The following is a 57,671-nucleotide window of genomic DNA, read 5'->3' on the forward strand; positions in this document are numbered from 1 at the left end:
GCGATCTCGTCGCCGGCACGCTGGTGCGCCTCGCCATGCCCGATCATCCGGGCGGAACCTACCGCTTCGCCGGCATCTGGCGCCGGGATACGCCGCCCGGCCCGGCGGCTGAATGGCTGATCGCGCAGTTCGTCGAACAGGGCCGGGCCGATGCGGCACTCGCCGGGATGATCGATCTTTGAGCCCTGCCGCAACGGGATGCGCGCACCGGCAAGTTCCTGCGCAAACAATCGGCTAGGGGCAGCGAGCGTCACCGGACGAACGGGATGGAAGCCCGACCGGCATTACAGGAGAGGATGTCTGCGCATGGACAGAGCCGCTTTGCTGGCATTGCTGGATGAGACCGTCGCGTCCCTGGGCGCCAATGATCCCCAGCGCTTGGCCCTCGCGCCCCGGCTGCGCTACACCGAGAACAGCGTCGAATTCCCCTTTGGCGATGGTGCCTGGAAGACCGTGACCGGCATCGGCGACTATCGCTGGGATGTGGTGGACGTGCGCACCAGCAATGCCGCGCGCTTCGGCGTGCTGGAGGAAAGCGGCGACAAGGCGCTGTTCGTGCTGCGGATCGCGGCGCTGGAAACCGGCGCGCTCGCCGAGATCGAGCTGCTGGTGGCGCGCGCGACGGACAGCGGCGTCCCCTTCCTCAACACCGATCCCGCGCCGCGTCCGGAACTGACCGAGCCGGTCCCGCCCGCCTCCCGCACCGAGCGGGCACGGATGCTCTCGCTGGCCGATGGCTATTTCTCCACGCTCGAGCAGAATGACGGCACGCTGCACACCCGCTTCACCGCGGATTGCGAGCGGCGCGAAAATGGCGTGCAGACCACGCACAATCCCCAGCCCGATCTGGCGCCGGTCGCCAAGATGGGCTGCGAGGAGCAGTTCCTGCTCGGCTACTACCGGTTCGACAATTGGATCCGCGCGCGGCGCTATCCGCTGGTGGATGAGGAGCAGGGCGTGGTCCTCTGCGGCGGCTTCATCGACCATGACGGGCAGACGCGCGACTATCAGCTCACCAATGGCGAGACGCGCACCGGCTTTTTCCTGCGGCCCCACAGCTTCGCCTATCTGGAAGCCTTCAAGATCCGCGACGATGCCATTTCCGCGGTCGAGGCGGTGTTCCACTTCGTGCCCTACCGGATGCGCTCGCCCTGGGCTCAGGATGAGCGCGATCCGCGGCTGGCAAAAGTTTGAGCGGATGCCGCTCCATCACACCCACCGCCGTCACCCCGGGCTTGACCCGGGGTCCCGCTTTACTGCTGGCCGAAGCCCGAAGGCAGCGGGACCCCGGGTCAAGCCCGGGGTGACGACGTGGAACCCATAATATCCCCCGACCCCAAGGAGCACCCCCATGTCCGATGATGTCTCAGCCCTGCGCGAGGAACTGGCGCGTTTGCGGTCCGATCTGACGGCGCTCGCCGCCCGTGCCGACAAGGCCGATCATTATGTCGAAATCTGCAATCTCCAGTGCGCTTATGGCTATTATGTCGACAAGGGCCGCTGGGACGATGCAGCCAAGCTGTTCGCCGAGGATGGCACGCTCGAGCTGGCCGGGCGCGGCGTCTATGTCGGGCGGGAGCGAGTGCGGGAATATCTCCACCATCTGCCGCCTTATGGTCCGGGCGTACTGTACAATCACATGCAGCTCCAGCCGGTCGTCCACATCGATTGTGCTGCCGGCACCGCCAAGGCGCGCTGGCGCACGTTCATGATGGTCGGCGGCGTCGGGCGCGAGGCGCGCTGGGGCGAGGCGACCTATGAGAACAGCTACAAGATCGAGAACGGCAAGTGGCGGATCGCGCAGCTGCACGGCTATATGAACATCTACACCGAATATGATGAGGGCTGGCATCGCGGCGGCGTCCAGCTGCTGCGCTCGATCGACGGGCTGCAGCCCGATCTGCCGCCGACGATGCAGTATGAATCCTATCCCGAGCCGGTGATCGCGCCTTACCATTATAAGGAGGTGTAGGGCGGCCCAGGCCACCCTCGCGCTGCCGCTCGCCGCTCAGTCGGTGGGCGGCGTGCGCTTGGTATTGGGATCGAATTTGAGCATCTCCACACTCTTGAGCGCCGGGTCCCAATGCTCGGCAATCATGCCATTTTCGATGCGGAACAGGTCGAACCAGCTCGTCACATAAGGCTGCCCCTCGGCATCCTTCTCAGGGCGCTCGAACACGCACATCACCATGTCCCGCTCCGCGATCATGTTGACCAGCGGCAGCATGATCCGCTCCTCGATCTCGCGGACCGGGCGCGAGCCCTTGATGAAGTCGACCAGCGGCTGGCGGCCGGAAGCGACATTGGGATTATGCTGGATATAGCCCTCGGCAATGAATTCAGCGGCCCGGTCGGCGTGGCCTGCCTGCAGCACGGTGCGATACATGTCCCAGACGAGGCGCTTGTTGGCCGCGAGCTGCGGATCGGCGCTCTCCAGCAAGGCAAGCTGGGCGTCGCGATCGGTAATGGCCTGACTCATGCGGGTCTCCGTTGCAAAATGAGGGCGCGGTCAATGCGCCGTGGCGGTCGCCTGCGCCGCGCGATGGTTGGTCCGCGCCGCGAGATACAGCATCAGCCCGCCGAGCAGGAAGAAGATGGCGAACAGGCCGATGGCATAGCGCAGGCCCAGGGCTGAGGCGGCCGCGCAGGCTGAGCCCTGAACCTGCCCGGCGGCCCCGGCGCACTGGGTGGCGAACTGGCTGCCGCCATAGATGAAGCTGGAGGCCATGTCGCTGACCACGCCGACGGATGGCGGTCCCAGCCCCTGACCGAACAGATGCACCATCAGCAGGAACACCGCCGATCCGGTCGCCCGGCTGAAGCTGTCCAGCGAGCCGTGCAGCGTCGCGATCGCCGGCCCCATCGCGGTGTAGAAGGAGAAGGAGCCGACCAGCATCAGCGGAATGGCGATGAACAGCATGTTGCTGCTCAGCCCCGCCAGGAAGATCGGTACGCCGATCACAGTGCCGAGCGCCGGGAAGCCGAGCAGCCAGCGGGCATCGCGCCGGGCCATATGCTCGCTGCCATAGCCGCCGAGCAGCGTGCCGAAAAAGGCGGCAATGCCGGAGACGACGCCGAAGACGAGACCCGCCTGCGCCGCATCCAGCCCGAAATTGCGGGAGAAGAAAGCGGGAAGGAAGGTGTTCACGCCGAAGGCGCCAAGGCTGATGAAGGCCAGGCCTGCGAGCACATAACGGATGCTCTTGTTGCCAAGCAAAAGCCGCACCACCTGCCAGGTGCCGAGCTTGCCCGATCCGGCAGTGGCAGGGGGCACGCTGCGCTCTGGCTCATGCAGACAGAAGAAGCAGAGCAGGGCGATCAGTCCGCCCATCACGCCGAAGAACATGAACGTGTCGCGCCAGCCGAAATGCTCGGCAATGGCGCCGCCGGCGAACGATCCGACCAGAGCCGCCACCGGCACGCCGAGCATATAGAGCGACAGGGCCGAGGCGCGCTTTTCCGGCGGCACCATGTCGGAGATCATCGAGTGCGGCGGCGCCTCGGTCGCCGCATTGCCCGCCGCCATGCCGCAGCGGCACAGGAAGAGCTGGAAGAAGCTGACGGTCGCGCCCGCCAGTGCCGTGAACACCGAGGCGAGCATCAGGAAGCTCGCGGTCACCCGCGCGCGGTTGTAACGTTCCGCCAGGCGCGCGATGGGCACGCTCGCAAAGGCGTTCACCACCGCGAAGGCCGTGCCGCCGAGCAGGCCGATCTGCAGATCGCTGAGCAGGAACTCGGCTTTGATCTTCTCGGCGATCAGCGCGATCATCACGCGGTCGAGGAAGCCGAAGGCGTTGATCGAGGCGAGCAGGATCAGGGCGACGGTGAGCTGTCTTCTGGTCACGTATATCTGTTCCCGGGTGGCAGGCCTGCGGTCGGCAGGCATCGAGCGGCAGGTCTATCTGGATAGACGCTCAGCGCGACATGCCGATTGGATGGGAGCGCATCGACCTGACTGGTCGTGCTCGCGATCGCGATCCGATTTCCCGGCTCGTTCAGTGCAGGGAGAAGAGATTGCGATAATCGCGCGGGGTAAGGCCGAAGCGCTGTTTGAAAGCCCGGCTGAAATGCTGGGAATCGCTAAAGCCCCAAAGGTGGGCGATCTCGGTGATCGAGCGGCGGGCGAGGGCCGGGTCGACCATCTCCTCGCGGCAGCGCTCCAGCCGCCGGTCCCAGATGGCGCGGGCAATGGTATAGGCTTCACCCTCGAACAGCTTGTGGATCGAGCGGCTCGACATGCTGAAATCCCGCGCGATGCGCGCGATGCTGAGGTCCGCATCGGCCAGATGCCGGTCGACATATTCCAGGATCGCCCGTCGCCGGCTTTCGCGCGGGTCGGGCATGGTCAGCACGTCATCGGCATGGATGGTCATGTTGACCAGATGGGCGATCTGGTCGCCGAGCAGCTCGCGGTCCTGCATCCGCAGCGTGTTGCCGGTCATCACCGAGGCGCTCACGCTGGCATGGAGAATCTGGGCGGGCCCGCGCAGGAAGCTGCGGGGCTTGCGCCAGCGGTCCAGGCTCCAGCGGGGCGCAGCGAGCAGGCTGCACGGCACCGTCACGGCCAACTGGCGGCACTGGTCCGGCGCGTCGATGGTATAGGGCACGTCCTTGCGGAGCGCGCACCACTGGCCGGCCTGCACATCATTGTAGAGCCCGCCCTGGCTGATCCGCGCGGCGCCTTCCTCCTGGAACAGCAGCTTCATGGTCGGTGGCGATCGTCGATCGGCCATGTCGGGCAGAACAAGCCGGTGACTGCCCAGCGAAACGATGCAGAAACGGAGCGCGCCGAAATCGCCGCCGCGCAGCGACGCCTCGCGATCGTCCGCAAATTCGATGTGGGGCGCCTGCGTGACGGCGCACCATTGCCGGCTGCGCTCGACGCGGCTCGATGCCTTAGTGGTGAAGATGTGCATCCCCGTGGCTCCTCTCGCATCCTGGCCGGGGTCTTGCGCCCTCGGTCCGGCTTTTGCGCACGCTAGACCCCATATCGGGGCCTGTCCAGCAGACCGCCGCACTGTTGATTTTGTCTCCAGTGCGGCGCTGGTCAGAAAGATGCGTCGCGAGACAAGTTTGCCCGCAGGCGCGCTGATAGCAGGGGCCTCAGCCGCATCATGGACATGTATTTGAGATGACGTTGAAAGTGCCATTGCCCCTTGCCGCCGAGGCGCGTCATTTCATTGGCGGCGCGTGGACGCCCCCTGCGGCCGGCGACCGGCTGCCGGTGGAAAACCCCGCGACCGGCGAGGTCTTTACCGAGGTCGGTGCGGGCACTGCGGCGGATATCGACCAGGCCGTGCAGGCGGCCGAATCGGCGATGGTCGCGGCCCGGCGCACGCGCTGGACGCCAGCCCAGCGGCAGGATGCCCTGCTGGCCTTGGCGCAGGCGGTGGAGCGCCATGCCGAGGATTTCGCGCTGCTCGAAACACTCGATACCGGCAAGCCGATCAGCAACAGCCGGCGGGTCGACGTGCCCGGCACGGCCGCGACCTTGCGCTATTTCGCCGGCTGGGCGACCAAGCTCACCGGCGAAAGCATGGAACTCTCGCAGCCTGGCGAAACGACGGCGTACACGCTGCGCGAACCGGTCGGCGTGGTCGGCCACATCATTCCCTGGAATTATCCGCTGATGGGCGCGGCGTTCAAGCTCGGCCCCGCGATTGCGGCGGGCTGCGCGGTGGTGCTCAAGCCGGCCGAGCAATCCTCGCTCTCCGCGCTCAAGCTGGCTGAACTGGCTGTGGCTTGCGGCGTGCCGCGCGGCTTCTTCAATGTTGTGACCGGCCTTGGTCCGGTCGTGGGCGCGGCGCTGGTCGATCATCCCGGCGTCGCCAAGATCAGCTTCACCGGATCGACCGCGACCGGCACCCAGATCGCGGCCGACTGCGCGCGGCAGATGAAGCGGGTGACGGTGGAGCTGGGCGGCAAATCGCCGGTCATTGTCTTTGCCGACGCCGATCTCGATGCCGCCGCGCGTGCCATTGCCATGAACATCTTCTTTAACAGCGGGCAGACCTGCTCGGCCGGCTCGCGCCTGTTCGTGCATCGATCCGTCGCCGATGCGCTGGTGGAGAAGATCGCCCGCATCGGCGCGGCGATGACGATCGGCGATCCGCTCGATCCCGCGACCCAGCTGGGGCCGGTGATCACGCAGGCGCAGCGGGCGCGGATCATGGGCTTTGTCGAGGGCGCTCTCACACAGGGCGCCAGCCGCGCGGGCGGCGACATCGCCCTGCCGGAGCAAGGCTATTATGTCGCGCCGACGGTGCTCGGCTCCGTTCAGGCGGGCATGGCGGCGGTGGATGAGGAGATTTTCGGCCCCGTGCTGTGCGCGATCCCCTTTGACACCGACGATCTCGACGAAATCGCCGCGCTGGCCAATGCGAGCCGTTATGGCCTCTCCGCCTATGTCTGGACGCGCAGCCTCTCGCGGGCGCATGGTATGGTCAGTCGCCTCCGGGCCGGGACCGTGCGGGTGAACAGCAGCGCCGGCGACATCGCGATGCCCGCGGGCGGCGTCAGGCAATCGGGCTTCGGCCGCGAAAATGGGAGAGCCGGGGTGGAAGCCTATACCGAACTCAAATCCGTGACGATCGCGCACGATCATCAGGGCCGCGATCATGGCTGAGGCAAGCAGCGCGCCCGTGCCCGGCTTCGCGCCGGCCTTCCGCATGACGCCCATGCGCGCCTTTCCGGTTACGGTCGGCGAGATCGCGACCGGTGGCCAGCGCAGCTATGTGTCCATCGGCGGCGGCACCTTCGTAGGCGAGGGGCTCGAGGGGCGGCTGGTCGGCGGCAGCGAGATGCATCTGCTGCGCGCTGATGGCGTCACGGTGGTCGAAGCCTCCTATTATGTCGCGTTCAGCGATGGCAGTTTCGCCCGTTGCTTCGGCAATGGCTATCGCACCCGCGCGCCGGATTTCGAGGGACTGCGGCTCGCTTTGCTGTTCGAAGCCGCCGAGGATGGCGGCGTCGCCCATCTGGCACGATTGGCGTTCGTTGCCGAGCAGGCCGAGGGCAGCCCTGTCCTCAACATCGAGAGGATCGTCTGACCATGCGGCTGGAATTCGCTCTGGAAATGCGCATCGGCCTTGGTCCGCGCATGCATATCGAAGTGGCGCAGGGCTACACGCGCGGTGCGGTGCTGATCGGCGAGGGCAGCTTCTCCGGCCCCGGCCTTTCGGGCCGGATCGTCAAGGGCAGCGGCGGCGACTTCCCGCTCGTGCGCCCCGATGGCGGCGGGCGGTTCGAATCGCAATATCTGCTGGAGACGGACGACGGCGCCCATATCCTCAAGCGCAGCACCGGCGTGCGCAGCGCCCCGCCGGAGGTGGTGAATGCCCTGCTGGCGGGCGAGCAGGTCGATCCGCAAAGCTATTATATGCGCATGACCCCGCGCTTCGAGGCGCCGGCCGGCCCCTATGACTGGCTGAACCGCACGATCTTCGTCGGCGTCGGCCAGCGCAATCCGGAAGGCTCCATTTTCCGGTTCTGGAAAGTCGTCTGAGCGTGGACCGGTTCGATTACATCGTCGTGGGCGCGGGCTCGGCGGGCTGCGTGCTCGCCGCCCGCCTGTCCGAAGATCCGCGCAATCGCGTGCTGCTGCTGGAAGCCGGCGGCAGCGACCGGCGGCTGGACGTGCGCCTGCCGCTGGCAGTCTCCAAGCTGTGGCCCAATCCGGCGCTCACCTGGGGCTTCATGTCGGAGCCGGAGGCGGAGCTGGACGGCCGCCGTCTGCCGGTCGCGCGTGGGCGGATGCTCGGCGGCACCTCCTCGCTCAACGGCATGATGGCAATCCGGGGGCACAAGGCCGATTATGATGGCTGGCGCGATACCGGCCTCACCGACTGGGGCTGGGACGATGTGCTGCCCTGGTTCCGCAAGCTGGAGCGGCACTGGCGCGGCGATACGCCCGAACATGGCGGCAGCGGGCCACTGAGCGTCGAGCCGCATCCGGCGCCCAGCCCGCTGATGGCCAATGTGCTGGAGGCGGCCCGGTCGCTCGGCTACCCGATCACGGAGGATTTCAACGGCCCGCGAACCGACGGCTTCGGCATGCCGGATTTCACGACGCGCAACGGTCGCCGCGCCAATACGTCGGAGGCCTATCTGCGTCCGGCGCTGCGCCGGCCCAATCTGGAGGTGCGCACCGGTGCCGTGGCGACGCGTGTGCTGCTGCGTGATGGCCGGGCAATCGGCATCGAGGTCTCGCGCGACGAGCGGCTGGAAGAAATCCTCGCCGAGCGCGAAGTGCTGCTGGCCGGCGGCGCGATCAATTCGCCGCAACTGCTGCTGCTCTCGGGCATTGGGCCGGGCGCCCATCTGCAGGAGATGGGCCTGGATGTCGCCGTGGAAAGCGGCGAGGTCGGCGCCAACCTGCAGGATCATCCCGGCGCCGGCATGGAGTTCGATCTCGATCCCGCGCTAGCCTTCGACCGGGAGTTGCGCTTCGACCGGCTGACCGGATCGTTCCTGCGCTGGATGGCGGGGCGCAAGAGCATCATGGGCGCGCCGCCGCTCGCCGCCTCCGCCAATGTCGCGACCGGCGCCGACCCGGATGTGATCGACATGCATTTCTTGCTGATCCCGCTCTCCATGTTCTCGCGGGTCTGGTTTCCCGGCGTGGCCCGGCCGTTCGGGCCGCGCATGGGGGCGATGTGGTCGCTCAATTACCCGAAGAGCCGGGGCTGGCTGAAGCTCGGTTCGCCCGATCCGCTGGCCCATCCGCGCATCGCCTTCAACCTGATGAGCGACCCGGAGGATCAGCGCGCCATGCTCGGCGGCTATCGTGGACTGGAGGCGCTCATCCGCCAGCCGGCGCTCGCCAAGGTGGTGGGGCAGATGCGGCGGCCGGAGCGGCCTTTGCTGTCGGATGAGGAGGTCATGGCCTATATCCGCGAGACAGCGGCGACGGCCTATCACCCGAGCGGCACCTGCCGCATGGGCAGCGATGCGCAGGCTGTGGTCGACGGGCGCCTGCGGGTGAATGGCGTGGACGGGCTGCGAGTGGTCGATGCCTCCATCTTCCCGCGCCTGCCCGGCGGCAACACCAACCTCCCGGTCATTATGGTCGCCGAGCGCGCTGCGGACTTCATCAGACGCGGAGAGTAGCCGCATCCTGCCGGATCACTCGGCCGGTTCCCTCTCCAGCGGCTGCTCATCGCCAATGTAAAGCAGCGCGCCCTGATCGAGCAGGCGCTGCTGCACGGCACGCACGTCCACCTGACGCGGGGTAACGCCCGCGCGCACCGCAAGGCTGGCCGCCGCGCCCGCCGCCTCACCCATGGACATGCAGGTCGCCTGATCGCGCACTGCGCCCAGCGCCGCGAAGGTCGCGGAGACGCAGCGCCCCGCCACCAGCAGGCCCTCAACGCCCTTGGGCAGCAGGATGCGATAGGGAATGTCGTATGGCGCCTTGAACGGCGAGGCCACGCCATCGCCCCACAGGCCGGTCACCGAATGCAGGTCCGGCCCGCGCGGCCCGCCCTTGGCGATCACGTCCGGAAAGCGCCGCCCTGCCAGCACATCATCCTCGGTGAGGATATAGTCGCCGACGATCCGCCGGCCCTCGCGCGCGCCGCCGGTGGGGGATTCCATGACGATATAGGCCTCCTCGAAGCCGGGGATGCGCTCGCGCAGGAAGTTGAGATACACCCGGTTGAGTTTGCGCCGATAGATCAGCGACTTGCTCACCTCTTCCTCATTGGTGTGGTCGTACCAGACCTCGTACACGCCGGACATCATCTGCCCGTCGCGCATCTTGCCGTGACGGAAGATGCCGATGCTGCCAAAGCGCGGCGGCGGATAGACCGGCTCGGTCGCGCCGTAGAGCAGTGGCACCTTGCCGGCCTTGATATACTCCACCCATTCGCGGTCCAGCCCGGCGGGGAGGGGGACATATTTGCCATCCACCCTGGGTGCCGTCGCCTTGCCGGGGATCGGGCCGCCGGCTGCGGGAGAGAGGCGCAGCTTGGGGATGCCGCCGGCCGCGCGGATGCGGTCCACCTCGTCCCAGTCGGTCGGCTGGGCCATGGGCTCGGCGTAGAGCGTCTCGCCCTTGAGCGACTTGTAGGTGTTCACCGGCCGCCCGCCGCCCATCAGCGCGGAGCGCTCGCGGTCCAGCTCGGCCCGCTCTTCTTCGCTGAGCAACGGCTGGTTGCGCAGATAGTCGATCAGCCGGTCGACATCGATGCCGCCGATCTGCATGTCCATCGATCCGCCATGATGGCGGCCGTCTTCCTCGCGGCCATGGTGGAAGGGCGCGCCGGCCCAGGCGGCCACGTCTGCATCGGCCGAGGCGTCGATCACCACATCGGCCAGCACCACCTGCCCGCCGGACTTGTTGCCGATGGCGACGCCCGTCACCCGCCCGTCCTCCACCAGCGTGTCGAACACCACGGTGTTAAACAGCACTTCGACCCCGGCTTCCTCCATCATTTCATCGAGCAGGCTGGTCATCATCACAGAGTCGGTCGGGTGCCGCGCAATCGGGCTACCCTCGGGCGCGCCGCTCATGGCCTGGATGCGGTGGAGGATCTCCAGCGAGATGCCCTTCACCACCGGCGTGCCGATGCCTTTCTCGATGATGTAGCCATTGATGCCGATGCCGCCGATGCCGCCCCCGGTCATCATCCCGCCCAGATAGCCGACCCGCTCGATGAGCATCACCCGCGCACCATTGCGCGCCGCGCTGAGTGCCGCGACGCAGCCGGCAGGCCCGCCGCCGACGACAACGACATCCATCGCCTTCGCGGGCGACAGCGCGGCCACAAACCGCTCTTTCTTCCTCTGGACGGCCATGCGCTCTCCTCCGCTCCTATCGTCCGGCGAGAGCATATCCGGAGAAAGATCATATAGAAAGACAGTAATATCAATCGTGAAAGGCATGGGCGTCAGTAGCGCGCGCTCAGGCTGAGGAACAGCGAGCGGCCCGGTTCGGGGAAACCATCGGTCAGCACATAATCCCGGTCGAAGAGATTGCGACCGCCAACGCTGAGCGTGCCCTGCGGCGTCAGCGTATAATCGATGCTCAGCCCGGCGAGCGCATAGCCGCCCGTCTTGTAATAGATGGGCGCGAGGCCGTTGGCGGAGGCCGGGGTGACGGTCATCCGGCGCGAAGCAAAATCGAGGTTGGGGGTGATCCGCAGGGCAGGGACGGGCCGCCAGGCCAGATAGGCAAAGCCTTTGTGGCCCGGCACATCGGTGAGCTGGAACGGGCGGATCAGGCTGCCCGCCGGCGCCGTGCCGACCGTGAAGTCCCGCTGGATGTAGGAATAATTGCCGCCCAGCTCGATCTGGTCGCTCAGCTTCACATCCACCGCGACCTCGCCGCCATAATAATGCGCCGATCCATAATTCTCCCGGCGATTGAGATTGGCCGGGGTGCGGACCGAAACCAGCGCGTCGCTCACCCAGCTGTGGAAGAGCGCTGCGCTGACATGCAGCGGCCCCAGCTGACGCGCGCCGCCGACCTCCAGCGTGGTCGCCCGTTCCGGGTTCAGGCCGGGATTGGGCTCGGCGGTGCCGAACTGGCTGCTGAACCGCTCGAACAGGGTCGGAAAGCGGGCGCGAGACGAGAGCGAGAGATGCGCCGCGCTGCCATGCTCGCCGCGCCAATCCAGCCGCCCTTGCGCGTTCAGCGCATCGACGTTGCGCAGCGGGAAGCTGTAGAGCCGGTTGGCGCCGGTCTGCCCCTGCGGCACTCCATAGTCCTCCGCGCGGTCGAGATCGCGCCAGTCATAGGAGGCGCCCAGCGTCAGCGTCAGGGCGGGCAGCAGGGCGAGGCGGTTCTCCACCGCGATGCTCCAGTTGCGCTCGGCACTGATCTGCACCGGCTCCGCGATGCTGCCGGGCAGGCCCGGCCGGCTGGTCTGGGATTCGCGGTGCTCGTCATGCCGATAATGGAAGGCGAGGGTCAGGCGGTTGACGGGCAGCAGGTCCACGCCGAGTTCCGCCGATCCGCCATAGGCCGTGTCCGCATAAGGGCTGTCGAAGGACCGACCCAGCGTCTGGCTGGTCTGGCTGCGATTGTCCCAGGAGCGCAGCAGATTGTCGAAGCGGCTGTAATAAGCCCGCGTCTTGAGCGTCGCCTGATTGCTGAGCGCGGTGGTTGAGAGGAAGGCCAGCGTGTCGATGGTCCAATAGGGCCAACTCCAGTTGCGCAGCGAGACATTGCTGGTGTCGCTCACATGCAGCGGCGCGTTCTTGCTGCCTTCCTGCCGTGTGTAGCTCAGCACATATTCGTCGGTGGCGTTGGGGGTGACGCCCAGCTTGGCATTCACGCGCCAATCTGATGTGCGGGAGAAGTCGCGCGCGCCGCCGTCCTCGTTCGCGCTGACCGGGTGGAAACCACCGGCAAGCGTCCAGTGATCGGTGAAATTGCGGGCATAGCTCGCCTGCGCGTACCAATGGTCCTGCCGCGTGCCGAGTAGCGCGAAGACGCTGTAGCCACCATAGGCCGCATCGCGGTCGAGATTGAGCGTGGCGCGCGCCTCGGCCTCCACAGCCTTGGTGGGCTTGCGCGTGACGAGATTGATCGCGCCGCCCATGGCGCCGGGGCCGTCCAGCACGGAGGCATAGGCTTTCGCCACCTGCACCTCGGCAATGTCCGGCGTGAGGAAGCGGCCGAAATCCAGCCGGTTGTCGGCCGGGAGATAGACGCGGATGCCATCAATCGAGAGCGGCACCTGAAAGCGGTCGAACCCGCGCACGAACACCAGCCGCTCGTTGCGCGAGCCGCCGCTATTGCCCGCCGAGACGCCCGGCAGGAGGTTGATCGCATCGTCGAGCTGCACGCGGTTGAAGCGGACCATGGCCTGCTGGCCGAGCGTCTCCGTGCCGAGCAGCCGGTCAGGTCCGGCGGGCGCCGTCACGATGATCTGGCCGAGGCCGAAACTGCCGGCCTCGCTCTCCGGCGCCTGCGCGCGGGCCATGCCGGACGTCACCAGAATTGCGGCGCCCAGCACCAGTGTCGCTCTCATCAATGGGTCCCCTTTTCTTGTTCGTGATTCGATGTATATGCGCAAATACATCGAAAGAACCGACCGTCCAGAGGAGAAGCGGACAATGCGTATGATGATGGCTCTCGCAATGGCGCTGGCACCGGTGCCCGTGGCCGCTCAGATGCCCGCTGCGGATGCGCCCGCCTGCGCGGACGATGCGGCTCTGCCGCCTGAATTTGCTGCCTGGCGCAGCGCCGAGCGGGTTGCCAGCGCGACGGAAGCAGCCGTTCAGCTCAAGCCCGGCCAGGCCGTCGATCTCACCTTGTCGCCTGCCTCATCCGTCGCGTTCGCTGCCGCGCCCGAGCGCGTGGCCAAGCCCGGCACCTACGCCGGGAGGCTGGCGTTCGACGCCCCGCGCGACGGGGTCTATCGCGTCGCCTTGGGCGCAGCGGCCTGGCTGGATGTGGTGACCGACGGCGCGCGCGTGCCCTCGCTCACGCATGGGCACGGGCCGGCTTGCTCGGGCATCCGCAAGATCGTCGATTTCCGCCTCAAGGCCGGGCGCCACATCCTGCAGATCAGCGGCAGCGAGGCGCCGGTCATCAGGGCGATGGTCGTGCCGGCCACCGAATGAGATCGCGCCAGCCCTCCGGCCAAGGGCAGATTTCCCCAATCGCCGCGCAGGCCCGGTTCTGATAAAGTTGCGCCGAACTGTGAGGGGGATCATCCATGAGGCCGCATCGGGAATATCATCTTGTTTCGCGCATCGGCTGGCTGCGCGCGGCGGTGCTTGGCGCCAATGACGGCATTGTGTCCACGGCCAGCCTCATCCTCGGCGTGGCGGCGTCAGGGGCGGATCGGTCGGCGCTGATCGTCGCGGGTGCTGCCGGTCTGGTGGCCGGGGCGATGTCCATGGCGGCCGGCGAATATGTCTCGGTCAGCTCCCAGTCCGACACCGAGCGCTCCGACCTTGCGCGTGAGACGCAGGAGCTGGCCACCGCGCCCGAAGCCGAGCTGCAGGAACTCACCGACATCTATGTCGCGCGCGGCGTCGACCCGGCGACGGCGCGGCGCGCGGCCGAGCAGATGATGGCCCATGATGCGCTCGGCGCTCATGCGCGTGACGAGCTGCACATTACCGAGACGACAGCGGCGCGGCCGGTGGTGGCTGCCTTTACCTCCGCCGCCACCTTCACGGCCGGCGCGGCGCTGCCGCTGGTGCTGGCGGCCGTGCTGCCGATGGACCGGATGGTGGTGGGCGAGGCGGCGGGGTCGATCCTCTTCCTCGGCCTGCTCGGCGCCATTGGCGCGCGCGCTGGCGGGGCCAAACCCTGGCGGCCGGTGGCGCGGGTGGTCTTCTGGGGCGCGCTTGCCATGGCCCTGACAGCCGGGATCGGGCGGCTGGTCGGGACGAGCGTCTGAGCCGGCTGCCCTAGTCCCTTAGCTGGCGGGCGTCGCAATCCCGGCCTGGTCGCTCAGCTCCTTGAGCCGGTAGAGCATCGACTTGCGCCGATCGAGCAGATGGAGGCGCATCGCCGTGAAGGCGCCCTCACTGTCGCGCGCGGCGATGCGGTCGAAAATGCCCTGCAGCGACTTGTAGCCGATGCGGCTGTTGCGCGGCGAGGCTTCCAGCGCCGTGAACAGGTTGAGCAGCGCATGTTCCAGCGCATGCATGAGCGTCACCAGCGTGCGCGCGCCCGAAGCCTCCACGATGAAGCGGTGGAAGGCGAGGATGCGATCGACCGACTCCCGGCGCGGCAGGTCCGGTTCCATGATCCGCTCCAGCAGCAGCCGCAGCGCCTCGATCTGTTCGTCGGTGATCTTCTCGGCAGCCAGCTCGGCGGCGCGACATTCGATGCCGATGCGGGCATCGAAAATCTCCTCGGCCGTCACCTGCACGAGCATGAACTGCACCGCCAGCGCCGTCGCGAACTGGTCGGGCTTGCCCTCGGCGATAGTGGCCCCGCCGCCCGCGCCGGTCTTGATCGTGACCACCCCCAGCGCCTCCAGCCGGCCGAGCGCCTCGCGGATCGGCACGCGGCTGGTCTGGAAGGTCTCGGTCAGCTGCGCCTCGGTACCCAGGAACTGGCCGGGTTTGAACTGGCCGGCAAACAGCGCGTCGATCACCTGCGAGACGATGCGCGAGGCGAGCGACTGGCTGCGCACGGAACTGAAAACGGTGTCGGATTCGGCCAAGGGAACAGGCTTTCTCATGTTGGCATCGCCCGCGCGGGGCGGGCGATCGGTCATTCTATATGATGATTTCAATCCTGCCCCGCCCGGCATTGCTTGACAAGCCACGCCGCATCGGATGAAAAAGAATAACTATATTATAGTTTGATTCATTCGAGTGTGGGGGAGGGCGGAATGTCGCCGGAAGACAATGCCTTGCTGACCCAGACCGGTCCCGGCACCCCCATGGGCGCGTTGATGCGGGAATATTGGATCCCCGCGTTCATGCCGGACGAAGTCAAGGCTGGCGGCGCGCCGCTGCGGCTTCGCCTGCTCGGGGAGAACTTCCTCGCCTTCCGCTCGCCCGATGGATCGCTTGGCGTGGTCGATCATCGCTGCGCCCATCGCTGCGCATCGCTGTTCTACGGGCGCAATGAGGAGGGCGGCATCCGCTGCGTCTATCATGGCTGGAAGTTCGATCGGAATGGCCAGTGCATCGAGATGCCGAGCGAGCCGCCGGAGACGGACTATAAGGACAAGGTGAAGATCCGCGCGCTCCCGGTGGTCGAGCGCTACGGCGTCGCCTGGGTCTATATGGGCACCCGTGCCCAGCCGCCCGCACTGCCGCATTTCGACTGGGACGAGGTGGAGGCGGGCCAGCCGCTCACCGTCACCTTCATGATGCGCGAGTGCAACTGGCTGCAGGCGCTGGAGGGGGATATCGACACCTGCCATGTCGGCTTCCTGCATCTGGGTGCGGCGACGCCGGACCAGTTCGAGGAAGGCTCGATCAATTATTACAGGCAGATGCGCGAGAATCTCGCGCCGAAATATGAGGCGCTGGAGACCGATTACGGCACCATGTATTGCGCCTATCGCCCGGCCGGGGACAATCTCTATCACCGCATCGGCCAGTTCGCTTTGCCCTTCTGGACCATGGCGCCGTCCGAGCCGCTCGACCATATCCGCGCCCGCGCCTGGGTGCCGCTGGATGACCATCATGCCATGCTCGTCACCATCGGCGGTCCGCGCACCGGCGCCACGACGCTGACCAAGGCGGGCAAGCCGATTCCCGGCACCACCTCGCCGATCAATTTCCTGCCCAACACCACCGACTGGCTCGGCCGCTTCCGCATCGATGCCAATCCGCGCAACGATCATCTGATCTCGCGTGAGGCGCAGTCGACGCAGAGCTATAGCGGCATCGAAGCGATCCCTGTGCAGGATCAGGCGGTCACCGAGAGCATGGGGCCGGTGGTGGACCGCACCATGGAGCATCTGGGCACCAGCGACCGGATGATCGTGCTCACCCGCCGCCGGCTCAAATGGGCGGCGACGGCGTTGCGGGACGACGGGGTGGTGCCGCCGGGCGTCGATAATCCCGCCTGCTACCATAATGTCCGCGCCGGCTACGCGCTGCTCCCACCCGAGCAGGATTGGCTCGATTTCTACAATGCGCGCCGCGCGGTCTGGAGCAGGGGGACTGCCGAGCCGGTGGACCGCAAGCGCCGCCTCGCGCCCGCGCCAGCCTGAGGACCGTTCATGTCTGCCACCTCTTCCCATCGCCCCGGCGCGCACTTCCTGCAACTGCCCGGTCCCACGACCACGCCGCAACGGGTGATGGAGGCAATTGCGCGCCCGACCATCAACCATCGCGGGCCTGATTTTCGCGATCTCACGGTCGAGGTGCTGGACGGGATTAAGGGCATCTTCAAGACCGAAGGCCCGGTCATCATCTACCCCTCGTCGGGCACCGGCGCGTGGGAGGCGGCGCTCGTCAATGCGCTCTCGCCGGGCGACGCGGTGCTGATGTACGAGACCGGCTGGTTCGCGACGCTCTGGTGCCGGCTCGCCCGCAAGATCGGCCTGGAGCCCGAGCTGATCCCCGGCGACTGGCGCACCCCGGTCGATGCCGCAGCCATTGGCGAGCGGCTGCGCGCGGACAAGGCGCATCGCATCAAGGCGGTCTGCGTGGTCCACAACGAGACCTCCACCGGCGTGACCTCAGACATCGCCGCCGTGCGCCGCGCCATCGATGAAGCGGGGCACCCCGCGCTGCTGATGGCCGATCTGGTCTCGTCGCTGGCGTCGGCGGATTATCAGCATGATGCCTGGGGCGTGGACGTGGCGGTCGGCGGCTCGCAAAAGGGGCTGATGCTGCCGCCGGGCCTCTCCTTCAATGCCCTGTCGCAAAAGGCGATCGCGGCGTCGAAATCGGCCGGGATGAGGCGCTCTTATTGGGACTGGGGCGAGATGCTGGAGGCCAATGCCCGGGGCTTTTTCCCCTACACCCCAGCCATCAATCTGCTGCAGGGGCTGCGCGAGGCCATTGCCATGATGCAGGAGGAAGGGCTGGACGCCGTCTTCGCGCGGCATCAGCGGGCGGCGCAGGCGACGCGCGCGGCGGTCGCCCAATGGGGCTTCGAGACGCAATGCCGCGATGCCGCCGCCCATTCGCCGGTGCTCACCGCCGTGCGGATGCCCGAGGGCATCTCCGCCGATGCGGTGCGCGAGGCGGCGCTGGAGCGCTGCAACATGAGCCTCGGCAATGGCCTCGGCCAGCTCGATGACCGGGTGTTCCGGATCGGCCATCTCGGTGACTTCAGCGACGCGCTGGTGCTCGGCACCGTCGCCGCGACGGAAGCCGCGCTGGCCTTCGCGGGCGTCCCCTATCGGGCGGGCGGCACGGAAGCGGCCATCGCCGTGCTGACCGGTCAGGCGCAGCGCGGCGCGCCCGGCCTGGCCGCCTGATCGGGCGAGGGCGACAAGAGACGGGACGGGAGCGAGGGCATGGCAGGTCGAGCGAGCCTCACAGACAAGATCGCCATCATCCGCGCGACCTGGCGCTATCCGGGCTGGGGCGTGGTCGCCAAGGCGTTCTTCATCTTCCTCATCGCCTTCGGCGCGCCGCTGACCATGCCGTTCGTCTATCCCGAGGTCATGAAGGAGTTCGGCTGGACGCTCACCCAGGCCACGCTCATCTACACCTATAAGAGCCTCACCGGCGCGATCATGGCGATCTTCATCATCGGCCCGCTGGTCGAGCGGATCGGCCTCAAGCTGGTGCTGGTCGTCGCCATGGCGGCCGAAGCCATCGGGCTGGCGGGCTTCCTGTTCGTCCACTCGCTATGGAGCTATTATGTCGTCGGCTTCATGATCGGCATTGGCCAGGGCGCCGTGATCATTTCGCTGCGGCTCCTCGTCTCGCGCTGGTTCATGCGCAATGTCGGGCTGGCGACGGGCGTGGCGGTGATCGGCACCAGCTTTGGCGGCGTGCTGTTCCCGCTGATGACCAGCCAGCTCATTCCGCTTTATGGTTGGCGCGTCGCCTTTGCCTGTCTGAGCATCGGCATCTTCTGCATTTCCATTCCGCTCGCGCTGTCGGTGCGGTTCAACCCCAGCGAGGCGGATGTGCTGCCCGAGGCGGTGCGGACGAGCGAGCAGGTCAGCAGCGCCCGGCTGCGCGCCGCGGATCTCGGCATCAGCTTCCGCACCATGCTGCGCCAGCACGCCTTCTGGCTGATCGCGCTGGCGACGTTCCTCTCGGCGCTGATCGATCAGGCGCTCTTCCAGCACAGCATCTATTATCTCACCAACGAGATCGGCCTCTCGCGCACCGTCGCGGCCTCGGCCTGGTCGCTCACCTTCCTCATCGGCATCGGCGCCAAATTCGTCGCGGGCATGACGTTCGATCGCTTTTCGGTGAAGGGTGTCGCCGGCTGGAACCTGCTGCTCGGCCTCGCCATCCTGCTGGCGCTGCCGGTGCAGGGGCTGTTCACCGCGCTTGTCTTCACCACCGTGCTGGGCGTGGCGCATGGCGGGCTGACCGTGGATGGCCCGGTCGTCGCCAAGCATGTCTATGGCCCCAGCCTCATGAACCGCCTGCTGCCGGTGCTCGCCGGCTTCAACACCATGGGCTCGGCCTTCGGGCCAGTCGTGCTGGCGAACTTGTACGATCGCAACGGCACCTATCTGGTCGGCTTTGGCGTGTTCATCGGCCTGACGATCGTCGCCGCACTGCTGATGGCGCGCGTCACCCCGGCCTATCTGCTGCGGATCAGGGCACTGCAGGATAGCGGGTCAGAACGCGCAACCGGTAGCTAATGGCCGCCTGAACACATTCCAACCGCTGACTATGCGCTGTCACCCTATGTTGAGCGGCGCGTTTGCTCCCTATCCTGCGTCATTCCCGCGAAGGCGGGAATCCAGTCAAGCTCGCGAGTTCAATCCCAGGGTGGCGGCAAGATCCTGCCAATCGGGGTTGGCCTGCTCGATCAAATCGAGCTTCCAGGTTCTGCGCCATTTCTTGATCTGCTTTTCGATGAGGTTGGAAGTGACGCCCAGATAGAGCGTACCGTTGCGATGCGACGCCAGCAGATACACTTAGGGATCGATTTCGCGCGTCATTTCAACGTTGCTACTGGATTCCCGTGTTCGCGGGAATGACGAGGTGAGGCAACAATCATGTCCGGACGATCACATGACGAGACAAGGCCGATCCCGGACAAGTGCCGGACCATCCCCCTGCGCCAGTCATTGATCGGCTTGGCTGAGCGGGAGCGGAGCACCTCCGTCCCGGCGGGCTTCTTCACCCAAGCGGAATCGTGACAGCCTGCATTTCCATATAGGATTGCATCCCCGCGACGCCCTGCTCGCGCCCATAGCCTGAATGCTTGGCGCCACCGAAGGGCACGTCGCGGCCATTGCCGCCATGCCGGTTGACCCAGACCATCCCGGCCTCAAGCTGCCGGGCAATCGCGCCGCCGCCGTCTGTGTCCGCCGTCCACACCGACGCCCCGAGGCCGAATTCGGTGGCGTTGGCGCGGCGGATGACATCCTCGATCTCGTCGAAAGCCAGGACCGGCAGCACCGGGCCGAACTGCTCTTCGCGCACCAGCGGCGCTGCGTCATCCAGTCCGGCGACCACCGTCGGCATGACGAAATAGCCCGGGCCGGGCAGCCGCTCGCCACCGGTGAGGATCTGTGCGCCCGGAGTCGCCCGCACGCCGTCGAGCAGCGCCAGCACCTTGTCGAACTGCATCCGGTTCTGGATCGGCCCCATCTGGCTTTGCGGATCGGTGCCCGGTCCCACGCGGATGGCGGCCGCCCGGCGCGCCAGCGCCTCGACCATCGCCGGGTAGAGCGCGCGATGCACGAACACCCGCTTGATCGCCATGCAGACCTGCCCGCAATTGGCAAAGGCGCTGCGGGCAATGCCCTCGGCAGTGGCTTCCACATCCGCATCGGGCAGGACAATGGCGGGATCGTTGCCGCCCAGTTCCAGCGTGATGCGCTTGAAGGTGCCTGCCGCGCTCGCCATCACATGCCGGCCGGTCGCCACCGAGCCGGTGAAGCTGATCTTGTCCACATCCGGATGCGTCGTCAGCCAAACGCCCAGATCATTGCCGCCGCTCAGGATGTTCACCGTGCCCGGGGGCACGATGTCCGCAATGGCCTGCCCGATGGCGAGCGTGGAGAGCGGCGTGAGCGGGGAGGGCTTCAGCACGATGCAATTGCCGGTGTAGAGCGCCTGCGCGATCTTCACGGTGGCCAGCATCACCGGCACGTTCCACGGCGTGATGCCGCCCACCACGCCGAGCGGCCGGTAGCGGATTTCCACCCGCTCGCGCGCATCTTCGCGCAGCACGCCGCCGGCGACATCGAAGGCGCTCAACGCCTCGATATGATCGGCCGCGCGGCGCACCTCGCCAATGGCGTCGCGCAACGGCTTGCCCTGTTCGGCGGTGAGCAGCGCGCCCAGCGGATCGGCGACTTCGCGCAGGCGCGCGGCGATCCGGTGGATGACGGCGCGCCGCTCGGTCACATCGCGGGCGGACCAACCGGGGAAGGCCCGGCGCGCGGCGGCGACGGCCCGGTCGAGATCGTCCCGCTGCGCGTCCGGTGCCTGCGCAAAGGCAGTGCCCGTCGCGGGATCGATCACCGGCATGAACGCCTCTCCCGCCACGATCTCCCCGTCGATCAGCATGCCGGCGGCAAGCTGGGGCGAGTCAAGCATGGGCTTTTGCGCGGTCAGACGATCGTTCATGTTGCTTTTGGCCTCCGCTTGGCTCACATCCGGCGATACGCCATAAAGATAATATAGTAGTATAGTTTGAGCAATCGGGAAGGGGTGGAATGTTTGACGATTTCGTGACCTTGGGACGGTCCGGCCTGCGGGTGAGCCGTTACGCGCTCGGCACCTTCAACTTCGGCGGCGCGCAGCCCTGGAGTCTGGACCCCGCCGCCGCCGGGCGCCTCATCGCGCAGTATCGCGACCTCGGTGGCAACTTCCTCGACTGCGCCAACAGCTATGGCGGTGGCGAGGCCGAGACGATCCTCGGTGATTATCTCGCAGGCGAGCCCGGCCTGCGCGACCGGTTGGTGATCGCCACCAAATTTGGCTCGAACGTCCGCGATGGCGATCCCAATGCCGGCGGGGGCGGGCGCAAGTCCATCCTGCAAAGTGTCGAAGCCTCGCTGCGCAAGCTCAAGACCGACCGGGTCGACCTGCTCTGGATGCACATTGTCGATCCGCTGACGCCGATGGACGAGACGATGCGCGCGCTCGATGATCTGGTGCGGGCGGGCAAGGTGCTGCATGTCGGCCTCTCCAACATTCCGGCGTGGAAAGTGGCCGAGGCGCACTGGCTGGCGCAGTGGCGTAATCTGGTGCCGGTGATTGGCCTGCAGCTGCAATATTCGCTCATGGAGCGGAATATCGAGGTCGAGCATGTGCCGCTCGCCCGGGCCTATGGCATGGGCATCGCGGCATGGTCGCCGCTCAAGAGCGGGGCGCTGAGCGGCCGCTATCGGCGCGGCGATGCCAGCAATCATGATGCCGAAGGGCGTGGCTCGTTCCTTGCCCGCATTCTGGACGAGAAGGCCGAGCGCGTGCTGGACGTGGTGCTGCAGGTCGCGGAGCGCCACGGCGCCAGCCCGGCACAGATCGCGCTGGCCTGGCTGCAGGCGCAACCCTGGGTCGCGACAATCCTGCTGGGCGCCAACGATGCCGACCAGCTTGTCGAAAATGCCGCGGCGAGCCGCATCACCCTGTCGGCCGAGGATCTGGCGGCGCTGGATGCCGCCGGGCCTCCCACGCTGACCTATCCCGCCGACTTTGCGCGGCGTGCCACAGGCTCGATCAGTGGCGGCACCCGCATCAACGGGATCGCGCCACCCACCGGCGGCGGCTCGCCGAGCCAGAGCCGGCGCTAAGGGGTTTAAGCTGAGCGCTTAAAGGGCCAGCGCCGCGTAGCGCTCGAGATGAGCGTTGCGGTCGCCGTGCGAAAGCTCGAACAGCCCCAGCCGGGCGAACAGATGCGCGGCCGGATATTCCTGCACCAGCCCCATGCCGCCATGGAGTTGCACGCACTGCTCGCCGATGAAGCGGGCCGACTCGCCGACCTTCACTTTCGCCGCCGAGACCGCGCGGGCGCGTGCCGCTTGGTCGTCCGCCTCGCAGGCGGCTACGGCGGCGGCCGCGATCGGCGCGGCGAGCTCCTGCGCGATGGCCATGTCGACCAAGCGATGCTGGAGCACCTGAAAGGCATCCAGCGGGCGACCGAATTGCCGGCGGGTGTGGGTATGCTCGCGAGCGAGGGCATTCGCCGCCCGCAAGGCGCCGACGGCGTCCGTGCAGGCGAGGGCGGTGGCTTCATCGAGCGCGCGGGCCAGTGCCGTCTCGCCGCCCGGCATCCGCGCGGCGGTGGGGACGATAACATCGTCCAGCAAGAGGTCGGCGGCACCGGTCCAGTCGAAGCAGCGGGTCGGGCGAACGGCCAGATCCGCCGCCGGGACGAGAAACAGCGCCACACCCCCGGCCGTGTTCGCCGAGACGATGAACAGGTCTGCGGTATCCCCGCCCGCCACGGCAACCTTGTGGCCCGAGAGGCGCCAGCCATGCGGATCGGGCGTGGCGTGGGCAGTGATCGGCCGGCCGTAGCCGCCATCGGCTTCCTCATGCGCCAGCACGACGCGGACTGCGCCGCTGCAGATGGCGGGCAGCCATGCCGCCTGCTGGTCCTCGCTGCCGGCCGCCGCCAGCAGTCGCGCACCGATCATCACCGCCGCATAGGGCTCCAGCACCATCGCGCCGCCCATCGTCTCGACGGCCATGGCCAAGTCACCGAGCGAACCGGGGAAGCCGCCATGCCCCTCCGGCAGGGTGAGGGCGAGCAGGCCAAGCTCGGCATAAGCCGCCCAGGCCGCCCGCGATTCCCGCGCGGCGCTCTCATGCGCATCGCGGCGTTGCTCGAAGCTGTAATAGCGGGCGAGGACTGTTTCGAGTGAGTTGCGTAGCAGGTCGCGAATGTTCGTCTCTTCGGCACCGTTTGCCGGCGCGGCGTCCATCACGGTCGTGTTCATCGGGCTGCCCCCAGGCCAAGCGTTTTGGCGATGATGTTGCGCTGGATTTCGTTCGAGCCGCCATAGATGCTGACGACGCGCGTATCGAAATGGCTCTTGAACAGGCGCCCGAGCCATGGCTTGTCCGCATCGCCAGCGTCCATGGCGGCGTCGGGGGCGAACGGCGCTGCGCTGCGGCCCGCCACCTCGACCAGCAGGCGCGTCAGTCGCTGCTGAAGCTCCGATCCCTTGATCTTGAGCATATTGGCCTCGATCCCCGGGGCGACCCCGGCCCGGGCGCGGTCCAGCATGGCGGTGGCCATGGCCTCCAGCGCATCCAGCTCGATCGCCGCCTCGGCGATGCGCGCGCGGACATGCGGCGCGCCGGCCAGTCCTTGCTCGGCCGCGATCTGCCTCAGCCGCGCCAACTGGCGGCGGTTGAGGCCGATGCGCGCGATCGACAGCCGCTCATTGCCGAGTACCACGCGCGAATAGGTCCAGCCTTTATGCGGCTCGCCCACCAGATTTTCGGCGGGCACCCGCACAGTGTCGAAGAACACCTCGTTGGTGGTGTGGGCGCCGTTGAGCAGGATGATCGGGCGAATGTCGATGCCCGGCGTCTTGAGGTCGATGAGCAGCATGGAGATGCCCATTTGCGGCTTGGGCGCATCGGGATCGGTGCGGACCAGCGCGAACATCATGGTCGATTCATGCGCCATGGTCGTCCACATCTTCTGCCCGTTGACCACCCAATGGTCGCCGTCCCGCACGGCGCGAGTCTTGAGCGAGGCGAGGTCGGACCCGGCACCCGGTTCGGAGAAGCCCTGGCACCAGATGTCTTCGCCGGAGAGGATGCGCGGCAGATAATGGGCCTTCTGCTCCGGCGTGCCGTAATGCATCAGCGTCGGGCCGAGCATCTTGAGGCCGAAGGAGCCAAGGTCCGGCGCGCCTTCCTCGGCCAGCGTCTCGGAGAAAATATAGGTCTGGACCGGGCTCCAGCCGGTGCCGCCATGCTCCACCGGCCAGTGCGGCGCCGCCCAGCCGCGCGCGTGCAGCGCCTTGTGCCACGCGAGCCGCTCCGCCGCAGTGATGCCGACCGCGTTGGTCACCTTCTCGCGCACATCCGCCGGGCACTCCGCCCGCACGAATGCGCGGACCTCTTCGGCAAAAGCCTGCTCGCTTTGCGTGTACATACCTGTCCTCTCCTTCTCCTTCCCATCATCGCGCGCTCGCAGATAATATCAAGTAGCTTTATATAAAGCGGCTGGAGAATGTTGTTGTCATTAGCATCGATTTGCGCAACAATTGAGTCGTCACCGGATCGGGGCAGAAGGCTGCGCGGTTTGCATCGAGTGCGCCGCCGGCAAGCCTCGGTTTCCGGGGCATTGGGCCGCCATCCAAGCACCTGTTAAAACCCGGCGACCCCAAAAGATAATATAGTATCATTGTTGTTGACACAGCCTTTATGACGCTTAGTCTCGGGCACAATGAAAGGCCGGCAGGCGCAAACCTGCGGCAACAAATAGGAGGGGATATGTCTCGTCGAACATGGTTGCTCGCGTCTGCTGCCGCTTGCACATTTGTCGCCCTGGGGTCTGCCCCGGCGCTCGCGCAGGATGGGCCGGCGCCCCAGGCGCAGGATAACGATGCGCAGGTGCGCGATATCATCATCACCGGCTCGCGCGTGAAGCGCGATGGCTTCCAGGCGCCCACGCCGCTGGTCGTCGTGACCTCGGAGGCAATCGCCGAGCGCGGCGCGGCCAATGTGGGCGACTATCTCAATGAGGTGCCGTCCTTCCGCCCGAGCGTCAGCAACCAGACGAACACCCAGTCGTCCAACCTCTCCGGCGCGACCTTCGCCGATCTGCGCGCGCTAGGGAACATCCGCACGCTGGTGCTGGTGGATGGCCGCCGCCATGTGCCCACCGCGCCCACCGGGCAGGTGGATCTCAACCTCATGCCCACCGTCATGATCGACCGGGTCGATGTGGTGACGGGCGGCGCCTCGGCCGCCTACGGCTCGGACGCGATTTCCGGCGTCGTCAATGTCATCATGAACAACCGGCTCACCGGCTTGAAGGGCGATCTTTCCCTTGGCCTTTCCGAAGAGGGCGATAATTTCGAGCGTCGCATCGGTCTGGCTTTCGGCAGCCCATTTGCCGAGGGTCGCGGCCACTTCGTGATCGGCGGCGAATATGTGAAGTCCGATGGCATCAGCGGCTTCGATGATCGGGCCTGGGGGCGCCGCTACGAGGAGTCCGTTTCCTTCGCCGCCACGCGTCCGGCGGGCACCCCGTCGCGGTCGTTCGAGAGCGGCGTGCGGTTCGTCAATTCGCTCATCGGCGGCGTCATCCTCGGCAACAATGCCGATACCAATCCGGCCAATGGCGTCGATGCGCTGCGCGGCATCTGGTTCCCTGCGCCAAACCAGGTCGGCAATTTCACCTACGGGCAGGAGTCGGGTGGTTCCTCCTACAATATGTCGAGCTCGCAGGGCACGGCGCCCCGCCTTGGCCATACGCTGGTGCTGCCGGTGGATCGCTATGTGGTCCGCGCGCACCTGAATTATGAACTCAGCGACGCCATCGGCATGTTCGTGGAAGGCAGCTATGGCCGGTCGGGCTCGGATTATTCCGGCCCCATTCCGCGCGATACGGCCGTGAGCGGCGCCAATGCCGTCATCATTCGGCGCGACAATGCCTTTCTCCCGGCCGCCGTGGCATCCATTATGGATGCAAACGGCATCACCTCGTTCGTCATGGGACGGTCGAACCCGGATTTCTCCTCGACGCAGATCGTGAACTTCAATTCCACCTATCGCGTGGCTGCCGGACTGAACGGTGACCTTGGTGGGGGCTGGGCGTGGGACGGTTATGTCCAGTATGGCGAGAACAAGCTCGACTCCCAGATCCGCAACATGCGCATCCAGCAGAATTTCCTCTGGGCTTATGATGCGATCAATGTGGGCGGCCAGATCGTCTGCCGCGATACGACCGCACGTGCGCAGGGCTGCGTCCCGTTGAACCTGTTCGGGGTGGGCGCCATGTCGCCGCAGGCGATTGCTTATGTGAATGGCACCCAGTTCCAGAGCATCACCACGACCCAGTTTGTCGGCGCGCTCAACCTTCGCGGTGAGCCCTTCTCCACCTGGGCAGGGCCGGTTTCTCTGGCGGCGGGCGCCGAGTATCGCCGCGATACGGCGCTGAGCGTCGTTGACTCACTGGCGGCGCAACGGCGCTACAATTTCTCCAATCCGCAGCCTTATCAGGGCGCGTTCGCCACCAAGGAAGCCTATGCCGAAGTCGTGGTGCCGCTGGCCCGCGACACGGCATTCTTCAAGGCGCTCGATCTCAACGGTGCGGTGCGTTACACGGATTATGACGTGTCGGGTGGCGTGACCACCTGGAAGATCGGCGCGACATGGGACGTGCTGGACGGGCTGCGGTTCCGCGGAACGCGCTCGCGGGACATTCGGGCGCCCAATGCGGCCGAGCTGTTCTCGGTGACCTCCACCCAGTCAACGCTGCGCAATCCGTTCAACGGCGTGTCGCGGTCCTACACGGTGGTCTTCGCGCCCAGCCAGACGCTGGCGCCGGAAAAGGCGGACACCTTCACCGTCGGCGCGGTGGTGTCGCCATCGTTCCTGCCGGGCTTCTCCGCCTCGGTCGATTATTACAATATCAAGATCAATGGCGCGATTGCCAGCTTCCCCGCCCAGCAGATTGTCGACAACTGCTATGCGGAAATCCAGGGCGGCTCGCGCGGCGCCTTCTGCGCCGTCACAGCCCTTTCCGGCACCGGCACCTCCACGGAAATCAACTCGGTGACCGTGCAGTTGCTCAACCTCGCCTCACTGGAGACGCGCGGCGTGGACTTCGAGATGCAGTACCGCTTCAATGCTGGTCCCGGCCGGGTCACCACCCGCCTGTTCGGCACCTATGTGAAGGATCTGATCTCGGACGATGGGCTGGGCGTCGCGCCCACTCGCAATGCGGCCGGGATCATCCAGACGCGGGGCAGTCGGATCAACCGGGCCGGCCAGCTCGGTGGGTTCACCTCCGGCCTCAATACCGGGGCCACGAGCGTACCGCACTGGCAGATCAACGCCAGCCTCGGCTATGAGACGGATGATTGGGGCACGACGCTCAACGCGCGCTGGATCGACGGCGGTATCGTGGACGCAACCCTCGTTCAGCCCGGCGACCCGGATTATAATTCCGCTTCGCCGATTTCGGTCGGCAACATGAACGTTGCCTCGCGGCTGTATCTGAACTGGTCCGGCAACATCAATCTGATGGAGAGCAACGGAAAGAAGGTGCAGCTCTATGCTGTCATCAACAACCTGCTCGACAAGGAGCCGCCCTTTCCGAACACGCAATTGGCCGGCTTCTATGATCGTATCGGCCGGTCCTACAAGGTCGGCGTGCGCTTCAATTTCTGATCGCTTCGGCAGCGGCCGGCCACGCGTCGGCCGCTGCCTTGATTTACATATTGGGGGCCGCGCTCGCGCGCCCTTTTTCATGGCCCCCTCAGCATGAATGGTGATCCTATGTCTGCGACCGATCTTTCCCCCCGGATCAAACCTGTGCGGGGAGCCGATGCGGTCGCCTTGTTCATGCGGCCGCGCTCGATTGCGGTCATCGGCGTGTCGGCCAAGCCCAAGACGGCGGGGCGGACGGTGCTGGCCAATCTCCAGCTCAACGCCTTTGATGGCGATGTCCATGTCGTCGGCCGGGCGGAGGGGGAGATTGACGGCTATCCCGTGACGCAGAGCATCGACGATCTGCCCGAGGGCGTCGATCTCGCCGTGTTCACGCTCCCGGCGGCGGGTGTGAAGGATGCGCTGGAGGCCTGCGTGCGGCGCGGCGTCAAAGCCGTCACGGTCTTTTCCTCGGGCTTTGCCGAGGCCGGCAATCGGGCAGGGCAGGATGAACTGGTCCGCATCGCCTATGAAGGCAATGTCGCGCTGCTCGGGCCGAACTGCCTCGGTTACACCAACCTTGTGAAGGGCTTGCCCATCGGCTTTGCCAATGCCCGCAAGGTCGCCAAGCTGGCACCGGACGATCCCAATCCCGCCATTGCCATGGTCTCGCAGAGCGGCGGGCTGATGGCCTATGCCAGCACCAATCTCGCCGCGCGGCATCTGCCGATGGCCTATACCGTCTCCACCGGCAACGAGGCCGGCATCGGCATCCCGGATTTCATCGATTTCTTCGCGCATGATGAGGCGACCAAGGTCATCGCCCTGTACCTCGAGGAAGTGCGCGATCCGCAGGCCTTCCTCGCCGCGGCCCGGCGCGCGCAGGCCGCCGGCAAGGCGCTGGTCGCCATTCACCCGGGCCGGGGCGAGAAGGGCAAGGCCGCCATCCAGTCGCACACCGGCGCGCTGGCGGGCGACTATGCCACCATGCAGCTCCATCTCGATCGCGCCGGCGTGGTGCTGGTCGAGACGCTGGAGGAGTGGGTCGATGTGATCGAGCTGCTGGCACGCTATCCGGTCGCGCCCACCAAGGGCCCCGGCGTGCTCACCTTCTCCGGCGGCTTCTGCGCCATCGCGCATGATTATTTCGAGGCGCTGGACATGGAGATGCCCGCGCTCACCGAGCAGACCCGCAGCGAACTGGCGCCGCAACTCCCTGTCTTCATCCCGCCGCGCAACCCGCTCGATCTCGGCACGCAGGCGATTTTCCAGCCGGAGCTGATCCCGCTCGGCACCAATGCGCTGATGGCGGATGGCAATGTCGGCAGTGTGCTCATTGCCATCAACAGCGGCACGGCGGCCTCGCAGCGCGGCTATGGGCCGATGTTCATCGACAGCCTCAAGGGCAAGGATCGCCCGGCGATCATGGCCTTTCCCGCGCCCGAAATGGATGCCGACTTCGAAGCCTCGGTGCGCGCCAACCGCCTGATCCTCAGCCGCTCCATCGAGCGGTCGATGACGGCGCTGTCTCGCGTCACGCGCCATGGCCGCTCGCTGGAGCGTTCGGCGCGCTCGGTCACCCACACGCCCTTTGCCGATCTGCCGACGCTAGGTAGCGGCCCACAGCCCGAATGGCTCGGCAAGCAACTGCTGTCCGCCATGGGCATCCGCGTGCCCGCCGGCGGCCTCGCCACGACGCTGGAGGAAGCCGAGGCGACCGGCGCCAAGGTCGGCTACCCGCTCGCCATCAAGGCGCAGGCCGGCGCACTGGCGCACAAGACCGAGGCGGGCGGCGTCATCCTCGGCATCCGTGACGCCGACGAGCTACGCCGCGCCTGGAACGATCTCCACGCCAATGTCGCCCGCGCCCAGCCCGGTCTGGTGCTGGATGGCGTGCTGGTCGAGAAGATGGCGCCCAAGGGCCTGGAACTGATGATCGGCGCCAAGCGCGATGCCAAATGGGGGCCGGTCGTGCTGGTCGGCCTCGGCGGCATCTGGGTGGAGGCGCTGGGCGATGTGCGCCTGCTCCCGGTCGACATGGCGCAGGAGGATATCGTCGCCGAGTTGATGAAGCTGCGCAGCGCCAAGCTGCTCAAGGGCTTCCGGGGTTCGCCCCCGGTCGATGTGCAGGCCGTCGCCCACACCGCCGCGCTGATCGGCCGCCTGATGGAGACCATGCCGCAGATCGAGGAGATCGACCTCAACCCCGTCTTCGTGCATCCGCAGGGGGAAGGGCTGACCGCCGTCGATGCCCTCATCATTACCGCTGCGGAGGGGAACTGAACCATGAGCGAGACGCTGGCGACCTATGAGCTGGATGGCGAGATCGCCATCGTCGGCATCAACCGCGCGGCCAAGCGCAACGCGGTCAATACGGAAGTGATGGCGAGCCTGCACGCGGCGTTCGAGCGCGCCGCGTCGGAAGCGCGCGTCGGCATCCTTTTCGGCCATGGCGGCAATTTCTCGGCCGGGCTGGATCTGGCGGAAGCGGCCTCGCGCATGAGTGGCGCCAATCCGCCCAAGCCCTGGGAGCGCGGCCGCTGGACGGTCCCGCTCGATCTCGTCGCGCGCGGGCCGATCCCGTGGATCGCCGCGCTGGAGGGCGCCTGCATCGGCGGCGGGCTGGAGATCGCCTCGGCCTGTCAGGTGCGCGTGGCGGACGAGAGCACCTTCTTCGCCCTGCCGGAAGGCAAGCGCGGCATCTTCGTGGGCGGCGGCGGCGCCGTGCGCATTCAGGGCCTGATGGGCTATGCTCGCATGGCCGACATGATGCTCACCGGCCGCGTGCTGAGCGCCGCAGAGGGCGAGCGCGCCAATCTCTGTCAATATGTTGTGCCCAAGGGCGAGGCGATGGCTAAGGCGAAGGCGCTTGCCGCCAGCATCGCCAGCAATGCGCCGAACACCAATTGGGCCGTGTGCGCCGCGCTCCCCCGCATCGGCGACATGAGCCACAGCGACGGGCTGTTCTTCGAGGGGCTGATCGGCGGATCAGCGCGCAGCAGCGAGGGCACCGACCGCATCCGCGCCTTTGTCGAGCGCGGCGAGAACAAGGTCGCCGCGCCGCCTTCCGACCCGACGAAAGGCTGAACCATGGCGCTGCGGGACAATGCCATTGTCGGCTATGCGGAAACCAGGATCGTCCTGCGCAGCGAGGTCGATGTCTGGGAGCTGGGCGCCGAAATCCTCGACGGCATTCTGGAGCAGACCGGCTTCGAGAAGGGCGAGATCGACGGGCTGATCCTCTCCTCCTCGTCCACCGGCGCCGGCAATATCTTCTGGTCGCAGACCACGGCCGATCAACTCGCGCTGGAACTGGATTTCTGCCAGACGGTGGACATTGGCGGTTCCTCGCCGGTCGGCGCGGTGGCGCGCGCCGCCGCCGCCATCGATGCCGGGCTCTGCACCACCGTCCTCTGCCTCTTTGCCGATACCGCGGTCGCCGAGAATAACGGCCGCCCGCGCTCCTATGGCGCGGAGTGGACCACGCCTTATGGCTATCTCGGCGCACCCGCCGCCTTCGGCATGTTGAGCCGCTATTATCATGACAGGTTCGGCCTGGATGAGCGGGCGCTGGGCAAGCTGGCGGTCGCCCAGCGGGAACATGCCCTGCGCAATGACAAGGCCTGCGAGAAGCTGCGCAAGCCGATCACGGTCGATGATTATGTGCAGTCGCGCATGATCAACGATCCGATCCGCCTGCTCGATTGCGTCATGCCCTGCGATGGCGCCAGCGGGGTGCTGGTCACCAGCCGCAAGCGCGCCGAGCAGCGCGGCCTCACGCGCTGTGCGGTGCTGCGCGGCTATGGCGAGCGCACCAATCTCGGCGCCGCTTCGGCGATCGTCGATCCCACCGTCACTGGCCACCGGCAGGCGGGGGAGCGGGCCTTTGCGCAGGCGGGGCTCACCCCGCGCGATATGGGCTCCTTCCATCCTTATGATGACTTCATCATTGCGATCATGATGCAGTTGGAAATGCTCGGCTTTTGCGCGCACGGGCAGGGCGCGGCGTTCATTCACGAGACCGATTTCCTCTTCTCCGGCGATCTGCCGCTCAACACCGGCGGCGGCCAGATTTCCGCCGGGCAATGCGGTCTGGCCGGTGGCGGCACCAATCTTGTCGAGGCCGTGCGGCAGCTGTTTGGCGATGGCGGCGCGCGGCAGGTGAAGGACCGCCGCCATGCGCTCGTCACCGGCATCGGCGGCATTCCCTATGGGCGGAACTGGAACACCAGCACCGCCCTCATCCTCACGTCGGAGGGCTGAGGCGCATGGCCGATCTCAACGATCTCCTCGAGATCGATCGCCCGCTGCCCCCCGAGCGCAGCTTTTCGCGGCCCTATTGGGAAGCGACGCGCGAGAAGAAGCTGCTCATCCAATATGATCGCGTGGCCGGCGCCTATCAGTTCTACCCGCGCCCCACGAGCATCTACACCGGCCGCCGCGACACTCTGGAATGGCGAGAGGTTTCCGGGCGCGGCACCATCTTCAGCTACACGATTGTCCGCCGCGCCCGCCCGCCGTTCCGCGACAAGGAGCCCTATGTCGTCGCCATGGTCACGCTGGAGGAAGGCGTGAATGTGATGAGCAACATCATCCATTGCAGCGAAGCCGAGCTGAAGACCGGGCTGGCCGTGAAGCCCTATTGGCACCCGCTGCCCGATGGGCGCCACCTGCTGCTGTTCGAACCGGCCTGAGATCTCGCCGCGCGATCCTCTTTTGAATGGCCAGAGCGATGACGCCTGCTTAGGCTAGGCGGCGTAGGCAGAACGTGACGGCAATTGGCAGCCCCCCCGTCATTCCCGCGAACGCGGGAATCCAGCTTGGACCTTGCGTCTCGGCGCAGGCGTGGACCTGGATTCCCGCCTTCGCGGGAATGACGAAGGGAGATGCGGGGCAAGCCGGTGCATCCGCGGCGCGCAAGGGAGAAGGACGCGTAATGAGTTACATCAAGGGCAAAGTCGCGCTGGTCACCGGCGCCAGCTCGGGTCTCGGCGCGGCCATCGCGGCCGAATTTGCCGCAGCCGGGGCCTCGCTGATCGTCGCCGCGCGCCGCAAGGCACCGCTGGATGCCTTCGTGGCCGAGGTTGAAGCGCAGGGCGGGCAGGCGCTCGCCGTGCAGTGCGACGTCTCGCAGGAGGCCGATGTGCAGGCGATGTTCGCCGCCGGTCTCGCGCGCTTCGGGCGCATCGATATCCTCATCAACAATGCCGGCATTGCCGATCATACCCCGACCGATGAACTCTCCTTCGCGCGCTGGTCGGAAGTGATCGACACCAATCTCAACGGCGCGTTCCTGTGCGCGCGGGAGGCGCTGCGGATCATGAAAGGGCAGGGGGCGGGGCGGATGATCCACATCGGCAGCCTGTCCGCGCAGGTGCCTCGCCCCAATACGATTGCCTATGCCGCGAGCAAGTTCGCGCTGGCGGGCATGAACCATTCCCTCGCCCTTGACGGGCGCGATCATGGCGTCGCCTCGTCCATCTTCCACCCCGGCATTGTCGGCACCAATCTGGTGCAGAACATGCAGGAGGGCGATCCGCGCGACCGGATCAGCGCCGATGTCGCGGCGCGCGCGGTGCTGGCCATGGCCGATCTGCCCGATCATGTGAACTTCGTCGATGGCACCATATTGCCGCTCAATATGCCATTCCTGGGCCGCGGCTGACCGCACCCGATATTGTTGTTTTAAGCAACGGAGTTGTTGACAGGTCGATAGGATGCATGGGAAGCTGAGCCGATAAAAAAAGCATGAATCGGCAAGGCTGGCTACGGAGAGGACAGGCGATGGCCACGACACCCGCGACAGGCAAATACTACCCCGGCTGGTGGGTGGTGGCTGCCGGATTCATCATCTTCTTCTTCTCCTTCGGCGGCCCGACCTACTCCATGTCGCTCCTCTATAATGAGGTGATCGCGGAGTTCGGCTGGACCCGGGCCGAGGCCACCGGCATCTACGCGTGGAAAGGCCTCACCGGCGCGCTGGTCGCCATTCTCGTCATCGGGCCGGCCGTGCAGCGCTTCGGGTTGAAACCGGTCTTCCTCACCGTGCTGATCATCCAGGCGCTGGGCTTCTTCACCTTCCTCAACGTCAGTTCCATCGCCACTTACTTTCTCGCCGGCTTCCTCATTGGCCTCGGGCAAGGCGCGGTGCTGCTCTGCATCAAGCTGATGGTTGCGCGCTGGTTCATGCGCAATGTCGGCTTTGCCGGGGCGCTGGCGCTGGTCGGGTCGAGTGCCGGCGGCGTGGTCTTTCCCATCGTCATTGCCGCGCTCATTCCCGAGATCGGCTGGCGCATGACCTATGCGCTGATCGGCGTGTCGATCCTCGCCGTCTCGGTGCCGCTCGTCCTGTTCGTCAAGCAGAACCCCACGGAAGAGGATCTGCTGCCGGAGACTGCCAATGCCAAGGGCGTGCTGCCCAGCGCCGAGGTGGCGGCGGCGACGCGCGCGGCGGACATTCCGATGAGCTATGCCGAACTGGTGCGCAAGCCGATGTTCTGGGGCATCATGGTCGGCGTGCTGATCATCGCCGGCGTGGATCAGGGCCTGTTCCAGAACATGCAGCTCTATTTCGTGCAGGAAGTCGGTCTGACCCGCGAGACGGCGGCGTGGCTGCTCTCGCTCACCTCGGCCATCGGTCTTGCCTCCAAGTTCATCGCCGGCAAGTTCTTCGATGTCTATTCGGTGAAAGGCATCGCCGCCTGGTATCTGCTCATCGCCGCGATGGTGCTGCTGGCCTTCCAGGTCTCCAGCCTCTCCACCGCGATCATCTTCATCTGCGCGCTGGGTCTCGCCCATGGCGGACTGGTGTGCGAGGGGCCGGTGCTGGCCAAGCATGTCTTCGGCCCGCGCAACATGGACAAGGTCCTGCCCATCGTCACCGGCTGCTTCGCGCTTGGCTCGTCCATCGGCCCGGTGACGCTCGCCTATATCTACGATGTGAACGGCCATTATGTCTGGGGCTTCGCGCTGTTCGCCGCCATGGCGTTCTTCGCGGCGTTCCTGCTCACCTTCGTGCGGCCGCTCTATCGGGACCGTCTGCGGGCCGCGACGCAGACCGGCGTGGGTGAGGGGGCGGGGATGGCAACGCCGCCGGCCGCCGCCAAGCCCTCCGCCGCGCTATGAGTGCGCCGGATCTGCACAGCCTCCATGCGCAGGCCGACGCGCTGGAGGAGGAGATGAGCGAAGCTCTGGACGCGATCATCATCAAGTCCACCCTCTACCAGTCCGGCGATGTCGATCCGCGCCTGCCGCGCCCGCCGATCCACAATCCGCGCAGGCTCCCGTTCCTGATGGGCCCGGACCCGCGCCTGCCGCTGATGCCGGAGAAGCCGACTTTGGTCGATTTCTTCCGTCATCGCTTCGGCCCGTCCGCGCACGTCCTGCAAAGCGCCAAGCTGGCGCGCGATGCCGGGCATGACGAGAAGATCGTGCTCGCCTGCCTGCTGCACGACATCGCCGTCACCGGCTTCATCCGCGCCGATCATGGCTATTGGGCGGCGCAGTTGATCGAGCCTTATGTCGATCCCGAGGTCAGCTGGGCCGTGCGGGAACATCAGGTGGTGCGCTTCTATCCCGATGAATCGGTCGGCTATGACTATCCCGAAGCCTATATCCGCTTCTTCGGCGCCGATTACCGGCCCGATCCGCATATCGACCGCGCCTATCAGCGCGCCCGCAACCACAAATGGTATATGAGCGCCCGGCTCGTCACGCTCAATGATTTCTACGCTTTCGACCCCAATGTCGTCGTGGATATCGAAGAGTTTACGGACATCATCGGCCGCCATTTCCGCCAGCCGGAGGAAGGGCTTGGCTTCGATGACAGCCCCTCCGCGCACATGTGGCGCACGATCATGATGCCGACGCGCTTTCTCTGAACAGCCTTGCCGAAAGCGCCCGCCATCGGTTGCTAACCGCATCGATATTGTTTACTGAGTCTACAATTATATGCCCGAGCGGCAACAATCTGGGAGCGGAGCGGAATCATGGCGGAGATCGTGCTGGGAATGTGGACATCGCACGGGCCGACCCTCTCGACCACGCCCGAGCAATGGACCCTGCGCGTCGCGGCCGATCTCAAGCGCCAGCATCCCTTCCGCGGCGCCGAATACAGCTTCGATGAGCTGGTCACGCTGCGCGCGGGCGAAAATCTCGCCGAGGCCTGCACGCTGCCGGAGCGCGAGCGCCGCTCGGCCGCCTGCCAGAGCGCGATCACGGACATGGCCGACCGCTTCGCCGCCGCGAAGATCGATGTCGCCGTCATCATGGGCAATGACCAGCGCGAGCTGTTCCTGGAGGATGTGACGCCCGCGATCACCGTCTATCTCGGCGAGACGATCTGGGATCAGCCCGCCACCCCCGAGCAGGCCGCCCGCATGCCGCCGGGCATTCACGAGGCCGAGTGGGGCCACAGCCCGCCCGAGCGCCGGGACTATCCGTGCCAGCCCGAGCTCGGCATGCACGTCTGCAAGTCCCTGGTGCCGCAGGGCTTCGATCTCGCCGTCTCCAAGAAGTTGCCCGAGCCCGCCGGCCACTGGTCGAGCGGCGCGCCGCACTCGCTCGGCTTCATCTATCGCCAGATCATGCGCGACGCGGTGGTGCCCAACCTGCCGATCCTCATCAACACCTTCTTCCCGCCCAACCAGCCCACCGCCCGCCGCTGTTTCGAGCTGGGGCGCGAGGTCGGCAAGGCGATCCGCAGCTGGAAGCAAGATCTGCGCGTCGCCGTGTTCGGCTCGGGCGGCATGAGCCACTTCGTCATCGACGAGGAGTTCGACCGCATGTTCTTCGAGGCATTGCGCACCCGCGATGCCGAAACGCTCTGCGCCATCGAGGACAAGCACCTCCAATCCGGCACCTCGGAGCTCAAGACCTGGATCGCTGCCGCCGGCGCGCTGTTCGACACCGATCTCACCGGCGACGTGGTCGGCTATGAGCCCTGCTACCGCTCGGAGGCCGGCACCGGCACCGCCAATGGCTTCGTCGCCTGGCAATAAGCCCACGCGTTTTCAAAGGACGGATGATGACAGCAACAGACCCCCATGTCGCGCGGCTGCGCCAGCTGGATGCCTGCGCGGTGTCGGACACGCTGGACAAGCTGGGCCTGGCCGGCTGCGTGACCGGCCTGCGCTCGGCCTCGCCGGGCAAGCGGATCGCCGGCCGCGTCCACACCGTGAAGCTCAAGGCCGGCAACGCGCCCGCCGATCGCCCGCCGGTGCATCTGGGCGCTGCCGCCATCGACGCCAGCGGCCCGGACGATGTGATCGTGGTCGAGCAGCGCACCGGCATCGACGCCGGCTGCTGGGGTGGCATCCTGTCGCGCGGCGCGCAGCACAATGGCGTCGCCGGCGTGATCTGCGAAGGCTTGGCCCGCGATGTCGATGAAGCCCGCGAGATCGGCTTTCCGGTCTTCTGCCGGGGCTACACCGCCCGCACCGCCCGCAATCGCGTCTACGAGGATGCCACCGATGTGCCCGTCACCGTCGGCGATTTCACCGTCGAGCCCGGCTTCTACGTCATCTGCGATTCCAGCGCGGCCGTGTTCATCGCGCCCGCCGACATCGCCCGCGTGCTCGATGCCGCGGAGGAGATCGTCCGCCGCGAAGGCGAGATGACCCGCCGCCTCGCCACCGGCGAGAGCGCCAGCTTTGTGCTCGGCGCCAACTACGAATATATGCTCAAGGGCGACCATCAATGACCGACGACCGCAACGTCACCCGCGCCGCCGCGCTCGATACCGCCACCTTGAGCGACGCGCTCGATCGGCTCGGCATCGTCGGCCAATGCTACCAGATCGCCGGCCGCGACCCCGATTTCCGCATGGCCGGCCGCGCCTACACCATGCTCTGCGGCCCCGCCTCGACCCCGCCCGGCACCGTCGGCGATTATATCGATGATGTGCCGCCGGGCCATGTCGTCGTCATCGACAATGGCGGCCGCGAGGATGCCACCATCTGGGGCGATATCCTCACCGAGATCGCGCATCGCCGCGGCCTCGCCGGCACCGTCATCGACGGCATCAGCCGCGATGTCTCACTCTGCCGCGCGCTCGGTTATCCCGTCTTCAGCAAGGGCCATTGGATGCGCACCGGCAAGGACCGGGTGCAGGTCGAGGTCACCAACTGCCCGGTCAACATCGGCGGCGCGCGCGTGGCGCCGGGCGACATCCTGCGCGGCGATCCCGATGGCGTGATCGTCATCCCGCAAGCGCATGAAAATGCGGTGCTCGATGCCGCCGAGGAGATCCACGCCGCCGAGGAAAGCATCCGCGCCGCCTGCCGCACCGGCATGCGCCTCGATGAGGCCCGCGCGCAGTTCAAATATCACAGCCTTCAGACACGTCAGAAATAAGGGGATCACCCGATGATCATCGACTGCCATGGTCACGTCAGCGCTCCGGTGGAGCTTTGGGCCTATAAGGCGAGCCTGCTCGCGCATCGCGGCTCGCACGGGCGCGGCAGCGTCAAGGTGACGGACGAGCAGATCATTGCCGCCGCCCACCACAAGGAGACCTGGCCGGACGGGCACATCGAGCTGCTACACAATCACGGCACGGACATGCAGCTCATCTCGCCGCGCCCGTTCCAGATGATGAACTCGGCCAAGCCCGCGCGCGTCGTCCACTGGTTCTGCGAGGAGGTGAACACCCTCATCCACCGCCAGTGCACGCTCATCCCGGAGATGTTCATCCCCGTCGCCGGCCTGCCGCAGGTGGCGGGCGAGCCCATCGAGAATGTCTTTGCGGAGATGGATCGCTGCGTCGCCATGGGCTTCAAGGGCTTCCTGCTCAACCCGGACCCCTATGAGAATGGCGCCGAGGAAGCCCCGCCGCTGGGCGACCGCTATTGGTATCCGCTCTATGAGAAGCTGTGCGAGCTGGATCTGCCCGCGCACATCCACGCCACCGGCTCCCAGTCCGAGCGCTCGCCTTATTCGCTGCACTTCATCAATGAAGAGACGATCGCCACCTATAACCTGTGCACCTCATCGGTGTTTGATGATTTTCCGCAGCTCAAGGTGGTGGTGAGCCACGGCGGCGGCGCCATCCCCTATCAGCTCGGCCGCTTCGAATCCCAGTCGCGCCGCACCAAGCACCTCTTCTCCGAGCGCATGGCCAAGCTCTATTTCGATACCGTGCTCTACACCGAGGGCGCCCTGCGCCTGCTCATCGAAACCGTCGGCCCCGAGCGCTGCCTGTTCGGCTCCGAATGCCCCGGCGTCGGCTCCACCATCGATCCCGCCACCGGCAAGCAAATGGACCACATCGCCCCCTTCATCCAGAAATTCGACTTCCTGAGCGACGCCGACAAGAAACTGATTTTCGAGGATAATGCGCGGAAGGTGTTTAATTTGGAGGTTTGAGGGGGGAGGCGCATTAAAGGACACTACAATTATATTGCAGCCATCAAGTCAATTGAATTTGCAGGCTTTGAAACCGGCTACAGATGCGTGCTAGTTCATGTGCCTTTTCTGAAATAATTCATTGAAGATGCGATCGGCGCCCCACGCCTGAGCGGAGGTGAACGCCAACTGACGAAGCTCGTCGCCTTCGAGCGGCTGTTGGCCAGGCTTATAACCGAGGTCGTGATTAGCTTCCGACCAGGCGTGCTCAAATAGGGTCTTGATTTGCAGTTCGAAGCAGAAGGGCACTAGCCCGCGATCGAAGCTTGGATCAATCACGTCGACAGGGAACAACAACACGTGATGATTGCCGAAATAGCCAAACTCCCAATCATTTTCGGGAAGCATCTTTTTAGACTCGATCGCGTGAAAATACCGCAGAACCTCGTCGGATATGCGCTCTACGTCGTCCTTATAGAACGTGATGATGCGCGCCCCTATCTGATCCTGAATCTGGTGTAGGGGATCTTCATACTTGAGAGTCCCGTCACTTAACACCGTCGCCGCCTTGTCCGTGAATCGTTCGATCGATTTCGGCCGCGTCGAAATGCGATCAATGCGCGGCTGGTCAGATAGTATTCCATTTAAATGTTCTTCGAGCTTGTGCGCGATCGGGAACAGCACCTGATCGTAACGGGCGCGATACTGCCCTTCGATAGTCATCGTCCCTTCTCCAACTTCTCGCTCACGACGGCTCCTGTAGTGCTGAACTTGAGCTTCTCCCCGTCAGCCACCGCCTCGTGCTTGAAGATCTTATCAAACGAGCCAGCATCGGCTGTGAGCATGGCCCCGTTATCCAGCTCTACCGTGCGCAGAGGTAGCTGCTTCTTGAATTCCTCTGCGTTAAAGAGGAAGTTGTCCGTCGCTAAGTCCAAGCGATCGAGCTGCTCGATAACGGCGGCTTTGGCGTTCGGGGTGAATCCGAATTTTTCGCAAAACCCGTCGACGCTGATCTGGTCCGCTCCAAGGCCGCTGGCGAGCGTAGCGGCGGCGGTGATCTGCTGCTTGATCTCGAGGTCGCCTGTGGCCTTGATCGCCTTTTTAAGGGCGACTGCCAGCCGACGGGTGCCGAACGCGGGGCTGGTGATGAAATCGGATAAAAGGAAATCTTTCACCCAGTAATCTGAGGATTCTAGGTCTTGGCTGTTAATCTGCTTATCGACTGCCATGCCGTTCCAAAAGCCGCCCTGAAACGACGGATGCCTGTAGACTACTGCCTTGTATGAGTGGGCATTTTTCATGAAGACACGGTCGATGAACTCCACGGTCAGCATGTCCGCTGCTTCGTTCACAAGCACACCATTGTTAGCACGGAACCGTGAGATGACTACTTTGTGGTCGGTCTCTTCCTTGCCCTTTATCAGGAAGAGCAGGCCCAGACCCGAGCGCCGGGTCGTAACCAAACCTAATTGCTCGGCAAGACTTCGACCAAGTTCTAGGTTTGGCGCCGCCCCATAAGCCGTGAGCATGTCGCGCCGCGCATTGGCCTGAGCCCCGCCAGGGGCCTTCTTGAAGGCAATACCGATGTCACATTCAGTGTCTGCCTTCTCGTAGACGCTCTTCATGAGGTCAAACATTTCGCCTTCATGTGGAACGGGACTTCCTACGATGGCTACCGGCTCCACTCGGTTTTTGTTTGGGTGCACCAGATAGGTGTGTACGATCTCGATCGGCAAGTTGAATCCCCCTTTTCGACTTGGCGCTAAAAAAGCGATCCCGGGGAAAAAGTACGCGCTGCCCCGGGTACGATGCACAAAGCTATCTGCCACCGAAAGTTAGGGCTTTATTACTTAGCGAAGGGTTCCACCTGAGCAAGCCATTGCTTTATACGACTACTCTTGACGTTAAAGGTCGGTGTCGCCTTGCCGTCGAGCCTCTGAAGGTGGGTAGCTGTTAAAGAGGTATTTCAAGGCCGTGAATGGAGGCCATGTTGGCGTATCAGCCTTTCGACTTTCGCGGGTCTTTAGCGGGCCGAATTGTCCGCTCCTCCTGAATAGTATTGTCGGCCCTTCTGATGCGGACCGATCCGCCAGCCTTACCGATCGCATCTGCCAAAGCGCCGCCTTTAGTCGCGTCAGCTTTGCGATCGAACAAACGCACCGCCCGGTCCGAGCCTTCCTTTTCGAGACGCCATTTCTCCGATTTTTGATCTTTGTGAAGTGTGTACTTGTCCATCACACTCTCCTTTGGACTTGATGATGCGACGAACCGACGGGCGAGTCGAGATGCAAAATGATGATGAACAATTCTCGCAAACGTCGCGAAGACAGGTAACTGATCTGAATGTCCGTGTTAAGCCAAGCCAGCTGCCCAAACGGCGGCTTGGCGCCCCAACAAAGACCCCGGCCAGATCACTCGAGCCGGGCCAATCCGATGCCGGGAGAGGCCGCCTGATCGCGCGCGTCGCCTGCCGCCCTCAGGCGTCGACATAGCCTTATTGTCCTAGCTGATGCGCATCGCCTCCTGCGGTTGGCGGTGGGGTCAGCCGTGCCGTGCTATCAGTCACCCGCTAATTTTCACGCCGCCAGTCCTGCGACGCGATCCCGCCCCTCCGCCTTGGCGTGATACAGCGCCTTGTCGGCCCGGACGACGGCAGGCTCGAACGCTGTTTCGGCCGCTGTCACCTGCGAGAAGCCGATGCTGACACTCCATGATCCCGGTGCGGCGCCAGCGGCGCGGCATCGGTTCATCAGCGCCTCGACGATCAGGCGTTGCCCTTCGCAACTCGCCGGCAGCAGCAGGATGAATTCGTCGCCACCAATGCGTGCGAGAGCGCCGTCTTGTGCCTGTGCGATCCGGCCTGCCTCCTGAGCGATACCGCGCAAGACGGCGTCGCCTGCTTCATGGCCGTGCAGATCGTTGACGGCCTTGAAATGATCGACGTCAATCGCGACGACGGCCGCGCCAGGCGCGAGCAGGCGCCGCTTCTGCACCTCCAGGCCCGCCCTGTTCCACACGCCGGTCAGCGGATCACGAAGCGCTGCGGCGCGCAGCGCGTCCTGCGCCTGATCGATTGGCAGCACCAGCAAACCAAGATTGATGATGCCGAGCAACGCCTGATCTGCGAGCAGCGGCAGGCTGCCCAGCGAGTGGTCGCCCGAGAGCACGCCCAGATCGTCTACCAGCGAAATCAGGAATATGGGGATGTAGGCGAGCAGGCCTGCGCCCGCGATCCGCTGCCCGCGCAATGGCCCGGAGATCATCGCTGTCCCGTTGATCGCCATGGCTGCGGTCAGGCCAAGGACATCGGCCATCCGTGGGATTTGGGAGTCTGCCGGGAGCCAGCCTTGGGCCATCAGCAACAGCGGCCCAAGATGGGCAACGCCGATGACCAGCGCCGGCAGCGCCATCCACGGCGCGAGCATGGGCCGGCCCTCGAACCGGCGGACGCCCATGACGGAGACCGTATTGCTGAACGCGAGCATCATCAACAGCGCCGTCGCAGCGCCCATGCCGCGCTCACCCCACAGGGCAAAGCCGATCATCACACCGCCGTAGAGAAGCGCGCTTGCCGACCAGAACAGCAGATAATCATCCGCTTTTCGGCCACGCCAAAGCAGCAGAAATACGATGCCAAAGGCGCTCGTATTCACGAGGCTGCAGAGCTGCAGCGTATCGATGTCCAGCAGATTCATGATTCATCCGATCTTAAAGCTCTCCTGTCCGAGATCGGGTTAACAATGCGTGATGCCCGCGCATTTCATCGCGGCGGACCACCGCGTTTAGAGATCAGCCGTTCAACGGGCGCCAAGGGCGCGGACGTGGCCGAACGGGGAGGGCGCGGTTGGATATCGGGCGGAGGTAGCGCTTGGCTTACTCCGCTTATCGCCGCCCTGGGCTCCTGCCTGCGCAGGAGCACGGAGGATGAGATCCCAGCTTCACGCTCGCCCAATCTCTCTATGTGCTCCTGCGCAGGCAGGAGGCCAGGGCGCAGCGGGCGGACCTCGCAGCCATGTGACATCTCCCCAAACAAAAAGCCCGGCCAGATCAAGCCAGCCGGGCCAGTCTGATGCCGAGAGAGGTCGGCTGGTCGCGCGCGCGTCGTCCGCCGCCCTCAGGCGTCGACATAGCCCTTATTGTCCTGGCTGATGCGCATCGCCTCCTGCTGCAGCTTCAGCACATGCGCGGGCTGGCCATATTGGAAGATGAAGCGCTTGAGGTGCAGCGCGCCGCCGGCTTCGATTTCCTCGGCGGTCATGCCTTCCATCACGGCGTCGCGGTGGATGGTCGGCAGGGGGATCGCCTTGTTGATCGCGGGGTCGCGGATGATCGCCTTGGGGTCTTCGCCACGGCCGATCTTCTCCATGTCGCGCAGGAACTGGCGGCGCATCATGCCGATGCCCTTGTCGCTCAGGCCGAGATTTTCCTGCGTCCGGTCCGAGATGGTGCCCTGGCCGATCCAGGCGACGAAATCCTGGTTCATCACATGGCTGGTGATCCACTCGCCGCGCTCGTCCTTGATCGGGCCGAACCAGACCGGGATGGATTGCTGCACATAGGGCTCGGCATCGCGCGGCACGCGGGTGAAGAACCAGCCGACGCTCATCATCGTCTCATCGTCGATGGGCACGCGGAACTCGAAATGGTCGCCGGTGAACATCGCATTGGGCCACAGGCACGCGCGGCCGATGGTCCACAGCGGATTGGTCTCGTCCGTGTCCTCGCGGATGCGGTTGTAGGTGAAGCCATAATCATATTCGCGGAAGTCGATCTTGAGGTGCTTGGGGCCATAGGGGCCGGTCTCGCCGCGCAGGCGCTTGCTCCAATTGGCGTGCATCCACTCGAAGTGGATCGGGTCCATCGAGTTTTCCTGCCCCTGCAGCCAATTGCACGGCAGCTCGGAGATGACGATCTGGCGGAAGCCGTTCTTCCACGAGAAGGGCTCCCAGTCCGGCAGCTCGGGTGCGGGGAGGGGGCCCATATAGGCCCAGAGCAGCCCGGCATGGGCGCGGACCGGATAGGCCTTGATCTTCACCTTGTCCTTGTAGCGCCCCTGCGGATTGGCGGTATCCTCGAAGGGCTGCTCGGTGCAGGCGCCCTGCGCATCGAACATCCAGCCATGATAGCTGCAGCGCAGCCCGTCGGGCTCGACCATGCCGCAGGCCATGTCGGCGCGGCGGTGGGGGCAGTGGCGGTCCATCAGGCCGAACTGGCCGGAGAGATCCTTGTAGAGCACCAGAGTCTCGCCCATGATCCGCACCGGCTTGGTGGCGCGCGTCTCGAATTCGCTCTCGCCGGCGATGGGGTGCCAATAGCGGCGCAGCAGCTCGCCCATCGGCGTGCCGGGGCCGACGCGGGCCAGCTTTTCATTCTGTTCTGCAGACAGCATGGCGCATCCCTCCTTGGTCATCTGCCGGGAATCCGTGGGGCGCGCCCGCGGACTCATGTCGTCTTTGCCAAATCGTTGTCATAGACAACAAAGTGCGTCAAGCCCGTGTTTGCCGCGCAGGCCTTTTTGTTGTGCGCGGGCAGCGGCATCCCTTATACCGGTCCGTTCGAAACCAAGGGGGACCTGTTCTGTGGCCAGAAAGAAGGCCGGCGCATCGGTGGATCGGCCGAGCTTCCGCAACCTGATGACCTTCCGCCTCCATATGGTGGCGCGCTTTTCCGAAGGGATTTCCGAGGAATATTATCGCCGGCACCTGGGGCTCTCGCTGCCGGAATGCCGCGTGATCGGCATCACCGCCAGTTACGGCTCGGTCTCCTTCAAGCAGGTCGCGGCGGATGCGCATCTGGAGAAGAGCTATGCCAGCCGCGTCGTCTCCTCGCTGGTCGAGCGCGGGATCATCGAGAAGCAGGCCAATCCCTCGGACAGCCGCTCGGTGCTGCTCCAGCTCACCGATCATGGCAAGACCGTGCACGAGCAGACCTATGCCCTCGCGCTGCGCCTCAACGAGGTGCTGCAGATGCCCTTCACCCGCAAGCAGAGCGATGATTTTCTGGCGTTTCTCGGCCAGCTGGATCAGCAGCTCAAGCGCGTGAGCGGGGTGGTGGAGGATGTCGATGCGCTGGGCAAGGTGCCCCGCATCGAGAGCGCCCCCGCGCCGGAGACCCGCAGCGACGGCGCCATGATGCTGGACCGCGCCTTCGCCCAGAAGCTGCACGACATGCTGGGCCGCTACCTCGCCGAAAATCCCTGAGCGATCCCCGCACGATTTCGGCGAGCACGATTTCGGGGTTGTAGATTCAAACAACAATATCCATGCTCCTGCGCAAACGAGTCAGGAGACGATGGATGGGCGAGGGAACAGTGCTGGAGCGGCCGGCGAGCGTGGCGGGTGCGGATGCGCATCTCATCGGCGGCAAGCTCGTGCAGGGCGCTTTCGAGGACGGGGGGCGCAGCTTCGCGGTGATCGATCCCGCCACCGGCCGCCCCTTCGCGCTCTGCCCGGAGGCGTCGCAGGCCGATCTCGATGCCGCCGTCGCCGCCGCCCGCGCCGCCTTCCCGGCCTGGGCCGCGCGTACCCCGGAGGATCGCCGCGCACGCATCCACGCCCTGGCCGACAGCATCGCCGCCGCGGCCGATCGCCTCGCCCCCTTGCTCACCCGCGAGCATGGCAAGCCCATCGAGCAGGCGCGCATGGAGCTGACCCTCGCCGCGCATCACATGAAGCAGCTCGCCGCGCTGGAGATCGGCGATGAGGTGCTGCGCGATGATGCGCGCGGCAAGGTGGAGCTGCGCTACCATCCCCTGGGCGTCGTCGGCGCCATCGCGCCGTGGAACTTCCCCATCGCGCTCGCCATGCACAAGGTCGCCCAAGCGCTCTACACCGGCAACACGCTGATCCTGAAGCCCTCGCCCTACACGCCGCTCACCACGCTGGCGGTGGGCGCGCTCGCGGCCGATGTGCTGCCCGCCGGCGTGATGAACGTCCTCGCCGGCGGCAATGATCTCGGCGCCTGGATGACCGCGCATGAGGGGATCGACAAGATCAGTTTCACCGGCTCGGTCGCCACCGGCAAGAAGGTGATGGCCAGCGCCGCCGCCACGCTCAAGCGCATCACGCTGGAGCTGGGCGGCAATGATGCGACGCTGGTGCTGGCCGATGCGGATCTGGACAAGGCCGCCGCCGGCATCGCCCGCAGCGGCTTCTACAATTGCGGGCAGATCTGCATGGCCATCAAGCGCGTGTATGTGGCCGAGAGCGTGCGCGATGCCTTTCTGGAAAAGCTGGTCGAGAAGGTGCGCGCGCTCAAGGTCGGCCCCGGCAGCACGCCCGGCATGGACATGGGGCCCATCCAGAACCTGCCGCAATATGAGAAGGTGAAGGCCTATCTGGAAGACGCCGTCGCCCGCCCCGGCGCGCAGCTGTTGACGGGCGGGAGCGCGAGGAGAGGGGCGCGAGGCGGCGCGCACGGCGAGGGGGGCTATTTCATCGAGCCGACCATCATCGCCGGGCTGGATGAGAGCGTGCCCTTGGTCTGCGAGGAGCAGTTCGGCCCGGTCATGCCCGTGCTCAGCTTCACCAGCGAGGATGAAGCCGTGCAGCGGGCCAACGCCACCCGCTTCGGCCTCGGCGCCTCCGTCTGGAGCACGGACGAAACCGGCGCCCGCGCCGTCGCCGGGCAGCTGATGGCCGGCACCGTCTGGATCAACCGCCACGGCCTCAACGAGTCAGACGTGCCCTTCGGCGGCATGAAGGACTCCGGCTATGGCCGCGAGCATGGCGTGCTGGGGATACGGGCCTATCAGGAGTTGCAGGTGGTGAGCCGGCCGGTGGGGTGAGGGGGCTTTCGTACTGGACTCATGTTCCGGGCGTTTCGCCGTCTGGAGCCGAGCGGTGCATGTCCATCAGAGCCATTAGAACTTTGTTAGCGTTAGCGAAGTTTGAATATTGGTCTTGTAAGCCCCCATTCCATTTAACTCCATGAAACAGGTTGTTTCGTAACCTGTACGTGATGAACATCAGCGCTGAGGCTAGGCCGGCGGCCTCCACAGATTTCCCTGTAAGAACCTGTTCGACAAGCGGCCGAAGGTGGTCGCTTAATCGTAGCGCATCAAATCGTGGTAGCAGCGCTCCGTCAGAAACATAGCGACTACGGAAGTGGCGTAGAGGTTCATCAAGACGTTCGACGTCGAGAGCGTCTAGCGCGTCAAGTCTAGCAATAGCTAACTTGATGCTGGGGATTGATGCATCGCACGCAGTGAGGCGATTCTCAAATAAGCTCCAGAGCAGCGTGAAATCCCGTATGACACGGTACTCTGGAGGCGATAGTGTGGCAAAGCCGGCAACAGCTTGGCGCAGCCAAGTAGCCGTGTCTATTGTATCTTGGGTCATTTCAGGCCTGGTGTCGTTTCGATATTGCCGCCTGAAAGAATGTCGTCGTCAGTCGCCTCGTCGTCGGGGTCACTTTCATCTGTGGAAGGATTATCGAAATACTTCGCGTAAGTGCGCTTGAGACGTCGCACGGCAACCTCTGAGTCTACTTCGAGGCTAAGCTTATCTCTGTAGAATTGTAGTCTGACCTTTGCATCATGGATAATCTCTGCCCAAGTTCGGGCCCAAACTCTGACTTTTGGGTTAGCGGTCCCAGATTCGTAATAAAGACCTGGCGGCTTACCAGCTTGGTTTGCTAACGCTTTTGCAGCGGTCGACATGTTAGCGGAGACGATCCAAAATTCCCACTCCGCATGACCGACTGAGAAACGTTCGTCGTTAGCCACTGCCGAAGCGTAGCTGTACGCCTGTTGTATTTCAGGAACATCGACATCGACTGCGGGGCGTTTAAGCTCGATGACCAGATGTTCTATTTCTCCCGCACGCATCGGCTTCGCTGCTCGAGAGATCATCAGGTCAACAATACCTACCGAACCATCCAATCGCTTCACTGGTCGGTCTATCACTATGTTATGCTTCGCTAAGCGAGCATGCTTTCTGAGGACATGCGTCAGCCCCTTGTCCGACACAGTCAAATTATATTGTTCGCCAAAAAGCCAGATATTTTGCGCGATTAACTGATGAAGCTGTGCTCGCTCGAGTAGATCATGGCTATGTTCTTCGTTGTAAATTAATTCCTCTAATCCTTGAACGAAAGTTAGTCGATCAGCTACAGTAGCTGAAGCTTCTATTATATTGGAAAGTGTAACGTCCTCGAGCAGTGCGCTTAGCTCAATAAGTTTCTTTTCCGGAAGGCCAATTACGTGCTCAAGTATTGAACGGAGTTCAGTAGGATTTCTTTCAATTGACTGCCTTAGGAGTTCGAAGTTAAAACGCTTAGTAGAGGTCGGTAGCGAATCGAAATCCGGCATGTAATCTTTGACAGATACAGCAACGAGATCAAAAACCTGTCGTTCGGTTGCTTGGGCGTCATGCTCAGTATCGCCTTCATATGGGTATACTTTCTCGTCTCTCCACTGCTGAATAACTGATCGAGTCTCTTCTAGCTTCTGATCCCGATAATAACCCTTTGTGAGCGCCTTAGCTTCCTCAAGAACTTGATTGACGTTTTGATTCAGCCCGTCGACGTCGATAAGGTTAAGTTCTGCTAGTTCGGCGAAATAATCGGATCGGATGTACCCAACGAAGTCAAGACCTGGGACGTGAAAACGAGGATTGCGCTCGGCTAGAGGAAAACCATTACTGTCGCATAGATAGATGCGCCTATCGCTCCGAACTCTCCATTCGACGATGTCATACTCTGCTGGGTACGACTGGTCCCCGTCTGTGATGGGTTTGAGTTTGAACGGCTTCAACGAAACGATGTAGGTTTCGGGTCTAACGACCGAACCCAAAAACGAAATTTGGACCTCACGGTATTGGTTGAGATAGAGAGCGAACTTTTCGCCGATCCGGTCAACGGCTTCCTCTGAAGCGAGCATCCTAGAGGTACTTGCAAGTTCAGAAATGCGGACTCGCACTCCAGTTGGGGCAGAAGTTTCTTCCTGACCATCAGCAACGATGAGGTCAGTCGGATCATCGGATAGGAGGCGAGCGGAATATCGGAAATTCTTCTCGCCTACAGCATAGACGATGGTCCATTGAACTACCCGTCCCAATGACAGGGCTTTAAACCGACCCTGCCCATCTTTTCCGTGTAGAAATCGCTTTCCAGCTTTTGAGAATCGAGCGGTTCGTTTCCATGAGTCGCCCAACTTCTGAAATCGTGCAGCGATCTCGGCAAAAGGGATGCCTGTTCCATTGTCGGTTACGGTGATTGCCGTCATGGTACCGAGCACGTCAAACTCGGCATCGACGTTTATTATCGTGGCGTCAGCGTCGAGGCCGTTCCAAAGCAGTTCCGCAATAGCATCAAGCGGGGTGGCGGCCGCGAACCGCTGGAGATGTTGCGCCGTCAGCTCGATTTTATGATGTGTCACTATTGACCCCCTCGCGCACTTCGAGGGACGCTAATCGTTTGCGGTGAGCGCGTCGACACGCTTTATCGTTATTCTGAGCCCCCTACCGCCCCACCTTCACCTCCACCAACACCTGCCGCTTCTCCTCCCGGATCACCCGCGCCGCCTCGCGCAGCGTGTCGGCCAGCGCGGCCGGGTCGGCCACGCGCGTGGTCCAGGCGCGTGAGGCCTGCGCGATCTTGCAGAAGTCGGGCAGGGGCTCGAGCGAGGTGATCGGCATCACATTGGCGCGCGCCGCGTGGCCCTTGGGGTAGATGCCCAGGGTCGATCCGCGCACCGCGCCCCAGATACCGTTATTATAGACGATGGTGAGCAGCGGCAGGCCGTGCGCCTCGGCGATCTGGTGGCAGGCGACCGGATTGGCGAACATGTAGCTGCCATCGCCCACCGTCGCGACGACGAGCCGGTCGCGGTCCGCCAGCTGCACGCCCAGCGCGGCGGGGAGCCCCCAGCCGAGCCCGCCGGAAATCGGGTTCTGGAAGAACTGATCGCCGCGCAGCCCGGTCACGAATTCCGGCTTGGCGCCCAGCTCGCTGACGATGCAGCCCTCCGCGCCGATCAGCGCCACCACCGCGCGGGTGACGAAGGCGGCGGACATCGGCGGCCCGGCGCGCACCGCGCTGTCCAGCTGCGCGCGCCGCGCGGCGTGGCGCTCGGCCAGCCGGGCGAAGCGGGCGGATCGGTCCCGGGCCAATGTCGGAGGGGGCGTCATGGCCTGCATCGCCTCGTCCAGCGCGGCGATGATGTGGGCGGATTCGCCGGTCAGTGCCAGATCGGTGGCAAAGCCGCGCAGGGGCACTTCCAGCTGGTGCGGATCGGCCCCCGCCTGGATCACCGTCGCCTGCTCGGCAAAGCCGTGGCGGTGCGGCAGCCAGGGCACGATGGCATCGAGCACCAGCACCACGTCCGCCGCCGCCAGGTCCTCGCCGGGGTCGAACCCGCCATGCATGGGCGAGGCGCCGTCGATGGAGAGCTGCGAGGGCCAGAACTCGACCACGGGGATCGCGTGGCGCTCCGCAAAGGCGGTGAGCGCATCGAACCCGCCACCCCGCGCGCCCGTCCGGAAGGCGACGATCAGCGGGCGCTCCGCGGCATCGAGCAGCCGCGCGGCTTCCGCCAGATCCTCCGGATGCGGCGCGGCGCGGGCGGCGGCATTGCGCGGCTTGCTGTCGCGATAGGTCGTCACCTCGCACAGCGCCTCGCGCGGCAGGCCCAGATACACCGGGCCGCGCGGGCTGGAGGTGGCGATGGCCACCGCGCGGTCGACCAGCGGGGCGATCTGCTCGGGGCGGGAGAGGGTGGCGTCCCACTTCACCGGCTCGCGCACCATCGCGGTCTGGTCGCGCATGTTCTGGCCCCAGTTGATCGGCGAGTTACGGTGGCCGAGCGGCCCGTGCTCCGTATGCGGGGTGATGCCGCTGGCGAGGATCATCGGCACCTGGTCGGAGGCCGCGTTGAGCACGCCCATCACGCAATTGGCCAGGCCCACATTGGTGTGGACCATCACCGCCTGCGGCCGTCCGGTCGCCAGATAATAGCCATGCGCCATGCCGAGCGCGGCGGTCTCGTGCGGGATGAGGATGGGCGTGGGCACCTTGAAGTCCGCCACCTGCGCATGGGCAAAGCCCTCGATCACCGGCGCAAAGTCGGTGCCGCCATTGGCGAACAGATAATCGATGCCGTTGGCCGCCAGCCGCCGGAGGAAGATCTCGCCCGCCGAAGCCTCGATCATGGGGGCGTCGATATCCGCCGTCTCCGCAGGGGCAGAAACAGGTTGCGCCGGACTGACCATGAAATCTCCTATCTGTGGCAGCTTATTTTGTTGTCATTGATAACGAAAATTGTGGCTGCTGCAAGGAATCGTGCTATTGGCGGGGTGCAGGGATTGTCTCAAATGACGATCATCAAAACCGCATTCTGTTGTTGCCCAAGGGAGAGTTTTGCATGAAGCCAGCGCCGTTCCGAGCCGACCATGTGGGCAGCCTCATCCGCCCGGACTATCTCATCGAAGCCCGGAACAAGAAGGCCGCCGGCGAGCTCAGTGCGGAGGAGCTTCTGACCGTTCAGCAGGACGCCATCCGCGAGGTCGTGGCGCTGCAGGAAGGCGTCGGCCTCAAGTCGATCACCGACGGCGAGTATAATCGCGGCAGCTGGCACACCGATTTCCTGCTCCGCTTCGCCAATGTCGAGCCTTGGCAATCCAGCCACCGCACCACCTTCCGCAACGAGCAGGGTACGGTCGAGAGCAAGCCGCATACGGTGCGCATCACCGGCAAGCTCAGCCGCCCCAAGCCGATTTTCGTGGAAGACTTCAAGTTCCTCAAGACGGTGACCAAGGAAACCCCCAAAATCACCATTCCCTCGCCCTCGATCATGCACTTCCGCGGCGGGCGCGATGCGATCGACGCTGAGGCTTATCCCACGATGGAGGAGTTCTACGCGGACCTCGCGGCGGTCTACGCCGAGGAGATTGGCGACCTCATCGATGCCGGCTGCCGCTATCTGCAGATCGACGAGACCAACTTCGCCTATCTCTGCGACCCCACCCTGCGCGCGCAGGTGCCCACCAGCATCGGGGAAGATCCTGACGAGCTGCCGCACGTCTACGCCAAGCTCATCAACGCCGCGATCGCCGCCAAGCCCGATGACATGGCCGTCTGCATGCACGTCTGCCGGGGCAACTTCGCCGGCCGCTGGGTCGCCGAGGGTGGCTATGATCCGGTTGCCGAAGTCATGTTCAACGAGATGAACATCGACGGCTATTTCCTGGAATATGATTCCGACCGCGCCGGCGGCTTTGAGCCGCTGCGCTTCCTGCCCAAGGGCAAGACGGTGGTGCTTGGCCTCGTGACCACCAAGCGCGGGACGATGGAAAGCCCCGATGACCTCAAGCGGCGGATCGAGGATGCGGCGAAATATGCCGATATCGATCAACTCGCGCTCTCACCGCAATGCGGCTTCTCCAGCGGCATCGGCGGCAACATGATGGACATCGAGCACGAGAAGGCCAAGCTGGAGCTGGTCGTGCGCGTAGCGGAGGAGGTCTGGGGCTGACGCCGCCGCGCGCGATATAGCATATGATTTCTGAGGGGCGGCATCGGCAGGTGTCGCCCTTTCGCATGCGGTGCGGCGAAGGCGAAGCCGGTTGACAGTCAGCGGGATAATTATCAAGAAGCTTTATATAAAGTAGATTGTCAATTTGTGCGGCCGGAAGTCGGCGGGAGAGGGGAAGCATGAGCGCGCAGTCGCGATCCGATGATGTCAGGCCGCAACGGCTGCTCTATCTGCTCAAGCGCGGCTACACCGCCGGCAAGCTGGAGCTGGACGAGGTGGTGCGGGCGCACGGGCTGACGACCAGCGATTTCACGATCCTCTCTTTCCTCAAACGCCTCGCTCCCTGTTCCGCGGCGGAGCTGGCGCGGGTGCAGCGGGTCACGCCGCAGGCCGCCACCCAGCAACTCGCCCAATTGCGCGAGAAGAACCTCATCACCAGCGAGACCAGCGAACTCAACCGCCGGATCTCGCTCATCAGTCTGACGCCCGAGGGGCAGGCGCGGTTCGAAGCGGTCAATGCCGATGCGCGGCGGCTGGAAGAGCAACTCACGGCCGGGCTGGCGGAGCAAGAGCGCAAGACATTGCTCGATCTGCTCACCCGCCTGGTCGTGTCCATGGAAGCGAAAGGACAATCCATCGATGACAAGTGAACACACCTATGAGGCCGTGAAGGTCACGCTGGATGACGGCATCGCCTGGGTATCCCTCAACCGCCCGGCCAAGCGGAACGCGATGAATCCGACGATCAACCGCGAGATGTGGCAGGTGCTCGATGAGCTGGAGGTACGCGACGATGTCGGCGTCGTCGTGCTGACCGGCGAGGGGGAGGCCTTCTCCGCCGGCATGGACCTCAAGGAATATTTCCGGGAAACCGAGGGGGAATCCGCCATCGTGCAGTCCCGCTTTCGCCGCGCCGCGACGGATTGGATGTGGCGGCGCCTGACGCATTATCCCAAGGCCACCATTGCGATGGTCAACGGCTGGTGCTTCGGCGGGGCGTTCACGCCGCTGGTCGCCTGCGATCTGGCGATTGCCGCCGACGAGGCCACTTTCGGCCTGTCCGAGATCAACTGGGGGATCATCCCGGCGGGCAACGTCACGCGGGCGGTGGCGCAGGTGATGAACCACCGCGACAGCCTCTACTACATCATGACCGGCGATCCGTTCGACGGGCGCAAGGCGGCGGAAATGGGGCTGGTCAACCGCTCGGTGCCGTTGGCCGATCTGCGTGCCGAAACCGAGGCGTTGGCGCGCAAGCTACTCTCCAAGAACCCGACCATCCTGCGCCACGCCAAGTCCGCGTTCAAATATGTCGAGCGGCTGGATTGGGACACGTCCGAGGCGATGCTCGGCGCGATGGCGGCGACGGCGGCGGGTCAGGATACCGAGCGTGGGCGCCGCAAGGGGATGACGCAGTTTCTGGACGAAAAGTCCTTCAAACCCGGCCTGGGCGGGTATCGCCGCGAGGATTGATCGCTCCTCGCGTGTAAGCGCCGAACCTCACCTGCTCCGCGTCCCCGCCTTGGGCAAGGGGCGCGGGGAGGGCGCCGGTCTCAATCCATCAGGACATTCAAGCCCCGGCTAGCGAGGGTTTCCCGCACTTGCTGCACCCGGACCTTGCTCCGGTCCAGATTCATGCCGCCTTCGCTCAGCAGGGCGCGCACCGCGTCCGTATCGACCTGACGCGGCGAAACGCCGTCGCGCACTGCCACGGCGGCGGCCACACCCGCGGCCTCGCCCATGGCGATGCACTCGGGCATCAACCGCACGCGCTGATGGGCCTCATTATCGAATGAGACGGTCTTGCCCGCGACCAGCAGATTCTCGATGCCTTGCGGGAGCAGGCAGCGATAAGGCAGGCCCAGCACGACGACCGAGATCGGCATTTCGGTGAGGTCATGGCCCTTGCCGCCCTCGCTGCCATCGGGCTTGTGGCGCACCCAGCCTTTCACATTCGGGCCGCGATAGACCTTGAGGGCGATCTCGTCCGCAAAGGTGGCGCCATCGAAGATGTCATCGCGGGTGAGTGTGTAATCGCCGATGATCCGGCGGCTGTCCCGCACACCGATCTGCGGCGCCATATCGATCAGGAAGGCGTCCTCCATGCCGGGAATGCGCTTGACGAACGGCAGGAAATCGCGCGCGCGGCGGCGACCTTCGACCTCCGCGCCAGTAAGATCGGCGGCATCGGTGGGATCGCGATTGAGCACCTGCACGGCATAGAGATAGCCGATGCCATGGCGCAGATTGGCCGGTGTAGCACCAAAGATCGAGATATGATGGCCGAATGTGCCCGGCAGGGCACCTTCTTCCTTGCCCTGGGCCACCAGCGACTTCCAGCCAGTCAGGTGGACATATTGGGCACCATCGAGTGGATTGGCCGGCGTACCCCACAGCTTGGAGAAATCGTCCGGGTTCGCGCGGGCGTGAGCCTGCATCCGCTCCCAGTCGACGCCGCCCATGCGGCACAGCATCATCATGGGCTGTGGGTCTTCGCGCGGATGCATGGCGACGCCGGCGCGCGCGGCGACATCGGCATCGCCGCTGGCATCAATGATGACATCGGCGAGAATGGCCTGCCGGCCGGATTTGTTCTCGATGATGACGCCCTTGAGCGCATCCCCCTCACGGATTACGTCGACGACATTGGTGTTGAGCAGGAGATCGACGCCGGCTTCCACCAGCATGTCGAGCACCACCAGTTTGAGCATCTCTGGATCGTAGGCGAGGTTGAAATATTCCGGCAGGAAGGTCTCTGCCGCAGCATCATGCGCGGCGAGGCGCTGCTGCATCTCGCGCAAAATGCCGCTGATATTCTCGCAACTGAGGAATTCAGTGACGAACGACATGGGTCCGGTGCCGCCGACAACGGCGTTGCGCTCGATCAGCAGCACTTCGGCCCCATTGCGTGCGGCGCGGATCGCCGCTGGGTATCCCCCTGCGCCGGCACCGACGACCAGAACCTGCGTGCGGCGCGCCACCAGAATCTCCCGTGCGGCCTCGGTGATGGTTTCCCGTGCGGTGGGAGCCCCGAATCTCTTCTCCATGGAAAAAATAATATAGTCATATGGTTTGAGCCGCAAGCCGCGATGCCGCTTGCAAAGAATATTATAGTTAGATAGTTCGCGTTCGGCGACAGCAAGGGGTGACGCATGACAGCCGTGGACGAGCAGGAGTGGATCGAGGAGCAGCCGCAAGAGCTGCCGGTGGTTGATCGGGCCGCGGTGCTCGTGTGCGGAGGAGGCGCTGGCGGCGTCGCTGCGGCTGTCGCCGCCGCGCGCAACGGCGCGGACGTGCTGATGATTGAGCGGGATACAACCTTGGGCGGCACCGGGCCGCGCTCGTTCGTCACGGAATATCATCAAGCCTTCTTCACCGGCGGGATCATGAAAGAGGTGATCGAGCGGCTACGCGCCAATGGCGGCGCCGATCCGGACCTGGAGGACGGGCATTTCGCCGTGCCGTTCGACCCCGAAATCCTCAAATTTGTCCTCGCCGAACTGGTGGAGGAAGCCGGCGTACGCGTGCTGTCGCAGACCTGGGTCACCGATGCGATTGTCGAGGATGGCGCTGTGCGCGGCGTGGTCATCGAGAACAAGGCCGGGCGGCAGGCCGTGCTGGCCGACGTGGTGATTGACGCGACCGGCGATGCCGACGTTGCGGCCCGGGCCGGAGCGCCGATGCAGGAGTATAATCACCCGCAGCCGATGGTGATGCTCTTCCAGATCGGCGGGGTGGATTATCGCCACAGTCAGGATCGCAAGGGCCGCACCGAGATGGTGAAGGCCGCCAAGGCAGCAGGCGTGCTGCTGGATGACGTCTATCTCGACAACTTCTCCAACTTTGGCATCGCGCCTTCCACGCGGGCTGGGCAGATGGGGTATATCTACGGCGTCCGTGTGCTGCATCGCGACCCTTATGATGCCGACGAGCTGACCGATGCGGAGGTCCGCGCCCGGCAGGGCGTGCGCGCCTTCATGCCGTTCCTGCGCACTGTACCGGGGTTTGAGGAGGCCTATCTCATCAAGGCAGCGCCGATGATCGGGGTGCGCGATTCCCGGCGGATATTGGGCGACTACACACTCACGCGCGACGACATCCTCGAAGGTCTCTTCCACGCGGACGACATCTTCAAGCGCTATCACCGTCTGCCCGACACGCTCGGCTTCGTGCGTCACCCCTCGGATGGCAGCGAAACGACGGCGGCCTTTCGCGAGCGGCTGGCTAACGCCAAGATGGTCACGTCCGTGTTCGGCGTGCCCTTCGGCTGCCTGATGCCGCAGGGCATCGAGAATCTTCTGGTTGCCGGCAAGACCGTGTCGATGAGCTATGAGGCCCACTCGCGCTGCCGGCAGATCCCCGACTGCATGGCCTTCGGTCAGGCGGCGGGCACGGCGGCGGCGCTGGCTTGCCGGGATGGGGTGACGCTGCGCGCGGTCGATATTGCCGAATTGCAATCGCTGCTGATTGCTCAGGGCCAGAACCTGGCCGATGGCGCGATCGACATCAGCAAGGCCAAGATCCACAATATGGTGCGGGATTAAGCGGATGAGCACGACGACCATGGAACGCACAGCGGGTGCGACGCGCGGCGAGATCATGCTGCCGGGGCGCCGAACCCCGGTCTATCGCGCGGTTGACGTGCTGGTCTGCGGTGGCGGGTTGTCCGGCGTGGCAGCGGCCGTGGCTGCGGCAAGGGGTGGGGCGCGGACCCTGCTGGTGGAGTGCAACGTGGTGCTAGGCGGCAATGGCCCCTTGTCCTTCGATATCGCCCTCACGCCCGCAGACCAAGGCATCGCGGCCGAGTTGGTCAGTCGGCTGGAGCGAAACGGCGATGCCGGGCCGGACCTGTTGGGCGATGGTCTGGTTCATGATGCCGAGGCGCTCAAATATGCGCTGCTCGATCTCGCGCAGGAGGCGGGGGTGCAGCTACTGCTCTCCAGTTGGGCGGCCGATCCCATCGTGGAAAAGGGCGTCGTGCGGG

50 protein-coding genes (2 of these 50 running past the window's edge) are annotated in these 57,671 nt (G+C 65.0%); 32 read left to right on the plus strand and 18 right to left on the minus strand.

The window, feature by feature from the left end:
- The 3 genes from M2331_RS03140 to M2331_RS03150 all read left to right on the plus strand — a co-directional run.
- Positions 1-182, plus strand: partial view of a LysR family transcriptional regulator gene (locus tag M2331_RS03140; protein ID WP_181558931.1) — the final stretch only. Its footprint begins 748 nt before the window's first position; only the last 182 of its 930 coding nucleotides appear in the window; its start codon lies beyond the left edge, outside the window; it ends in the stop codon at positions 180-182.
- Positions 183-306: 124 nt separating this feature from the next.
- Positions 307-1,194 carry a hypothetical protein gene (locus M2331_RS03145; RefSeq protein WP_181558932.1) on the plus strand — a complete coding sequence of 296 codons (888 nt, stop codon included), beginning with the start codon at positions 307-309 and terminating at the stop codon, positions 1,192-1,194.
- A gap of 157 nt (positions 1,195-1,351) precedes the next feature.
- Positions 1,352-1,972 carry a nuclear transport factor 2 family protein gene (locus tag M2331_RS03150; RefSeq protein ID WP_181558933.1) on the plus strand — a complete coding sequence of 207 codons (621 nt, stop codon included), beginning with the start codon at positions 1,352-1,354 and terminating at the stop codon, positions 1,970-1,972.
- 36 nt (positions 1,973-2,008) lie between these two features.
- On the opposite strand, the gene M2331_RS03155 is transcribed toward M2331_RS03150, so the two are convergent.
- From M2331_RS03155 to M2331_RS03165, 3 genes are all read right to left on the minus strand, one after another.
- Positions 2,009-2,479, minus strand: a complete 471-nt coding sequence (locus M2331_RS03155; RefSeq protein ID WP_181558934.1) for a nuclear transport factor 2 family protein — start codon at positions 2,477-2,479, stop codon at positions 2,009-2,011.
- 30 nt (positions 2,480-2,509) lie between these two features.
- Positions 2,510-3,844, minus strand: a complete 1,335-nt coding sequence (locus M2331_RS03160) for an MFS transporter (protein ID WP_264592270.1) — start codon at positions 3,842-3,844, stop codon at positions 2,510-2,512.
- A 151-nt stretch (positions 3,845-3,995) separates the two neighbouring features.
- Positions 3,996-4,916 carry a helix-turn-helix domain-containing protein gene (locus tag M2331_RS03165; RefSeq protein WP_181558936.1) on the minus strand — a complete coding sequence of 307 codons (921 nt, stop codon included), beginning with the start codon at positions 4,914-4,916 and terminating at the stop codon, positions 3,996-3,998.
- 215 nt (positions 4,917-5,131) lie between these two features.
- Here M2331_RS03165 and M2331_RS03170 point away from each other — a divergent pair, with 215 nt between their 5' ends.
- The 4 genes from M2331_RS03170 to M2331_RS03185 are packed head-to-tail and all read left to right on the plus strand — an operon-like array spanning position 5,132 to position 9,108.
- Complete coding sequence (locus M2331_RS03170; protein WP_181558937.1) at positions 5,132-6,625, plus strand: aldehyde dehydrogenase family protein; 1,494 nt, start codon at positions 5,132-5,134, stop codon at positions 6,623-6,625.
- Entirely contained in the window at positions 6,618-7,049 is a 432-nt protein-coding gene (locus tag M2331_RS03175; protein WP_181558938.1) for a DUF3237 family protein, read from the plus strand. Before M2331_RS03170 ends, M2331_RS03175 begins: the two co-directional genes overlap by 8 nt.
- 2 nt (positions 7,050-7,051) lie before the next feature.
- Positions 7,052-7,504: a DUF3237 domain-containing protein gene (locus tag M2331_RS03180; protein ID WP_181558939.1), complete on the plus strand. Its 453-nt coding sequence runs from the start codon at positions 7,052-7,054 to the stop codon at positions 7,502-7,504.
- A 2-nt stretch (positions 7,505-7,506) separates the two neighbouring features.
- On the plus strand, positions 7,507-9,108 hold the full coding sequence (locus tag M2331_RS03185; protein WP_264592271.1) for a GMC family oxidoreductase: 1,602 nt from the start codon (positions 7,507-7,509) through the stop codon (positions 9,106-9,108).
- A gap of 15 nt (positions 9,109-9,123) precedes the next feature.
- On the opposite strand, the gene M2331_RS03190 is transcribed toward M2331_RS03185, so the two are convergent.
- A complete protein-coding gene (locus M2331_RS03190; protein WP_181558940.1) occupies positions 9,124-10,797 on the minus strand; it encodes an FAD-dependent oxidoreductase in 1,674 nt (557 codons plus the stop codon).
- Positions 10,798-10,889: 92 nt separating this feature from the next.
- A complete protein-coding gene (locus M2331_RS03195) occupies positions 10,890-12,977 on the minus strand; it encodes a TonB-dependent receptor plug domain-containing protein (protein WP_181558941.1) in 2,088 nt (695 codons plus the stop codon).
- A gap of 85 nt (positions 12,978-13,062) precedes the next feature.
- Between M2331_RS03195 and M2331_RS03200 the strand changes: the two genes are divergently transcribed.
- Positions 13,063-13,572: a homogentisate 1,2-dioxygenase gene (locus M2331_RS03200; protein WP_181558942.1), complete on the plus strand. Its 510-nt coding sequence runs from the start codon at positions 13,063-13,065 to the stop codon at positions 13,570-13,572.
- 95 nt (positions 13,573-13,667) lie between these two features.
- Complete coding sequence (locus M2331_RS03205; RefSeq protein WP_181558943.1) at positions 13,668-14,360, plus strand: VIT family protein; 693 nt, start codon at positions 13,668-13,670, stop codon at positions 14,358-14,360.
- An 18-nt stretch (positions 14,361-14,378) separates the two neighbouring features.
- On the opposite strand, the gene M2331_RS03210 is transcribed toward M2331_RS03205, so the two are convergent.
- On the minus strand, positions 14,379-15,152 hold the full coding sequence (locus tag M2331_RS03210) for a FadR/GntR family transcriptional regulator (protein ID WP_184117244.1): 774 nt from the start codon (positions 15,150-15,152) through the stop codon (positions 14,379-14,381).
- Between the two features lie 153 nt (positions 15,153-15,305).
- Here M2331_RS03210 and M2331_RS03215 point away from each other — a divergent pair, with 153 nt between their 5' ends.
- The 3 genes from M2331_RS03215 to M2331_RS03225 are packed head-to-tail and all read left to right on the plus strand — an operon-like array spanning position 15,306 to position 19,214.
- Positions 15,306-16,643 (plus strand): Rieske 2Fe-2S domain-containing protein, encoded by a 1,338-nt coding sequence (locus tag M2331_RS03215; protein WP_181558945.1) that lies wholly within the window; start codon positions 15,306-15,308, stop codon positions 16,641-16,643.
- A gap of 9 nt (positions 16,644-16,652) precedes the next feature.
- Entirely contained in the window at positions 16,653-17,861 is a 1,209-nt protein-coding gene (locus M2331_RS03220) for a pyridoxal-phosphate-dependent aminotransferase family protein (RefSeq protein WP_181558946.1), read from the plus strand.
- Positions 17,862-17,900: 39 nt separating this feature from the next.
- Positions 17,901-19,214 (plus strand): MFS transporter, encoded by a 1,314-nt coding sequence (locus M2331_RS03225; RefSeq protein WP_181558947.1) that lies wholly within the window; start codon positions 17,901-17,903, stop codon positions 19,212-19,214.
- Positions 19,215-19,319: 105 nt separating this feature from the next.
- Here M2331_RS03225 and M2331_RS03230 read toward each other — a convergent pair whose 3' ends face one another.
- Both M2331_RS03230 and M2331_RS03235 read right to left on the minus strand, forming a co-directional pair.
- Positions 19,320-19,493: a hypothetical protein gene (locus M2331_RS03230; protein ID WP_264592272.1), complete on the minus strand. Its 174-nt coding sequence runs from the start codon at positions 19,491-19,493 to the stop codon at positions 19,320-19,322.
- A 205-nt stretch (positions 19,494-19,698) separates the two neighbouring features.
- Positions 19,699-21,156, minus strand: a complete 1,458-nt coding sequence (locus M2331_RS03235) for an aldehyde dehydrogenase family protein (protein WP_264592273.1) — start codon at positions 21,154-21,156, stop codon at positions 19,699-19,701.
- 89 nt (positions 21,157-21,245) lie between these two features.
- Between M2331_RS03235 and M2331_RS03240 the strand changes: the two genes are divergently transcribed.
- Positions 21,246-22,325 (plus strand): aldo/keto reductase, encoded by a 1,080-nt coding sequence (locus tag M2331_RS03240; protein WP_181558948.1) that lies wholly within the window; start codon positions 21,246-21,248, stop codon positions 22,323-22,325.
- 18 nt (positions 22,326-22,343) lie between these two features.
- On the opposite strand, the gene M2331_RS03245 is transcribed toward M2331_RS03240, so the two are convergent.
- The gene (locus tag M2331_RS03245) at positions 22,344-23,474 is read right to left on the minus strand and encodes an acyl-CoA dehydrogenase family protein (protein ID WP_181558949.1); all 1,131 of its coding nucleotides are present in this window, start codon (positions 23,472-23,474) and stop codon (positions 22,344-22,346) included.
- Positions 23,471-24,646: an acyl-CoA dehydrogenase family protein gene (locus M2331_RS03250; RefSeq protein WP_181558950.1), complete on the minus strand. Its 1,176-nt coding sequence runs from the start codon at positions 24,644-24,646 to the stop codon at positions 23,471-23,473. Before M2331_RS03250 ends, M2331_RS03245 begins: the two co-directional genes overlap by 4 nt.
- Before the next feature lie 341 nt (positions 24,647-24,987).
- Here M2331_RS03250 and M2331_RS03255 point away from each other — a divergent pair, with 341 nt between their 5' ends.
- From M2331_RS03255 to M2331_RS03310, 12 genes are all read left to right on the plus strand, one after another.
- Positions 24,988-27,894: a TonB-dependent receptor plug domain-containing protein gene (locus tag M2331_RS03255; RefSeq protein WP_181558951.1), complete on the plus strand. Its 2,907-nt coding sequence runs from the start codon at positions 24,988-24,990 to the stop codon at positions 27,892-27,894.
- A gap of 108 nt (positions 27,895-28,002) precedes the next feature.
- Positions 28,003-30,156, plus strand: a complete 2,154-nt coding sequence (locus M2331_RS03260; RefSeq protein ID WP_264592274.1) for an acetate--CoA ligase family protein — start codon at positions 28,003-28,005, stop codon at positions 30,154-30,156.
- 3 nt (positions 30,157-30,159) lie between these two features.
- Positions 30,160-30,960: a crotonase/enoyl-CoA hydratase family protein gene (locus M2331_RS03265; RefSeq protein ID WP_181558952.1), complete on the plus strand. Its 801-nt coding sequence runs from the start codon at positions 30,160-30,162 to the stop codon at positions 30,958-30,960.
- A gap of 3 nt (positions 30,961-30,963) precedes the next feature.
- A complete protein-coding gene (locus tag M2331_RS03270; RefSeq protein WP_181558953.1) occupies positions 30,964-32,136 on the plus strand; it encodes a thiolase family protein in 1,173 nt (390 codons plus the stop codon).
- Positions 32,137-32,141: 5 nt separating this feature from the next.
- Entirely contained in the window at positions 32,142-32,567 is a 426-nt protein-coding gene (locus M2331_RS03275; protein ID WP_181558954.1) for a Zn-ribbon domain-containing OB-fold protein, read from the plus strand.
- Between the two features lie 242 nt (positions 32,568-32,809).
- Positions 32,810-33,538: an SDR family oxidoreductase gene (locus tag M2331_RS03280; protein WP_181558955.1), complete on the plus strand. Its 729-nt coding sequence runs from the start codon at positions 32,810-32,812 to the stop codon at positions 33,536-33,538.
- A 119-nt stretch (positions 33,539-33,657) separates the two neighbouring features.
- On the plus strand, positions 33,658-34,998 hold the full coding sequence (locus M2331_RS03285; protein WP_181558956.1) for an MFS transporter: 1,341 nt from the start codon (positions 33,658-33,660) through the stop codon (positions 34,996-34,998).
- Positions 34,995-35,753: an HD domain-containing protein gene (locus M2331_RS03290; protein WP_264592275.1), complete on the plus strand. Its 759-nt coding sequence runs from the start codon at positions 34,995-34,997 to the stop codon at positions 35,751-35,753. Before M2331_RS03285 ends, M2331_RS03290 begins: the two co-directional genes overlap by 4 nt.
- Positions 35,754-35,861: 108 nt before the next feature.
- The gene (locus M2331_RS03295; protein ID WP_181558957.1) at positions 35,862-36,872 is read left to right on the plus strand and encodes a protocatechuate 3,4-dioxygenase; all 1,011 of its coding nucleotides are present in this window, start codon (positions 35,862-35,864) and stop codon (positions 36,870-36,872) included.
- 23 nt (positions 36,873-36,895) lie between these two features.
- Positions 36,896-37,573 carry an RraA family protein gene (locus M2331_RS03300; protein ID WP_264592276.1) on the plus strand — a complete coding sequence of 226 codons (678 nt, stop codon included), beginning with the start codon at positions 36,896-36,898 and terminating at the stop codon, positions 37,571-37,573.
- Positions 37,570-38,226: an RraA family protein gene (locus M2331_RS03305; RefSeq protein ID WP_181558958.1), complete on the plus strand. Its 657-nt coding sequence runs from the start codon at positions 37,570-37,572 to the stop codon at positions 38,224-38,226. The genes M2331_RS03300 and M2331_RS03305 overlap by 4 nt, the downstream gene beginning before the upstream one ends.
- Positions 38,227-38,238: 12 nt before the next feature.
- A complete protein-coding gene (locus tag M2331_RS03310) occupies positions 38,239-39,237 on the plus strand; it encodes an amidohydrolase family protein (RefSeq protein WP_181558959.1) in 999 nt (332 codons plus the stop codon).
- Between the two features lie 90 nt (positions 39,238-39,327).
- Here M2331_RS03310 and M2331_RS03315 read toward each other — a convergent pair whose 3' ends face one another.
- From M2331_RS03315 to M2331_RS03335, 5 genes are all read right to left on the minus strand, one after another.
- Positions 39,328-39,939, minus strand: coding sequence for a GTP pyrophosphokinase family protein (locus M2331_RS03315; RefSeq protein WP_181558960.1), 612 nt, complete (start codon positions 39,937-39,939; stop codon positions 39,328-39,330).
- Entirely contained in the window at positions 39,936-40,952 is a 1,017-nt protein-coding gene (locus M2331_RS03320) for a hypothetical protein (RefSeq protein WP_181558961.1), read from the minus strand. Before M2331_RS03320 ends, M2331_RS03315 begins: the two co-directional genes overlap by 4 nt.
- Before the next feature lie 262 nt (positions 40,953-41,214).
- Positions 41,215-41,451 (minus strand): DUF2188 domain-containing protein, encoded by a 237-nt coding sequence (locus tag M2331_RS03325; protein WP_181558962.1) that lies wholly within the window; start codon positions 41,449-41,451, stop codon positions 41,215-41,217.
- Between the two features lie 341 nt (positions 41,452-41,792).
- Positions 41,793-42,911 carry a sensor domain-containing diguanylate cyclase gene (locus M2331_RS03330; protein ID WP_181558963.1) on the minus strand — a complete coding sequence of 373 codons (1,119 nt, stop codon included), beginning with the start codon at positions 42,909-42,911 and terminating at the stop codon, positions 41,793-41,795.
- Between the two features lie 419 nt (positions 42,912-43,330).
- Positions 43,331-44,605, minus strand: a complete 1,275-nt coding sequence (locus M2331_RS03335) for an aromatic ring-hydroxylating dioxygenase subunit alpha (protein WP_181558964.1) — start codon at positions 44,603-44,605, stop codon at positions 43,331-43,333.
- 190 nt (positions 44,606-44,795) lie between these two features.
- Here M2331_RS03335 and M2331_RS03340 point away from each other — a divergent pair, with 190 nt between their 5' ends.
- Positions 44,796-45,416, plus strand: coding sequence for a MarR family winged helix-turn-helix transcriptional regulator (locus M2331_RS03340; protein ID WP_181558965.1), 621 nt, complete (start codon positions 44,796-44,798; stop codon positions 45,414-45,416).
- A gap of 95 nt (positions 45,417-45,511) precedes the next feature.
- Complete coding sequence (locus M2331_RS03345; protein ID WP_181558966.1) at positions 45,512-47,002, plus strand: aldehyde dehydrogenase family protein; 1,491 nt, start codon at positions 45,512-45,514, stop codon at positions 47,000-47,002.
- 549 nt (positions 47,003-47,551) lie between these two features.
- Here M2331_RS03345 and M2331_RS03350 read toward each other — a convergent pair.
- On the minus strand, positions 47,552-49,594 hold the full coding sequence (locus M2331_RS03350; protein ID WP_181558967.1) for an ATP-binding protein: 2,043 nt from the start codon (positions 49,592-49,594) through the stop codon (positions 47,552-47,554).
- Between the two features lie 82 nt (positions 49,595-49,676).
- Positions 49,677-51,425 (minus strand): thiamine pyrophosphate-requiring protein, encoded by a 1,749-nt coding sequence (locus tag M2331_RS03355; RefSeq protein ID WP_220128505.1) that lies wholly within the window; start codon positions 51,423-51,425, stop codon positions 49,677-49,679.
- A gap of 152 nt (positions 51,426-51,577) precedes the next feature.
- Here M2331_RS03355 and M2331_RS03360 point away from each other — a divergent pair, with 152 nt between their 5' ends.
- The 3 genes from M2331_RS03360 to M2331_RS03370 all read left to right on the plus strand — a co-directional run bounded on the left by M2331_RS03360 (position 51,578) and on the right by M2331_RS03370 (position 54,160).
- Positions 51,578-52,687, plus strand: coding sequence for a 5-methyltetrahydropteroyltriglutamate--homocysteine S-methyltransferase (locus M2331_RS03360; protein ID WP_181558968.1), 1,110 nt, complete (start codon positions 51,578-51,580; stop codon positions 52,685-52,687).
- Positions 52,688-52,866: 179 nt separating this feature from the next.
- Complete coding sequence (locus M2331_RS03365) at positions 52,867-53,337, plus strand: MarR family winged helix-turn-helix transcriptional regulator (protein ID WP_181558969.1); 471 nt, start codon at positions 52,867-52,869, stop codon at positions 53,335-53,337.
- Positions 53,327-54,160, plus strand: a complete 834-nt coding sequence (locus M2331_RS03370; RefSeq protein ID WP_181558970.1) for a p-hydroxycinnamoyl CoA hydratase/lyase — start codon at positions 53,327-53,329, stop codon at positions 54,158-54,160. The genes M2331_RS03365 and M2331_RS03370 overlap by 11 nt, the downstream gene beginning before the upstream one ends.
- A gap of 80 nt (positions 54,161-54,240) precedes the next feature.
- Here M2331_RS03370 and M2331_RS03375 read toward each other — a convergent pair whose 3' ends face one another.
- Positions 54,241-55,734: an FAD-dependent oxidoreductase gene (locus M2331_RS03375; protein ID WP_181558971.1), complete on the minus strand. Its 1,494-nt coding sequence runs from the start codon at positions 55,732-55,734 to the stop codon at positions 54,241-54,243.
- Positions 55,735-55,839: 105 nt separating this feature from the next.
- Here M2331_RS03375 and M2331_RS03380 point away from each other — a divergent pair, with 105 nt between their 5' ends.
- Positions 55,840-57,231 (plus strand): FAD-dependent oxidoreductase, encoded by a 1,392-nt coding sequence (locus M2331_RS03380; protein WP_181558972.1) that lies wholly within the window; start codon positions 55,840-55,842, stop codon positions 57,229-57,231.
- Between the two features lie 4 nt (positions 57,232-57,235).
- Positions 57,236-57,671, plus strand: the 5' end (the start) of a protein-coding gene (locus M2331_RS03385) for an FAD-dependent oxidoreductase (protein WP_181558973.1). The gene runs 716 nt beyond the window's last position; the window shows 436 of its 1,152 coding nt (coding positions 1-436); the start codon lies at positions 57,236-57,238; its stop codon lies off the right edge, out of view.

Source organism: Sphingobium sp. B10D7B (genome assembly GCF_025961955.1).
GTDB lineage: Bacteria > Pseudomonadota > Alphaproteobacteria > Sphingomonadales > Sphingomonadaceae > Sphingobium.

Excerpts from the sequence above, each read along its gene's own strand:
- M2331_RS03145 (WP_181558932.1), top strand. The coding sequence starts at position 307 with ATGGACAGAGCCGCTTTGCTGGCATTGCTGGATGAGACCGTCGCGTCC.
- M2331_RS03150 (WP_181558933.1), top strand. The coding sequence starts at position 1,352 with ATGTCCGATGATGTCTCAGCCCTGCGCGAGGAACTGGCGCGTTTGCGG.
- M2331_RS03155 (WP_181558934.1), bottom strand. The coding sequence starts at position 2,479 with ATGAGTCAGGCCATTACCGATCGCGACGCCCAGCTTGCCTTGCTGGAG.
- M2331_RS03165 (WP_181558936.1), bottom strand. The coding sequence starts at position 4,916 with ATGCACATCTTCACCACTAAGGCATCGAGCCGCGTCGAGCGCAGCCGG.
- M2331_RS03170 (WP_181558937.1), top strand. The coding sequence starts at position 5,132 with ATGACGTTGAAAGTGCCATTGCCCCTTGCCGCCGAGGCGCGTCATTTC.
- M2331_RS03175 (WP_181558938.1), top strand. The coding sequence starts at position 6,618 with ATGGCTGAGGCAAGCAGCGCGCCCGTGCCCGGCTTCGCGCCGGCCTTC.
- M2331_RS03180 (WP_181558939.1), top strand. The coding sequence starts at position 7,052 with ATGCGGCTGGAATTCGCTCTGGAAATGCGCATCGGCCTTGGTCCGCGC.
- M2331_RS03190 (WP_181558940.1), bottom strand. The coding sequence starts at position 10,797 with ATGGCCGTCCAGAGGAAGAAAGAGCGGTTTGTGGCCGCGCTGTCGCCC.
- M2331_RS03195 (WP_181558941.1), bottom strand. The coding sequence starts at position 12,977 with ATGAGAGCGACACTGGTGCTGGGCGCCGCAATTCTGGTGACGTCCGGC.
- M2331_RS03200 (WP_181558942.1), top strand. The coding sequence starts at position 13,063 with ATGCGTATGATGATGGCTCTCGCAATGGCGCTGGCACCGGTGCCCGTG.
- M2331_RS03205 (WP_181558943.1), top strand. The coding sequence starts at position 13,668 with ATGAGGCCGCATCGGGAATATCATCTTGTTTCGCGCATCGGCTGGCTG.
- M2331_RS03210 (WP_184117244.1), bottom strand. The coding sequence starts at position 15,152 with ATGAGAAAGCCTGTTCCCTTGGCCGAATCCGACACCGTTTTCAGTTCC.
- M2331_RS03215 (WP_181558945.1), top strand. The coding sequence starts at position 15,306 with ATGTCGCCGGAAGACAATGCCTTGCTGACCCAGACCGGTCCCGGCACC.
- M2331_RS03220 (WP_181558946.1), top strand. The coding sequence starts at position 16,653 with ATGTCTGCCACCTCTTCCCATCGCCCCGGCGCGCACTTCCTGCAACTG.
- M2331_RS03225 (WP_181558947.1), top strand. The coding sequence starts at position 17,901 with ATGGCAGGTCGAGCGAGCCTCACAGACAAGATCGCCATCATCCGCGCG.
- M2331_RS03235 (WP_264592273.1), bottom strand. The coding sequence starts at position 21,156 with ATGAACGATCGTCTGACCGCGCAAAAGCCCATGCTTGACTCGCCCCAG.
- M2331_RS03240 (WP_181558948.1), top strand. The coding sequence starts at position 21,246 with ATGTTTGACGATTTCGTGACCTTGGGACGGTCCGGCCTGCGGGTGAGC.
- M2331_RS03245 (WP_181558949.1), bottom strand. The coding sequence starts at position 23,474 with ATGAACACGACCGTGATGGACGCCGCGCCGGCAAACGGTGCCGAAGAG.
- M2331_RS03250 (WP_181558950.1), bottom strand. The coding sequence starts at position 24,646 with ATGTACACGCAAAGCGAGCAGGCTTTTGCCGAAGAGGTCCGCGCATTC.
- M2331_RS03255 (WP_181558951.1), top strand. The coding sequence starts at position 24,988 with ATGTCTCGTCGAACATGGTTGCTCGCGTCTGCTGCCGCTTGCACATTT.
- M2331_RS03260 (WP_264592274.1), top strand. The coding sequence starts at position 28,003 with ATGTCTGCGACCGATCTTTCCCCCCGGATCAAACCTGTGCGGGGAGCC.
- M2331_RS03265 (WP_181558952.1), top strand. The coding sequence starts at position 30,160 with ATGAGCGAGACGCTGGCGACCTATGAGCTGGATGGCGAGATCGCCATC.
- M2331_RS03270 (WP_181558953.1), top strand. The coding sequence starts at position 30,964 with ATGGCGCTGCGGGACAATGCCATTGTCGGCTATGCGGAAACCAGGATC.
- M2331_RS03275 (WP_181558954.1), top strand. The coding sequence starts at position 32,142 with ATGGCCGATCTCAACGATCTCCTCGAGATCGATCGCCCGCTGCCCCCC.
- M2331_RS03280 (WP_181558955.1), top strand. The coding sequence starts at position 32,810 with ATGAGTTACATCAAGGGCAAAGTCGCGCTGGTCACCGGCGCCAGCTCG.
- M2331_RS03285 (WP_181558956.1), top strand. The coding sequence starts at position 33,658 with ATGGCCACGACACCCGCGACAGGCAAATACTACCCCGGCTGGTGGGTG.
- M2331_RS03290 (WP_264592275.1), top strand. The coding sequence starts at position 34,995 with ATGAGTGCGCCGGATCTGCACAGCCTCCATGCGCAGGCCGACGCGCTG.
- M2331_RS03295 (WP_181558957.1), top strand. The coding sequence starts at position 35,862 with ATGGCGGAGATCGTGCTGGGAATGTGGACATCGCACGGGCCGACCCTC.
- M2331_RS03300 (WP_264592276.1), top strand. The coding sequence starts at position 36,896 with ATGATGACAGCAACAGACCCCCATGTCGCGCGGCTGCGCCAGCTGGAT.
- M2331_RS03305 (WP_181558958.1), top strand. The coding sequence starts at position 37,570 with ATGACCGACGACCGCAACGTCACCCGCGCCGCCGCGCTCGATACCGCC.
- M2331_RS03310 (WP_181558959.1), top strand. The coding sequence starts at position 38,239 with ATGATCATCGACTGCCATGGTCACGTCAGCGCTCCGGTGGAGCTTTGG.
- M2331_RS03315 (WP_181558960.1), bottom strand. The coding sequence starts at position 39,939 with ATGACTATCGAAGGGCAGTATCGCGCCCGTTACGATCAGGTGCTGTTC.
- M2331_RS03325 (WP_181558962.1), bottom strand. The coding sequence starts at position 41,451 with ATGGACAAGTACACACTTCACAAAGATCAAAAATCGGAGAAATGGCGT.
- M2331_RS03330 (WP_181558963.1), bottom strand. The coding sequence starts at position 42,911 with ATGAATCTGCTGGACATCGATACGCTGCAGCTCTGCAGCCTCGTGAAT.
- M2331_RS03335 (WP_181558964.1), bottom strand. The coding sequence starts at position 44,605 with ATGCTGTCTGCAGAACAGAATGAAAAGCTGGCCCGCGTCGGCCCCGGC.
- M2331_RS03345 (WP_181558966.1), top strand. The coding sequence starts at position 45,512 with ATGGGCGAGGGAACAGTGCTGGAGCGGCCGGCGAGCGTGGCGGGTGCG.
- M2331_RS03355 (WP_220128505.1), bottom strand. The coding sequence starts at position 51,425 with ATGGTCAGTCCGGCGCAACCTGTTTCTGCCCCTGCGGAGACGGCGGAT.
- M2331_RS03360 (WP_181558968.1), top strand. The coding sequence starts at position 51,578 with ATGAAGCCAGCGCCGTTCCGAGCCGACCATGTGGGCAGCCTCATCCGC.
- M2331_RS03365 (WP_181558969.1), top strand. The coding sequence starts at position 52,867 with ATGAGCGCGCAGTCGCGATCCGATGATGTCAGGCCGCAACGGCTGCTC.
- M2331_RS03370 (WP_181558970.1), top strand. The coding sequence starts at position 53,327 with ATGACAAGTGAACACACCTATGAGGCCGTGAAGGTCACGCTGGATGAC.
- M2331_RS03375 (WP_181558971.1), bottom strand. The coding sequence starts at position 55,734 with ATGGAGAAGAGATTCGGGGCTCCCACCGCACGGGAAACCATCACCGAG.
- M2331_RS03380 (WP_181558972.1), top strand. The coding sequence starts at position 55,840 with ATGACAGCCGTGGACGAGCAGGAGTGGATCGAGGAGCAGCCGCAAGAG.